General features: G+C 68.5%; 53 protein-coding genes and 3 pseudogenes (2 of these 56 cut by a window edge). 14 read left to right on the top strand and 42 right to left on the bottom strand.

Going from position 1 to position 56,907, the window contains the following annotated elements:
* Positions 1-116, top strand: a pseudogene (locus O3438_RS33565) (multicopper oxidase domain-containing protein) (its annotated part extends 343 nt beyond the left edge of the window); the annotation flags it as partial.
* Positions 117-282: 166 nt separating this feature from the next.
* On the opposite strand, the gene O3438_RS33560 reads toward O3438_RS33565, so the two are convergent.
* From O3438_RS33560 to O3438_RS33510, 11 genes are all read right to left on the bottom strand, one after another.
* Entirely contained in the window at positions 283-1,701 is a 1,419-nt protein-coding gene (locus O3438_RS33560; protein WP_269683470.1) for an NADH-quinone oxidoreductase subunit N, read from the bottom strand.
* Between the two features lie 3 nt (positions 1,702-1,704).
* Entirely contained in the window at positions 1,705-3,195 is a 1,491-nt protein-coding gene (locus tag O3438_RS33555) for a complex I subunit 4 family protein (RefSeq protein ID WP_269683469.1), read from the bottom strand.
* Positions 3,196-3,198: 3 nt separating this feature from the next.
* The gene (locus O3438_RS33550) at positions 3,199-5,142 is read right to left on the bottom strand and encodes a proton-conducting transporter transmembrane domain-containing protein (RefSeq protein WP_269683468.1); all 1,944 of its coding nucleotides are present in this window, start codon (positions 5,140-5,142) and stop codon (positions 3,199-3,201) included.
* The gene (locus O3438_RS33545; RefSeq protein ID WP_269683467.1) at positions 5,139-5,441 is read right to left on the bottom strand and encodes an NADH-quinone oxidoreductase subunit NuoK; all 303 of its coding nucleotides are present in this window, start codon (positions 5,439-5,441) and stop codon (positions 5,139-5,141) included. Before O3438_RS33545 ends, O3438_RS33550 begins: the two co-directional genes overlap by 4 nt.
* Positions 5,438-6,001, bottom strand: a complete 564-nt coding sequence (locus O3438_RS33540; RefSeq protein WP_269683466.1) for an NADH-quinone oxidoreductase subunit J — start codon at positions 5,999-6,001, stop codon at positions 5,438-5,440. The genes O3438_RS33545 and O3438_RS33540 overlap by 4 nt, the downstream gene beginning before the upstream one ends.
* Positions 6,002-6,005: 4 nt before the next feature.
* Positions 6,006-6,944 carry a complex I subunit 1 family protein gene (locus O3438_RS33535; protein ID WP_269683465.1) on the bottom strand — a complete coding sequence of 313 codons (939 nt, stop codon included), beginning with the start codon at positions 6,942-6,944 and terminating at the stop codon, positions 6,006-6,008.
* Positions 6,937-8,199, bottom strand: coding sequence for a hypothetical protein (locus tag O3438_RS33530; RefSeq protein WP_269683464.1), 1,263 nt, complete (start codon positions 8,197-8,199; stop codon positions 6,937-6,939). The genes O3438_RS33535 and O3438_RS33530 overlap by 8 nt, the downstream gene beginning before the upstream one ends.
* A complete protein-coding gene (locus O3438_RS33525; RefSeq protein ID WP_269683847.1) occupies positions 8,190-8,513 on the bottom strand; it encodes an NADH-quinone oxidoreductase subunit A in 324 nt (107 codons plus the stop codon). The genes O3438_RS33530 and O3438_RS33525 overlap by 10 nt, the downstream gene beginning before the upstream one ends.
* A gap of 950 nt (positions 8,514-9,463) precedes the next feature.
* Positions 9,464-9,631 (bottom strand): hypothetical protein, encoded by a 168-nt coding sequence (locus O3438_RS33520; protein ID WP_269683859.1) that lies wholly within the window; start codon positions 9,629-9,631, stop codon positions 9,464-9,466.
* Positions 9,632-9,805: 174 nt separating this feature from the next.
* Positions 9,806-10,696, bottom strand: coding sequence for a peptidase M23 (locus O3438_RS33515; RefSeq protein ID WP_269683463.1), 891 nt, complete (start codon positions 10,694-10,696; stop codon positions 9,806-9,808).
* A 577-nt stretch (positions 10,697-11,273) separates the two neighbouring features.
* On the bottom strand, positions 11,274-11,405 hold the full coding sequence (locus O3438_RS33510; RefSeq protein WP_269683462.1) for a hypothetical protein: 132 nt from the start codon (positions 11,403-11,405) through the stop codon (positions 11,274-11,276).
* 280 nt (positions 11,406-11,685) lie between these two features.
* On the opposite strand from O3438_RS33510, the gene O3438_RS33505 reads away from it, so the two are divergent.
* Complete coding sequence (locus O3438_RS33505) at positions 11,686-11,955, top strand: hypothetical protein (RefSeq protein WP_269683461.1); 270 nt, start codon at positions 11,686-11,688, stop codon at positions 11,953-11,955.
* A 295-nt stretch (positions 11,956-12,250) separates the two neighbouring features.
* Here the strand turns inward: O3438_RS33505 and O3438_RS33500 are convergent, their stop codons facing one another.
* Positions 12,251-13,522 carry a L,D-transpeptidase gene (locus O3438_RS33500; RefSeq protein ID WP_269683846.1) on the bottom strand — a complete coding sequence of 424 codons (1,272 nt, stop codon included), beginning with the start codon at positions 13,520-13,522 and terminating at the stop codon, positions 12,251-12,253.
* Positions 13,523-14,112: 590 nt separating this feature from the next.
* On the opposite strand from O3438_RS33500, the gene O3438_RS33495 reads away from it, so the two are divergent.
* Both O3438_RS33495 and O3438_RS33490 read left to right on the top strand, forming a co-directional pair.
* A complete protein-coding gene (locus tag O3438_RS33495) occupies positions 14,113-15,240 on the top strand; it encodes a D-alanyl-D-alanine carboxypeptidase family protein (RefSeq protein WP_269683845.1) in 1,128 nt (375 codons plus the stop codon).
* A 362-nt stretch (positions 15,241-15,602) separates the two neighbouring features.
* A complete protein-coding gene (locus O3438_RS33490; RefSeq protein ID WP_269683460.1) occupies positions 15,603-15,860 on the top strand; it encodes a CapA family protein in 258 nt (85 codons plus the stop codon).
* Here O3438_RS33490 and O3438_RS33485 read toward each other — a convergent pair.
* Together O3438_RS33485 and O3438_RS33480 are read right to left on the bottom strand one after the other, a co-directional pair.
* A complete protein-coding gene (locus O3438_RS33485) occupies positions 15,857-16,492 on the bottom strand; it encodes a vitamin K epoxide reductase family protein (protein WP_269683459.1) in 636 nt (211 codons plus the stop codon). The two genes, O3438_RS33490 and O3438_RS33485, sit on opposite strands and share 4 nt — an antisense overlap.
* Positions 16,489-17,151 carry a DsbA family protein gene (locus O3438_RS33480; RefSeq protein WP_269683458.1) on the bottom strand — a complete coding sequence of 221 codons (663 nt, stop codon included), beginning with the start codon at positions 17,149-17,151 and terminating at the stop codon, positions 16,489-16,491. The genes O3438_RS33485 and O3438_RS33480 overlap by 4 nt, the downstream gene beginning before the upstream one ends.
* Positions 17,152-17,384: 233 nt before the next feature.
* Between O3438_RS33480 and O3438_RS33475 the strand changes: the two genes are divergently transcribed.
* Both O3438_RS33475 and O3438_RS33470 read left to right on the top strand, forming a co-directional pair.
* Positions 17,385-19,022 (top strand): copper resistance CopC/CopD family protein, encoded by a 1,638-nt coding sequence (locus O3438_RS33475; RefSeq protein WP_269683457.1) that lies wholly within the window; start codon positions 17,385-17,387, stop codon positions 19,020-19,022.
* A gap of 271 nt (positions 19,023-19,293) precedes the next feature.
* On the top strand, positions 19,294-19,920 hold the full coding sequence (locus O3438_RS33470) for a class F sortase (RefSeq protein WP_269683844.1): 627 nt from the start codon (positions 19,294-19,296) through the stop codon (positions 19,918-19,920).
* Positions 19,921-19,982: 62 nt separating this feature from the next.
* On the opposite strand, the gene O3438_RS33465 is transcribed toward O3438_RS33470, so the two are convergent.
* Positions 19,983-20,660, bottom strand: coding sequence for a C39 family peptidase (locus O3438_RS33465; RefSeq protein ID WP_269683456.1), 678 nt, complete (start codon positions 20,658-20,660; stop codon positions 19,983-19,985).
* A gap of 656 nt (positions 20,661-21,316) precedes the next feature.
* Here O3438_RS33465 and O3438_RS33460 point away from each other — a divergent pair.
* Positions 21,317-22,120 (top strand): cytochrome c biogenesis CcdA family protein, encoded by an 804-nt coding sequence (locus O3438_RS33460; RefSeq protein WP_269683455.1) that lies wholly within the window; start codon positions 21,317-21,319, stop codon positions 22,118-22,120.
* Between the two features lie 199 nt (positions 22,121-22,319).
* Here O3438_RS33460 and lnt read toward each other — a convergent pair whose 3' ends face one another.
* The 10 genes from lnt to O3438_RS33410 form a co-directional block, all read right to left on the bottom strand.
* Positions 22,320-24,035 carry an apolipoprotein N-acyltransferase gene (gene lnt, locus O3438_RS33455; RefSeq protein WP_269683454.1) on the bottom strand — a complete coding sequence of 572 codons (1,716 nt, stop codon included), beginning with the start codon at positions 24,033-24,035 and terminating at the stop codon, positions 22,320-22,322.
* Entirely contained in the window at positions 24,019-24,693 is a 675-nt protein-coding gene (locus O3438_RS33450) for a DUF305 domain-containing protein (protein WP_269683453.1), read from the bottom strand. The genes lnt and O3438_RS33450 overlap by 17 nt, the downstream gene beginning before the upstream one ends.
* A complete protein-coding gene (locus O3438_RS33445) occupies positions 24,690-25,178 on the bottom strand; it encodes a DUF3105 domain-containing protein (protein WP_269683452.1) in 489 nt (162 codons plus the stop codon). The genes O3438_RS33450 and O3438_RS33445 overlap by 4 nt, the downstream gene beginning before the upstream one ends.
* 1,098 nt (positions 25,179-26,276) lie before the next feature.
* On the bottom strand, positions 26,277-26,993 hold the full coding sequence (locus O3438_RS33440) for a DUF1775 domain-containing protein (protein WP_269683451.1): 717 nt from the start codon (positions 26,991-26,993) through the stop codon (positions 26,277-26,279).
* 150 nt (positions 26,994-27,143) lie between these two features.
* Positions 27,144-29,156: a cytochrome c oxidase assembly protein gene (locus O3438_RS33435; protein ID WP_269683450.1), complete on the bottom strand. Its 2,013-nt coding sequence runs from the start codon at positions 29,154-29,156 to the stop codon at positions 27,144-27,146.
* A complete protein-coding gene (locus O3438_RS33430) occupies positions 29,153-29,761 on the bottom strand; it encodes a copper resistance CopC family protein (protein WP_269683449.1) in 609 nt (202 codons plus the stop codon). The genes O3438_RS33435 and O3438_RS33430 overlap by 4 nt, the downstream gene beginning before the upstream one ends.
* Positions 29,762-29,832: 71 nt before the next feature.
* Positions 29,833-30,747: a cation diffusion facilitator family transporter gene (locus tag O3438_RS33425; protein ID WP_269683448.1), complete on the bottom strand. Its 915-nt coding sequence runs from the start codon at positions 30,745-30,747 to the stop codon at positions 29,833-29,835.
* Positions 30,748-30,906: 159 nt separating this feature from the next.
* Positions 30,907-31,446 carry a PH domain-containing protein gene (locus O3438_RS33420; RefSeq protein ID WP_269683447.1) on the bottom strand — a complete coding sequence of 180 codons (540 nt, stop codon included), beginning with the start codon at positions 31,444-31,446 and terminating at the stop codon, positions 30,907-30,909.
* On the bottom strand, positions 31,434-32,378 hold the full coding sequence (locus O3438_RS33415) for a zf-HC2 domain-containing protein (protein WP_269683446.1): 945 nt from the start codon (positions 32,376-32,378) through the stop codon (positions 31,434-31,436). Before O3438_RS33415 ends, O3438_RS33420 begins: the two co-directional genes overlap by 13 nt.
* 113 nt (positions 32,379-32,491) lie before the next feature.
* The gene (locus O3438_RS33410) at positions 32,492-32,935 is read right to left on the bottom strand and encodes a hypothetical protein (protein ID WP_269683445.1); all 444 of its coding nucleotides are present in this window, start codon (positions 32,933-32,935) and stop codon (positions 32,492-32,494) included.
* Positions 32,936-33,006: 71 nt separating this feature from the next.
* On the opposite strand from O3438_RS33410, the gene O3438_RS33405 reads away from it, so the two are divergent.
* The gene (locus tag O3438_RS33405; protein WP_269683444.1) at positions 33,007-33,501 is read left to right on the top strand and encodes a hypothetical protein; all 495 of its coding nucleotides are present in this window, start codon (positions 33,007-33,009) and stop codon (positions 33,499-33,501) included.
* Positions 33,502-33,647: 146 nt separating this feature from the next.
* Here the strand turns inward: O3438_RS33405 and ccsB are convergent, their stop codons facing one another.
* From ccsB to O3438_RS33390, 3 genes are all read right to left on the bottom strand, one after another.
* Positions 33,648-34,598: a c-type cytochrome biogenesis protein CcsB gene (gene ccsB, locus O3438_RS33400; RefSeq protein WP_269683443.1), complete on the bottom strand. Its 951-nt coding sequence runs from the start codon at positions 34,596-34,598 to the stop codon at positions 33,648-33,650.
* 89 nt (positions 34,599-34,687) lie between these two features.
* Positions 34,688-34,915, bottom strand: coding sequence for a heavy-metal-associated domain-containing protein (locus O3438_RS33395; RefSeq protein WP_269683442.1), 228 nt, complete (start codon positions 34,913-34,915; stop codon positions 34,688-34,690).
* A gap of 192 nt (positions 34,916-35,107) precedes the next feature.
* The gene (locus tag O3438_RS33390; protein ID WP_269683441.1) at positions 35,108-35,497 is read right to left on the bottom strand and encodes a hypothetical protein; all 390 of its coding nucleotides are present in this window, start codon (positions 35,495-35,497) and stop codon (positions 35,108-35,110) included.
* Positions 35,498-36,397: 900 nt separating this feature from the next.
* Between O3438_RS33390 and O3438_RS33385 the strand changes: the two genes are divergently transcribed.
* Complete coding sequence (locus tag O3438_RS33385) at positions 36,398-37,411, top strand: coiled-coil domain-containing protein (RefSeq protein ID WP_442929689.1); 1,014 nt, start codon at positions 36,398-36,400, stop codon at positions 37,409-37,411.
* Positions 37,412-37,517: 106 nt separating this feature from the next.
* Here O3438_RS33385 and O3438_RS33380 read toward each other — a convergent pair.
* A pseudogene (locus O3438_RS33380) lies at positions 37,518-37,853 on the bottom strand (L,D-transpeptidase); the annotation flags it as partial.
* A 375-nt stretch (positions 37,854-38,228) separates the two neighbouring features.
* On the opposite strand from O3438_RS33380, the gene O3438_RS33375 reads away from it, so the two are divergent.
* Positions 38,229-38,642, top strand: a complete 414-nt coding sequence (locus O3438_RS33375; protein ID WP_269683439.1) for an Imm1 family immunity protein — start codon at positions 38,229-38,231, stop codon at positions 38,640-38,642.
* 479 nt (positions 38,643-39,121) lie between these two features.
* Positions 39,122-39,682 (top strand): hypothetical protein, encoded by a 561-nt coding sequence (locus O3438_RS33370; protein ID WP_269683438.1) that lies wholly within the window; start codon positions 39,122-39,124, stop codon positions 39,680-39,682.
* Positions 39,683-39,968: 286 nt separating this feature from the next.
* On the opposite strand, the gene O3438_RS33365 is transcribed toward O3438_RS33370, so the two are convergent.
* The 9 genes from O3438_RS33365 to O3438_RS33325 form a co-directional block, all read right to left on the bottom strand.
* Positions 39,969-41,084, bottom strand: coding sequence for a tyrosine-type recombinase/integrase (locus O3438_RS33365; RefSeq protein ID WP_269683437.1), 1,116 nt, complete (start codon positions 41,082-41,084; stop codon positions 39,969-39,971).
* A gap of 768 nt (positions 41,085-41,852) precedes the next feature.
* Positions 41,853-43,508 carry an oxidoreductase gene (locus O3438_RS33360; RefSeq protein WP_269683436.1) on the bottom strand — a complete coding sequence of 552 codons (1,656 nt, stop codon included), beginning with the start codon at positions 43,506-43,508 and terminating at the stop codon, positions 41,853-41,855.
* Entirely contained in the window at positions 43,505-43,996 is a 492-nt protein-coding gene (locus O3438_RS33355; RefSeq protein ID WP_269683435.1) for a hypothetical protein, read from the bottom strand. Before O3438_RS33355 ends, O3438_RS33360 begins: the two co-directional genes overlap by 4 nt.
* An 8-nt stretch (positions 43,997-44,004) precedes the next feature.
* Positions 44,005-44,325, bottom strand: coding sequence for a nitric oxide synthase oxygenase (locus O3438_RS33350; RefSeq protein ID WP_269683434.1), 321 nt, complete (start codon positions 44,323-44,325; stop codon positions 44,005-44,007).
* The gene (locus tag O3438_RS33345) at positions 44,322-45,239 is read right to left on the bottom strand and encodes a nitric oxide synthase oxygenase (RefSeq protein ID WP_269683433.1); all 918 of its coding nucleotides are present in this window, start codon (positions 45,237-45,239) and stop codon (positions 44,322-44,324) included. The genes O3438_RS33350 and O3438_RS33345 overlap by 4 nt, the downstream gene beginning before the upstream one ends.
* A complete protein-coding gene (locus O3438_RS33340; protein WP_269683432.1) occupies positions 45,236-46,474 on the bottom strand; it encodes a tryptophan 2,3-dioxygenase family protein in 1,239 nt (412 codons plus the stop codon). The genes O3438_RS33345 and O3438_RS33340 overlap by 4 nt, the downstream gene beginning before the upstream one ends.
* Positions 46,471-47,574: an aminotransferase class V-fold PLP-dependent enzyme gene (locus tag O3438_RS33335; protein ID WP_442929688.1), complete on the bottom strand. Its 1,104-nt coding sequence runs from the start codon at positions 47,572-47,574 to the stop codon at positions 46,471-46,473. The genes O3438_RS33340 and O3438_RS33335 overlap by 4 nt, the downstream gene beginning before the upstream one ends.
* Positions 47,575-47,636: 62 nt before the next feature.
* The gene (locus O3438_RS33330; protein WP_269683431.1) at positions 47,637-48,359 is read right to left on the bottom strand and encodes a tryptophan 2,3-dioxygenase family protein; all 723 of its coding nucleotides are present in this window, start codon (positions 48,357-48,359) and stop codon (positions 47,637-47,639) included.
* A 79-nt stretch (positions 48,360-48,438) separates the two neighbouring features.
* Positions 48,439-48,816, bottom strand: a complete 378-nt coding sequence (locus O3438_RS33325; RefSeq protein WP_269683430.1) for a hypothetical protein — start codon at positions 48,814-48,816, stop codon at positions 48,439-48,441.
* 1,641 nt (positions 48,817-50,457) lie between these two features.
* Between O3438_RS33325 and O3438_RS33320 the strand changes: the two genes are divergently transcribed.
* Entirely contained in the window at positions 50,458-50,994 is a 537-nt protein-coding gene (locus O3438_RS33320; protein WP_269683429.1) for a hypothetical protein, read from the top strand.
* 1,017 nt (positions 50,995-52,011) lie between these two features.
* Here the strand turns inward: O3438_RS33320 and O3438_RS33315 are convergent.
* From O3438_RS33315 to O3438_RS33305, 3 genes are read right to left on the bottom strand one after another with little or no spacing between them, the layout of a single operon-like run.
* Positions 52,012-52,842 carry an SAM-dependent methyltransferase gene (locus tag O3438_RS33315; RefSeq protein WP_269683428.1) on the bottom strand — a complete coding sequence of 277 codons (831 nt, stop codon included), beginning with the start codon at positions 52,840-52,842 and terminating at the stop codon, positions 52,012-52,014.
* 8 nt (positions 52,843-52,850) lie between these two features.
* Positions 52,851-54,080, bottom strand: a complete 1,230-nt coding sequence (locus O3438_RS33310; RefSeq protein ID WP_269683427.1) for an MAB_1171c family putative transporter — start codon at positions 54,078-54,080, stop codon at positions 52,851-52,853.
* Between the two features lie 11 nt (positions 54,081-54,091).
* Complete coding sequence (locus tag O3438_RS33305; protein ID WP_269683426.1) at positions 54,092-54,532, bottom strand: hypothetical protein; 441 nt, start codon at positions 54,530-54,532, stop codon at positions 54,092-54,094.
* A 373-nt stretch (positions 54,533-54,905) separates the two neighbouring features.
* On the opposite strand from O3438_RS33305, the gene O3438_RS33300 reads away from it, so the two are divergent.
* The gene (locus tag O3438_RS33300; protein ID WP_269683425.1) at positions 54,906-55,517 is read left to right on the top strand and encodes a phosphoesterase PA-phosphatase; all 612 of its coding nucleotides are present in this window, start codon (positions 54,906-54,908) and stop codon (positions 55,515-55,517) included.
* A gap of 51 nt (positions 55,518-55,568) precedes the next feature.
* Here the strand turns inward: O3438_RS33300 and O3438_RS33295 are convergent, their stop codons facing one another.
* Entirely contained in the window at positions 55,569-56,033 is a 465-nt protein-coding gene (locus O3438_RS33295; RefSeq protein WP_269683842.1) for a helix-turn-helix domain-containing protein, read from the bottom strand.
* Positions 56,034-56,613: 580 nt separating this feature from the next.
* On the opposite strand from O3438_RS33295, the pseudogene O3438_RS34400 reads away from it, so the two are divergent.
* Positions 56,614-56,907: pseudogene (locus O3438_RS34400) on the top strand (DUF6545 domain-containing protein); its annotated part runs 555 nt beyond the window's last position; the annotation flags it as partial.

The following is a 56,907-nucleotide window of genomic DNA, read 5'->3' as shown; positions in this document are numbered from 1 at the left end:
ACCGGACGGTCGCCGTGGACTTCGACGCCACGAACCCCGGTCAGTGGATGACTCACTGCCACAACGTCTACCACGGGCAGGCGGGCATGGTGGCGAACCTGGCGTACCGACGGTGACAGCCCGTCCCGCCCAAGCATTGACGCCCCGCACAGCCTTGTGCTCGTGGCGGGGCCAATGAGAAACCACCTAAACCCCAACCTCTGCGGCCCACGCCAACCATCGCCGCAGTCGTAGCCTTCTCGTCCGGGACGCGGGCGACTGCGGGTGGATCCCGGCGGCCCCCTATGGGCCGCTGACCACGGTCCACACCACTCCCCCGGCCAGACCGGCGGCAAGGCTGAGGGCAGCGGCCGTGACCGCGGTGATCGGAGACCACCGCCGTCGAGAGCAAGTCTCTCCTCGCGCGGACGCGTCTCGTTGCGGCTGACGGTAGGTGGGGACAATCCAGCGCAGGTAGTAGAACAGGCTGAGCAGGGTGTTGACGAGGACGACGACGGCGAGCCAGCCGTGGCCGCCGTCCCAGGCGGCGGTGGCGGTGGTGAGCTTGCCGACGAACACCCCGGTGGGTGGGGTGCCGACCAGTCCGAGGAGCGCCACGACCAGGGCGGCGGCGAGCCATGGGCGCCCGGTCGCCAGGCCTTGGTAATCATCGAGGTCCCGATGATTGGGCAGGGCGGCGGTGACGGCGAAGGCGGCGATGTTCGTCACCGTGTAACCGGTGAGGTAGACCAGCAGCGACGGCAGCGCCAGGTCGCTGTTGCCAGCCACCACCACGGGCACGAGCACGAACCCGACCTGACTGACCGTCGACCAGCCGAGTAGCCGCCGCGGGTCGGCCTGCCAGTACGCCGCCAGGTTGCCCAGGGTCATGCTCGCCACCGCGACGGTCGCGATCAACGCCGGCCAGGGCACCGCGTCGGGCAGGATGCCGACCAGGCGGTACACCGCGACCATCGCCCCGATCTTGGGCACCGTGGTCAGGAACGTCGCCGCTGTGGCATTGGCACCCTGCGCGGCGTCGGGCACCCAGAAGTGGCCGGGCACACCGCCGGCCTTGAACATCAGCCCGGCCACGAGCGCGACGACCGCCCCGGTCACTGCCGCCGGTGGCACGTCAGCCAGAGCGTTGGTGAGTTCGGCGTAGCCGGTGCTACCGGTGAGTCCGGACAGGATCGTCACGCCAAGGAGGAGCAGGATGCCGAACAGCGCCCCCATGAGATATGTCTTCATCGCTGCCTCGACGCCCCGGGCGGTGAACACGAGACCGATGAGCCCGTAGAGCGGGATGGTGGCGAGCAGGAAACCCGCGGCGAGGACGAGCAGGTCGTGGGCGCCGGCGAGCAGCACGGTTCCCGCGGCGCCGACGAGCAGCAGCGCGCAGGTCTCGCTCTCCCGTGCCGTTCCGGCGATCTCGTCGGCGGCCAGCATGAGCACCAGCAGCGTCGCGGCTGAGGCGAGGATCCGGGCCACACCGGTGGCGGTGTCGACGGTGTAACTGTCGTCGAAGGCGGTTCGGGCGGGCCCGGCCACCCCTATCGCGGCGGTGACGATGACCGCGAGGAGGACGCCGGCGGTGAGGACCCGAATCATCCACTGCTGGTGTCGGGGGACGAACGAGCCGCCGAGCAGGGCGGTGAGCGCTCCGACGACGAGCAGCATCTCGGGCAGCAGCAACAGCGGCCGCATCATCTCCGTCTGCACCGGCTACCTCCCGACGAGGTCGACGACGCTGGCGGCGGCGGGTTCGATGAGGTCGAGCAGCGGACGCGGCAGAACGCCGAACAGCAGGGAGAGCGCCAGCAGCGGGCCGACCGACCACACCTCGGCGGGGTGCAGGTCGGTGAAGCCGACCGAATGGCCCCTGGTGTCGCCGGTGAAGACGCGTTGCAGCGCGCGCAGGAACAGCGCGGCGGTGATCAGGATGCCCAGGATCGCCACGGCGGTGGCCGGGGCGGCGGCGACGCTGCCGGTGAAGATCTGGAACTCGGCGATGAAGCCGGTGAACGCCGGCAGGCCCAGGGAGGCGAACGCGCCGACAGCGAACAGTGCCGCGAAGCTCGGTGCCGTGGCGGCGAGCCCGCCGTACTCCCGCATGTCGTAGCTGGCGGCGCGGTCCCGCAGGACGCCGGTGAGCAGGAACAGCGCGGCGGTGATCAGGCCGTGGCTGACCATCTGGGTGACCGCACCGGTCACCGCGATCGTCCGGGCCTGCGCGGTGTCGCTGGCCACCAGGCCCGCGACGCCGACGGCGAGGACGACATAGCCCATGTGGTTCACCGACGTGTAGGCGATCATGCGTTTGAGGTTGGTCTGGGCCAGGGCAACGAGCGCCCCGTAGAGCACCGACACCACGCCCACGACGATGATCACCCAGGCCCAGGCTTGCCACGACTGGGGCAGCATCGGCATGGCGATGCGCACGAAGCCGTAGGTGCCCATCTTCAGCAGCACCCCGGCCAGCACCGCCGAGCCGACGGCGGGGGCATCGGTGTGTGCCGGCGGCAGCCAGGTGTGGAAGGGAACCGTGGGGGTCTTCACCGCCAGACCGACCAGGATCGCGGCGAGCACCAGCCCGCCAGCGAGGGACCGCCCGGCCAACGGCGTGGCCGCGGCGAGCGCCGGCATGTCGAAGGTGTGCGGCTCGGCGGCGACGTACAGGCCGATGAACCCGACGAGCAGCGCCAGCGAGCCGAGGAACGTGTAGAGGAAGAACTTCATCGCCGAGCGCCCCGGGTCGCCGTGGCCCCATCCGGCGATCACGAAGTACATGCCGACGATGGACAGGTCGAAGAAGACGAAGAAGAGGATCAGGTCGGCGGCGATGAACAGACCGAGACTGACGCTCTGTAGGAACAGGAACAGCGCGGCTTGCCCGCGCGGGCGGTGACGGTTGCGCAGCGCGTACACCGCGCAGGCCAGAAAGATCACCGCGGTCATCGCGACCAGCGGTAGGGACAGACCGTCGACGCCCAGGTGGTAGCTGCTGTTGACGCCGGGGATCCATGCCGCCTGCTCCTCGAACGCGAGACCCCCGGGTGCCGGGGTGTCGTAGCGCAGCCAGAGCCCAACAATCAGCGCGAGGTCGACGGCGGTGACCGCCACCCACGCCCACCGGGCGATCCGGTCACTCAGCCGCGGAAGGACGGCCAGGATCAAACCGGCCACGAGGGGCAGGAAAATGATCACGCTGAGCACGGCTCACCCCAACGCCACGAGGAGGACGACGCCGACGAGGAGGACCACGACGGCCTGCAGGTAGTACTGGTGCAGTTGGCCGGTCTGCGGCCGGCGGGCCAGCCCGCCCAGCCGACGCACCCTGGCGGCCAGGTGTTCCACCACCTCGTCGAGCCACCGGTCATCGGCCCGGGCCGCGCGCGCCGCCACCCGCATCGACAGTTCGGAGGTTGATGTCACGGCATGGTCAACAACCCGGTCGTCAAAGCGGGCGGCGCGACGACTCAGCGACACCACGGCGCGAGCGGCGCCGGTGATTGCGCGGTCCAGGACCCGGTCGTCGAACCGGGCCAGGGCGTTCGCGCAGCGCAGCGTGGGGCGCGTCAGGAGCGCTGACGCGGCCGCCTGCAGCCCCAACCAGCGCAGCGCCCAGCGCGGCTCCGGCAACCGTCGGCGGGCGAGGACCACCAGTAGGACCCCGAGGGTGACAGCCGCCGACACGACCAACTCCCGGGCAGAGGCGTGAGAGCCGCCGGCCTGGCCGACGGCTCGGGCGACGGTACTGGCGAGCGGCGGGAGCGCCAGCAGACCGGCGTACGCGGCGCCCACCGCCAGCAGCACCAGAGGTACTCGCTGCAGCAGCGTCACGCGCCGGTTGCCCCGCTCCTCCTCGTCGAAGTGGGCCTCCACTTCGGCCCGGCGGTCGGCGGGTACCCGCGGCCAGATGACGACGAGGATCTTCGCGGCGTAGGCCACGGACAGCGCCGACGCGGCGAGGCCGGCGGCATACAGCCAGGGCGACTGCTCGCCGACGGCAGTGAGGACGGCGTCCTTGGTCGCCCACAGCGACAGCGGCGCGATCCCCGCGAGAGCGAGCGCACCGACCGTGGCCGACCAGCCGACCAGCCGCCACCGCCCGACGACCCCGCGCAGGCCGGCGAGCCGCTTGGTGCCCAACGCGGTCAGCCACACCCCGGCGGCCAGGAACAGCAGCGCCTTGGTCGCGGCGTGCGCGATGAGGTGCGCGGCGCCGCCGGCGACCGTTCCCGCACCGGCGGCCATCACCACGAAACCGAGTTGGGCGGCGGTGGAGGCGGCCAGCAGCTGCTTGAGGTCGCGCTGCGCCACCGCCACCGCGGCGAGCAGCAGCGCGGTCGCGGCACCGAACCCGGTGGTCACCGGGCCCGCCCACCCGGTGGCGGCGAGCAGCGGCTCGACCCGCAGCAGCAGGTAACCACCCATCGCCACCATGGCCGCCGAGTGCAGCAGGGCGCTCACCACGCTCGGGCCGGCCATCGCCCGGGAGAGCCAGAACGAGAACGGTAGCTGCGCGGCCTTGCCTAACGCGGCGACCAGGATGCCGGCGGCGATCACGTGCCGCCATCCCGGGCTGCTCTGCGACAGGTCCGTCAGGGCCAGGCCCGCGCCGCCGGCGAGCGCCGCCCCAGCGGCGACGTAGAGGCCCAGGTCGGCGGCGCGGGTGGTGAGGAAGGCGGTCAGGCCGGCCGACACCCGGTCCTCGTCGCGCCACCGGAAACCGATCAACGCGTACGACGCGGCACCCATGATCTCCCACGCCAACAGCAGCGCCGGCAGAGTCGCCGCCGTCGCGGTGAACGCGACCGCGCCGGCGAAGATCAGCATCAGCCCGTGGAACCGGGCGGTCGACGCACGAATCTCGCCGGTCGAGGCGAGCAGCACCAGCAGAGTCACCACGGTGAGCGTGGGCAGGATCAGGGCGGCGAGCCCGTCGACGGCCAACGCGAGGTCGGTGCCGGCCAGAAAGGGCACTGCAACGGCCGGGCGGGCGGCTGCCACCACCGCCGACAGGCCTACCATCGCGGTGGCGGTCGCCAACGAGATGGGGACGGCGACTCGGTTCGCCCGCCGGACGGCGGCCAGCAGAGCACCGACGCCTGCCGGCAGGACCACCAGCAGCCACAGGCACACCTGCGCGAGATCGCTCATCCGGACAGGTCCGCGGCCATGTCGGTCATATCGACCCGGCGTACCCGGTGCAACAGCGTGGCCACCGCGAAGCCCATCGCCATCTCCACGGTCATCGCCGCGATGATCACCAACAGCAGCACCTGCCCCGACGGATCCGGGGCGAGAAACCACCAAAAACCGGCGGCGGCCAGGATGAGACCGTTGAGCATCAGCTCGAGGCCCATCATCACCATCACCACGACCTGCTGGGACAGCGCGCCGTACAGGCCCACGCTGAACAGGGCCGCCGCCACCAGCAGCACGCTCTGCAGGGTCATCGGCCGACCCCACCCGGTTGCGGGTCGTGCGCGGGTCGGCGGCGCAGGTCGTCACCGAAGCGGTCGTAGCGGGTGCGGTGCGCTGCCAGCACCACGCCAGCCACGATGGTGACCGCCATGACCACCCCGACGGAGATCATCACCAGCATCTTCGGGCCCATCAGCTCCTCACCGAGTGCCGCCGTCACATCCTCAGCGGGGGCGCCGCGGCGGGCCGGCCACGGAACGAGCAGCACTCCGGCGGTCAGGGCGACGAACACACCGACGGCCACGCCCAAGGCGTATCGCTTGTCGTGAACCATGCTCATCGGCATTAGCGCCGGATTCATGCCCATGAACATCACCATGTAGACGGCCATCACGGCCATCTCCATCACCATCATCAGGATCGTCACCACACCGATGTAGTTCTGCTGAAGCAGCAGCACCTGCACCCCAACCGCGATGAACGACAGCGCGAGGGAGTAGCTGGCCCGGGCCATCGAGTTGACCCAGAAGACGGCAGCCCCGCTGAGCACGGCGACGACGGCGAGCACCCAGAACGAGATAGCGGTGATCATTCGTTCAGGTTCTCCACACTGCGACGACCGCGACGAGTAGATCCTGGACAAGCACGGCGGGTAGAAGCACCACCCACCCGACCTCCATGAACAGGTCCGGCCGGACAGCCGGCAGCCGGCGGCGCAGCCACACAAAGACAGCGAGCAGGGCGCCCGTCTTTACCAGTACCCAGGCCCAGCCGGGCAGCAGTGGACCGTTGCCACCTCCCAGGAACATCGGCACGGCGAAGGCGGCTCCCGCGGCCAGTAAGGCATAGCGTCCGCCCTGAAACACCAGCCGGTCGACGCCGGACAACTCCGTGGTGACGCCGCCGGCGATGTCGGAGCCCAGCGCTGGCGTGAACGGTCCCCAGACCGCGATCGCGACGACCCCGGTGCAGTAGACCAGGAACGCGACGGGCATCCACACCACGAACCACAGATCCGCCTGTGCCGCCGCAACCGCCCCGACGTTGAGGCTCGATGCGGCGACCGCTGGCGCCACGAGCGCGAACATCAGTGGGAGTTCATAGGCCAGCCCGTGAGCCAGGAAGCGGTAGCCCCCGATCAGCGAGTGCGTGGAGTTGGCGCCCCACCCGGTCAGCCACACGAACGCCCACGCCAGGACGTCCATCGCGTTGAACCACACCACCCCCACGTCGAGGTCGAACAGCGTCCACTGCCCCAGTGGCACGACCGTCACGATCATCAACGCCATGAACAGCAGACCCGAACTGCCGATCCGCCACAGCAGGGTGTCGGCCGCGACAGTCGTTCTGCGCCGCTGCCGGACGAGCCGGGCCGTCTCCCCCAGCGGTCGGGTCACCCCCGACGGCCCGGCGCCCGCCGTCCGCGCCGAGAAAAGCCCGTCAAGGACCGCGGCGAAGGCCACGAGGAGACCCAAGATCGCTGCCGCAGCGAGTGCCCACCCGGCGGGGACCGTCGTCACGGTCGAGTCAGGCATGCGCCACCGCGCTCGCCGCCGGCAGCGGGTCGAGGTCGAGGCTGGCGACGACCAACCGCGCAGTGGCGATGTCCAGCCCCTGCACCACATCACCGATCTTGACGATCGGCACGTGCTCGCTGGCGTCGCTGCTCCCGCCGTCGGCGCCGGCGATGTCATCAGCTGCCCGCTGGATCATCGAAAGGAGGCGGTCATGGGTGTCTCCGCGCAGATGGCCAGGAAGATCCAGACGCGCGACGTCAGCCGCAGAAAGGTAACCGACTCCTCGCAGCGACCACCGCAGCAGCCACGAACGCTTGATGCGGCGATGCAGCCGGTCGAGGTCGCGGGCCGTCGTCCCCCGGTCCCCGTCGTTCAACAGCCGGTCACGCAGACGCCGGGCACCCCCGGCCGCGTCCTCCCAGCCGGCGAGGGCGAGCAGTCCTGCGGCGTTGTCGCAGCGACGCGCCGCACGATGGTGAGCGCACCTCACGCCAGCGTGATGGGCGTCGACCAGGGTGACCTCTGCATGGACGATGAGGTCGCCCTGCAACGAGCAGCGTAGGACAAGACCCGTCGGCCAGGACGGCAGCACCGGACCCAGGCGAAGGTGCAGGACGTCCAACTCCAGGCCGTCGCGGTCCTCGCCTCCGTGGGCCAGCGGGATCCCGGCCGGCGCCATATCCATGCCACCGTGACTCATGGCGCCGTGACCCATGCCGGCGTGGCCCATGTCCATGCCGTGGCCCATGCCACCGTGATCGCCACTGTCGCCATGACCGCTGGACTCACCATGGTCCATCGCGCTGTGTTCAGCGTGACCGCCGTCGTCCATCTCGCCCTTGCCGACATGACTGCCGTGGCCGCCGTGGTCGTGGCCGCCGTCGCGCCCCTCCAGTTTGTTGTCACGGTGCTGTTCGCCATCAGGCTTGGCCGATCGACCCTGGCTGTCGTCGCGCTGCAGGCTCCGATCGAGGAGCTTGGTGGCGGCACTCTCAAACGCCGCCGCCGCGAGGTGCGGTGCATCGATCTGGACCCGGGCGCGTGGCCCGGGCAACTGCTCCCACAACCTTGCGGCGATCGCTGCTATCTCCGGGCCCGGGGTGCCGCAGAGTGCCAGCACGTCCGCGTCCGCGGGCGACGAGGCGAAACGCCAGCCCCGGGCACGGAGGTGCTGCTCGGCCGCGGCGCGCGTCAGCCAGTGTCCCGGCACCTCCACGAGGAGGACGTGGGCATGGTTAACCGCGTACCTGGCCAGGGCGTTGCTCAGACCCACCGCAGAGCCCCCTCCCTCCAGGCCCACACCACCGCGACGAAGACCGCACCGAGGAAGAGGAACATCTCGACGATCGCCGTGGCGCCCATCTCGGCAACGACGACCGCCCAGGGGTACATGAAAAGCATTTCCACGTCGAATGCGAGAAACAGCAGGGTCGAGAGGTACCACCGGACGTGGTAGCGGGACAACGCGTGTTCCTCGGGCCTCCATCCGGACTGGAACGGCAGCACCGCGAGGGGGTCGGGCGCGAGGGCGAGCAGGCGGTGCAGGCCGTATATCCCGGCGACGAAGACCACCGCCACCAGTGCCATCGCGGCGGCTCCTGCATACATGTCGCCTCCTCCTGATCATTAGGAGCATGCCCCTCCGGGAGGGTCAATGTGCGCATATCCACCCGAAGGTCCGGTGCGGCACAGAGTTCCGCGGGCCGCCGAGCTGGCAGAAGCAGGCGTAGCGCGAGGACAGCCGGAAGCACGGTTAGAAACAAAGGACGACGCTCGCCCGGTGATGCCATCTCCGTCGGCAACGATGGAGTGCCACCCCCGCCGCGGATCGACCCTCCTACCGCCTACTATCTACAGATAGTAGGCGGTGCGGTAGACGGGGGATGAGTGCATCCGAGGACGGCGTGTCGCAGCGGTTTGGTGCCACGGGCCATCGTCGGCAAGGGGCCTGCACCGACACACCTTGGCGCTCCTGCTTGACGGCGCAGGAGTAGCGCACTTCTCGGTCGCCGTGCGTGATGGCGCCTGGAGTGCCGCCACAGATGATGCCCAAGGGCGTCGAGGTGGGCGCTCCACAACCAGGAATCAGGCCAGGCGTCGACAACCTGGAACCGGCAGATTTGGTTCCCGGCAACCGGCTGGAAGTCCTATAGCGGACCGTCAAACCACACCAACCAGTGCATGTGTCATTGCTCTAGCCACAGCCGCGGCGAGCACGGGACGGCCCGCCGGTTGGCGCGTCCTTGTCGCAGACGGCCCGGTCAGCCGCCAATGATCAACGGGACGGGCGCTGGCAATTGTCGGCCACGGCGCCCAAGTGCGGCGCCTGTGCCGGGCCGGCTGAAGCGCGGCGGGTACGCGCAGCAGGGCCACGAACCCATCGGCTCTAACTCACTGTCGTTGACCCTCGCCCATCTACTGACCCTCGACACCCGAACTGGCAGCGGTCCGGAGCTCAGCGGCGCATAAATGGATGGTCTAAAGAGCCTAACGGAGCCCAGGCTGGGCCGCCGTCACGTCCTTTCGAGGCTGCGGGGTTAGGCGGACCGCCGCAGCAGCTCAGCGTTGAGCGCCACCACGATCATGGCGACCGATATTAGGTTCGACCCATGCACCTGCGCGGACACACCCTCGCCGTTATTCGGCGGCGGTGTCCGCAAGGACAGCATGATCGTCGTGCCCGAGCAGACGGTGACCGTTGACATCGACGCTGACCCCGCGGTGCCTTGGTTCGGCCCAGTCACATCGCTTACGCGCCGAGGCTGGGATCGCCACGCTCGCCTACTTGACGGCCCGCAACCGCCGAATCGATAGCGACGCAAACGTTCCCCGACAACACGTTCCCCGTGCGCTGAGCAGCCCGGGTTCAGCAGCCACGGTCAGGCGAGGATGGCGTTCACTACCTGGTTGGCACGCCACTCGTGCTGGGCGTACAACCACCCGAACGCCGACACCTGCACAGACTGGGCCGCGACGGTCAGCGGGAGGTCCTGCCAACCCGGAATCGCCAGCAGTGCGCTCAGGAACTGCCGGGTCGCATACTCCGGCTTCATGAGATCCCGCACCGCACCCCAGCCGGTGCTGGGCCGCTGCTGGAAGAGCCCGACGGAGTCGTGGTCCCAGCCAATGGCCTGGTGTGGGTAGTTCTGCGACTCGGGCAGCACTCCGCTGGCGTAGTTGTAAAGGTTGCTCTCCTGCATCGCCGTGGCCACCGCGATCACCAACGCTCGGCGCGGCACATCCATCTCCTCGCCGGCACGCACGATCATCTTCGCGTTGTTCATCTGGGCCTGGTCCAGCCCCGCGACCGGAACGACTCGCTTCGGCTTCGGCTTCGACGTCGCCTTCGCCTTGGGGGTGGACTTGGCCGTCGGCAAAGCGGAGCTCTCGCGACTTTCCGCGGTGGGGCTTTCGGTGACGGGGGCGGCAGACTCTCGGCCCCGCCCACGGGAGGCGGCGTCCGCTTCCGCCCGCTGGGCGATCTCCGCTCGCTGGTCGGGGGTGAAGGACTCGCCGGCCGGGCTTGCACCAATGACAGCGACACCGGCCAGGCCGAGGCAACACACAGCACCGGTGGCCACCGCCATCCGGGCCCGACCGCGTCGGGCGGCAAAGAGGTTACTGAAGTGGCTGAGGCGGGTACGCAGGAACCCGGCGGGGAGCCAGCGCCGGAAGGCACTGACTGGCTGATCGGTTGAGGGATTATCGTCCAAGCGGACAGCCGGGCCGTCGAGGCCGCACGGGTCGTCGAGGTTGCCGTCGTTACGCATTCGACGAGGCTAGACAGACGCACGTGCCGTTACCCACGGTGATCAGGTGGCAGTGCTCACACTTTGCCGTGCCACAACGGGAGTCCCAAGGCCGCTCCGGGAGTGCCGGGAAGAAGCCACGCCAGACCGGCAAATCACCCCTCTGTCGCTAGAGGGGCAGGAGACGGCACGAAATCGGGCAGAATGCCGAGGCCTCTAGGTTGATCCACTAACTCAGCCTTTCGGGCGATATGGGGCTGGTCTTTAGGGGCCAGGCACTGCCGGTTCTCCTTGCCGTTGAGCCAACGGCACCCCAACGCCCAGGCCGGCGCCATTTGCGTCAAGCCGCTGGCGACAGCTACTACGAGGTTGAGGGCGCAGCGGTCACGCCGGCGTCCCGGTCCGGCGCGGTTCCCCAGCTCCCAGATGCTCCGATGCGCACTGCCGGTGACTCCAACCCGAAGGGCGCTCCGGCTCGCGTCGGACGCACTGACGACCGGCGCCGGTGCGCGTAGCGACGGCGCGGTGCCCGGCAGCGTCTCCGACCTGGCACCGACGGCTGTCCGCGAAGACCGGCACGGACACCGCGCGGCCGGGGTCAGTGGCCGTCGAAGCCGGGATAGTCCGACAGGCGCCGGCGCGGGTCGACGTTGAGCCACCGCAGTCTGTGCATGTACGCGGCGACGTCCCGGTCGTCCTCGTCCTGCTGCGCGACGTCGGCGCTCGGCAATAGCGCGCCACCGGGCCCGCGTCTGTTTCCCCGCGATGAGACGACCAGGAAGGCCCACGACCACTGTGATCTGCGAGGAGTCCACCGCAGGCGGACCGGCAACGCGGTTCACGCGCTCTGGCACCACGCGGCTCCAGAAGAACACCCCGAAGGCAGCGAACAGCGGCCACTGCGCCGCGTAACCGCAACTGGGGCCGTTGCCCAGCTGCGCGTGCTGCCCCTTGCGACGGTCGCCAACGGCGTTACGCGGGCCGTCGATGTACGAGTTGGCCTGTGGCTGATGGGCGCCACCGTGACTGTCGTCGTTGCCGGCGCTATTGGCACCGCGGTAGCAGGAGCTCTCATCTGGCGCGCGGAGCGTCGATCGGCAGGAAGCCTGATTGCCGCTCAGGTCACCTTCGCCCGCCGTGACGCCATCGACGACGGTCGAGTCAGCACCACCCGCCAGTTCAACGCGAGCGGCATGGCCGGCCCCCGTACGGCCCGATTGTTCGCAGGAATGCTCGCTACGTCGGCTTCGACCGACAAGATCCCCACCCCGATCCCCTAGAGCGGCCCTTCCTGCGCATCCGGCACCGTCGCCGGCCTTCCGGGACTCTCTGCCCGTGAGTGCGACAGGATGCCTCGCGGCCCTCACGCGGCACGCCACCTGATACCGGCAGACCTGGTTTCCGGCCAAGGGCTGAAGCCCTACAGCGGCCCGTCCGACACACGAACCAGTCCGCATGCCCATGCTGTAACCGACCCCCGTCACGGCTCACATGGAGTGGGCGTCTGGCATGACGAGAGACAAGGGGGGCCGGCTCGCCGCGGACGATCCGGCCTCCCTGTCGAACAGGACCGGATCAGTTGGCGGTGACGGACGGGGCCGGGGTCGGCGATCCACCGGCCACGGCGCCCGGGTGCGGCGCCTGCGCCGGGGCCGGCTGGAGCCCGGCGGGTACGGGAAGTGCGCTGCCCATGACGAACTCGTCCCAGCTGACGTTCCAGGCCGTCCAGCCGTTGCCCGGCTGCAACCGCACCTCGGTGCCCTTAAAGGTGACCAGGTCTCCGACCTGGGTGACGCCCATCAGCCAGTCGGCCGCGGCGGCGGAGACGTTGGTGCAGCCGTGCGAGACGTTGGTTTTCCCCTGGTCCCCCTCGGACCACGGCGCCCCGTGGATGAACTCGCCGCCCCAGGTGAGCCGCTGGGCATCCTCCACGTCGACCACGTAGCCTCCGTTCGGTTCGCCCCGGGTGTCGAACGTCGCGTACTGGTGCTTCTCCATGATCACCATCTTGCCGCTGGACGTCGGCGTGCTCGGCTTGCCAAGACTGACGGGGATCTTGCGAATCAGCTTGCCGTCCCGCATGACCGACATCTGCTTGGTGGCGTTGTCGACTTCCAGGGACACCTGCCGGCCGATCCTGGAGGTGGCGCTTCGGTCCGCGTCACCGACCCGGTCTTCACCGATCGGCAAGCCCTGAAGGCCGGTCCGGACGCTGATCGTGGTGCCCGGTCGCCAGAAATCGGGGGCCCGGTAATAGACCTGGCTACCATCGTCCACCCAGGACCAGGCACCGGGCTGAGGGGGATTCGTCTTTACGAACAGGCGGCGCTGCACATCCGCTCTGGCTTCTTTCGCGATGGGCGGGTCGAACGCGACGGTTACCGGCATCGCCGTGCCGTAGGTCCGATTGCCGGTGAAATAGAGCGTGCTGGTGATCACCGGTTTGGTGGATTCAGGCATCGTCGTGAAGGTCGTCTTCCGGGTGGTGATCTGCCCGGAGTCGCCGGTGGCGGTGACCTCGGCGGTGTAGGTACGCCGGGGCTGCAACGGCCTGCTCGGAACCCAAGCCGACCCGTCCTCCCGAGGCTCCGCCTTGACCTGCGTCCCCTTATCGTCGCTGATCCGCACAGCGCTGATCCGCCCACCCTTCACGGCCGTCCCCACCTCGGCGCTGATCGGCACTTCCCGCGTACCGTCGGAGGGTGTGACGGTCAGCTCCGGCGGCGCCGCCGCCCGCCCTTGGACCGACCCGGCGCCCGACTTACGGTCGGTGGTGCACCCGCCGAGGACCAGCGGTGTGGCTGCGATGGTTACCGCAAACAGCGTCAGTCGCTGCCTCAACTCCATGATGCGTCCCCCCAGTTTATGACTTCCCTTCGCCACATTCTCTCTACGAACCGGCGATAGTAGACCGATTTTCGGAAGATTCAGGTGCCCGGCAATGGGCAACATTTCCCCGAAGTCGTCTCCTGGGTGAATAATGACCCGACTGTCCTCCTAAGCCCGCCTTGCTCTTGTAGGGCGAGGGTGTCGGCCTTTTTCGCCCGGCCGGCCACCCCTTCGTGGCTCGAACCCCGGGCCGGGTTCGTCCCACCTATAGCCGCGCCTGCCTCCTAGCGATGGCGCCCAAGTGCGCGGTGAGCGCCAGGACGGCATCAATTGCACTGACCGCCACGATCGCCCGGAATAGGATGACCAGATTGGCGGATAGGCAAGGGGACGTAACCACTGCGGACGCCTCTAACGGGATTTTCCCATCCGGGAGGACCCTGCCAGCAGGATTGGCCTGTGATCGGACGTGAGTTAGACCAAGACCGTTTCTCCGGCTGCGACTGCAGAAATTCTCACCGCCGTCGGGATCGCTTTCGCCAACTTGACCGCACCCACCCTGATGACGATTACCGTGCATTGACGTGACTACCTCGCGCGCCGCAACGATGACATTGAGTGCCGCTTTGGTGGTGCCCGCCGTGGCGGTTATGCCACCAATGCGGGCGGCAGCCGCGGCGACCGTCCCATGCCCGGCCGTTGAGCCGCCGATGCCGCCGCCAGACACACCGTCTCCACCACCTGTTGACGCCGCCGAGCGGAAAGTCGGAGGGGACGGGCTGGCCACATCCGGCTTGGCCATCCCCCCAGCTGTACCGACGCCGCCGGGCGTGACCGCCACCTCGTGGATCGTGGCGGACCTCAACAGTGGTGAGGTCCTCGGCGGCTGTGGCCCGCACGAGCGCCGCACGCCAGCCAGCGTTCAGAAGCTGCTCCTGGTGGCCGCCTTGATGCCCCGCCTCGATCCGGCGGAGCTCGTCGAGGTGAAGCGGGAGGATCTGCAGGATCTCGATCCGGGAAGTTCGTTGATGGGTGTGGTTGAGGGCGGCAGGTATTCGATCGAGAGCCTGTGGCTGGGGCTCTTGCTCAGATCGGGGAACGACGCGGCCAACGTGCTGGCCCGCGTCGGCGGAGGTGGCGCCGGTAGGCAGGGCGGGGTCGACGCCATGAACGCCGAAGCGCGTCGGCTGCGCGCGAATCAGACCCACGCGGCGACGCCGTCGGGCCTGGACGGCCCTGATCAGTACACAAGCGCGTATGACCTTGCGCTCATCGCGCGCGCCACCTTCGCCCGCGAGGACTTCCGGCGGTACATGCAAACGAGGGTGGCAACGGTACCGGCCCAACCGGGAGAGCCCGCCTTTGAGATCACCAACGACAACACTCTGCTCGACCGCTACCCGGGGATGCTGGGCGGAAAGACCGGCTTCACCCGCTTGGCCCGCCAGACGTACGTGGGTGTGGCCGAACGCGACGGTCGGCGGCTCGCGGTGACGTTGCTCGGCGCGGAGACCGCCCCGCTGGGGAGTCTGGGGGAGGCGATCGCCTTGCTCGACTGGGGCTTCGGTCTCCCTCCTGATGCTTCCGCCGGCCGCCTGGTCACCCCCGAGGAGAAGACGTCGTCGATGTCGTTGCTGACCGGCCTTGGCCTCGGAGCGGCCGTCGGACTGGTGGTCATGATGGTCGCGGTTCCCTGGTGGCGGCGTGTCGGTGCGCGCCGAGTCAGCCAGCGGTAGGGAGAACATCCGACCGAGGTTTGCTCGATCTTCGATGGCGTAGCGCTATCCGACCGGACGACGGACGTGGTGCTCAGTTCGGTGTCCTTGTCGCCGATACGTCGCCGAGCGCTGCGGCGGTCAGGCCACGTTGGGCAGGCGGCGGGCGACCGCGTCAGCCTGATGGGGTTGGGTGGTTTCCCAGCGGCGTTGCAGGGTGTTGACGAGTTGCTGTTGCATTTTCAGTGACATCTCTGTAGATGCCGCGAATTCCGCAGAGACGGTGGCCGAGGCGGCGGACCTGGGCGATCTCGGGGCTCCCGTCTTTGACAAGCCAGGTTTTGTGGGTGTGCCGAAGTTCGTGGACGTGCATGCCGGCGAGGATGGGCGATCTGGAGGAGCATTTGACGGTAAACACCGACACCGACAACTGCGGGGCCAACTCCACCCGCTGCTTCCAGCTCCAGGCGCCGCCCGAGTACACCACGCACCTGCGGGAGGCCGGATTCGACGTGCTGAACCAGGCCAACAACCTCGGGTATGACTACAGCAGAGGGGTAACAGAACACCCCCGACGGGCGCTGCGGGGCGCGTCCGCGCTCCTCGCCGTGCACCTAGCCGCGAAGCAGCGCACGGGCTAGATGAGGGTAATCCAGTACCCCCAGAAGCGGCTGAGGATCGCGAGCAGGATGATTGCATACCAGGCGGTGAGGATGAGGCTGTGGTAGGTGGCTGCCGCGGCGGCGGGCCGCCGTACAGGCCCGGGAAGCGCACCATCGTGCTGACGCAGGGTGCGCAGCGTGACGTAGAGGAAGATCGGGATGGTGACGGCCCAGACGAGCATGCAGTAGGGGCACAGGGCGCCGATGACGTAGAGGCTCTGGTAGATGAGCCAGTGCACGAAGACCACGCCGAACGTCGCGCCGCCCTGGAGCCCCAGCCACAACCAGCCGGGTAGTCGCGCGCCGGTCAGCAGGACGACGCCGACCGTGGTGACCACGGCGAAACCGGCCACGCCGATCAGGGGGTTGGGGATGCCGAACGCCTCGGCCTGGGGTGTGGTCATCACCGATCCGCAGGACAGGATCGGATTGATGCTGCAGGTGGGCACGTAGCCTGGATCGGCGAGCAGGTTGATTTTCTCGACGATGAGGATCGCGGCGGCGAGCAACCCAACACCGCCACCGACCACGCAGATCCAAGCGGTGGCCCGGGACAGGAAACCCTGCTCGGGTGAGGCCCGCTCGGCTTGCTGGTCGACGGCGGCGGTCATTCGGCCAGCGCGGCGTCGATAGCGGCGACGAGGTCGTCCTGGCCGCGCAGGTCGCTCAGTCGCCGACCATTGAGGAAGAACGTCGGAGTGCCCTGCACACCGGCGGATTCGCCGTCGGCCTTGTCCTTGGCGACCCGGGCGGCAGTGGCGGGGGCGTCGAGGTCGCGCTGGAAGCGCGGCATGTCCAGGCCGAGGGTGCGGGCGTAGCCGAGGAACACCTCCGTTTGTGCCTGCTCCTTGTGACTCCAGCTGGTCTGGTTCTCGAACAGCTTGACGTACATGTCGGAGAAGCGACCCTGGTTCGCGGCGGCCTGAGCGGTGCGGGCGGCCAGGTCGGCATTCGGGTGACTCGGGATCGGGAAGTACCTGACCACGACGGTGATGCGGTCCTGATAGGTGGCCAGGATCTGCTTGACCGCCGGGTACGCGGCGGCGCAGGACTCGCACTCGAAGTCGAGGAACTCCACCAGAGTCACCTTGCCGTCCGCCGCGGTGGACAGCCGGTGGCTGTCCTCGCGCACCAGCACCGCCGGATCGGTCGCGCCAGTGTCGGTGGTCGCAGCAGGCGGCTGGTCGGGACGGTTGACGGTCAGCAGACCGCCGACCACGAGCACCACCACCGCGATCAGCGCCAAGGTCAAGCGAGTGTTCCTGGTCATTTCCGTCCTCGTCCGCCGCGTCAACGACACCGTCAGCCCGCCGCGAAGCGGTGCGGCTCCGAGCCGGACCATACAGACACCGCTGTACCGACTTGCTGTCAGTTTCCTGAGCATGGTGTCGGTGCCAGTGAATGGGCCCCACATGTTAGTACAGTCACCAGTGTACCGTCCGGGGTTGTCGGGGCGATGGGGCGTCGTTGAACCTTTGGGCCGCCGCATCCGAACCATCTCTTGTGCGTACCCGTTCCGCGGTCCTACTCGGGGTGGTCGTGGCCTGCCTCGGCGTCGGGCTAGCCCCGCCACGTCCCGCAGCCGCCCATGCCGCCCTCGTCGCCACCACGCCGGTGCGGGACGAGGTGATCGGCTACACGCCGCGGGAGGTGGTGGTGACCTTCACCGAGGCGGTGTCTCCTGTCGCCGGACGGGTCCAGGTCCTGGCACCCGATGGCAGGAAGATCAACACTGGTGAGCCGGTGGTCAGCGGTGCGACCATGCGGATCCCGGTGCGAACACCGGACAAGCCGCTGGGCACCTACCTGGTAAGCTACCGAGTGGTGTCCGCCGACAGCCATCCGATCGCCGGCAGCTTCGCCTATTCAGCAGGGGCGCCGTCGGCGACGCCGCCGCAACCGGCCGCGGACGGGTCGGAACGCTCCGCGACGGCGCTGGTGGCGGCGGCGAAGTACACCGGCTATCTGGGGCTAGTCCTCGCGGTCGGCCCGGTGCTGCTCCTGACGACGATGTGGCCGCGTCGACGCTCACGCCGCGCGGCGACGATCCTGGCCTTCGTCGGGCTCGGCCTCATCGCCGCAGGCGCTGCCGGCACCTGGGTGGGGCAGGCCGCCGAGATGGTGGGGGCGTCGCCGGGCGTGCTGTCTTCCGCTGATCTGCGGGCGGTGGCGGCAAGCGACGTCGGCGTTGTTCTCGGGGCGCGCCTCGCGCTGGTCGCCGTCGCCGTCGCCGTGTTACCCGCTGTCGTGCGGGGCGGCGCGAGCCGCTGGCGGCGGCTGGGGATGGCAGCGGTGGGGGTGGCGGCACTGGCCACCTGGCCGCTGGCCGGGCATCCGGTGGCCTCGCCGGTGCCGCCGGTGAGCGTCGCGGTGGACGTCGCTCACGTGGCCGCCATGACCGTATGGCTGGGTGGCCTGCTCACCCTGACGGTGTTCCTGCTGCGCCACACCCACGAACGGGTCCTGGCGCGGATCCTGCCGGCCTGGTCGCGGTGGGCGACTCTCGCGGTCTGCTGGCTGGTCGTCACCGGCCTCATTCAGGCCGCCATCGAACTTGGCCGGCCTGCGGCGCTGCTCGGCACGACCTACGGCCGTCTGCTCTGCGCCAAGGCGGGATTGTTGGTGGCGGTCCTCGCCGTTGCCGCCTGGCAGCGACAGATGGTGCGGCGACGAGTCGCGGCCAGCCGGCCGAGGCGGGTCACCCGCGCCGCCGGCGTTGAGCTGGCGGCGACGGCCGTGGTTCTGGGGCTCAGCGCGGTGCTGGTCCAGACCCCACCAGGGCGTACCGCCGACACCGACGCCGCGCGGGTCGCGCGCAACAGCGTGGCGCAGACCCTGACCAGCGACCTGTACACCCTGCAGTTCGACGTCTATCCCGCCCGAGTCGGCACGCCCAGCACTTTGCACGCCTATCTCTACACGGCGCAGGCCCGCGCGCTGCCCGCAGCCGAGTGGACGATCACCCTTGCCCTGCCGGCCGCTGGGATCGAACCGATTACGGTGAAGGTGGACGCGCCGGAACCGAATCACGCCAGTGCCACCCTCACGTTTCCGACTGCCGGGGACTGGGCCCTGAAGTTCACCGCGCGGACGACCGACGTCGACCAGGCAACGGTCACCGCCACTGTTCCCGTCACCTGATCTCACCTATACATCGGCGTGCCGATTGCCAACGCTGCCCGCGGCGCCACAGGGTCCAGGCCCACCCGACGCTCCTGCCGCCGGGGGTTTGTCCCCGTTCGGGGCTCTGGGGGACTTTTAGGACTTCCGCTCACTTTTTGGTTCTTAGGGTGCCGGTATGCGCGACGAGACGACGGACGAGACGGCACAGCGCGAAACGGTGGGCGGACGCCCCCTGCGCAGCGCTCACCGAGGGGTCGCGGCGACCGTCTCGGTGGCGGTGATCGGCCTGATGGCGTTGACCGGGGCGGGGATGATCGTCGCCGCCGTCGATGACCCCGCGCCACAGCCACCCCCGCAGCCCCCGGCTGCGGCCGCGCCCCCGGCAACAGCCACATTGTCACAGGACTCGGCGTCGGAATCCGGCGGCGGGCCGTCGCGGATCGGGCTACCCGCGTCCGCGCCGACGACGATCACCATCAGCCGCATCGGCGTGCGGGCGAACATCCTTGCCCTCGGCGTCAACGACGACGGCACCGTCCAAGTACCGCCGCTGGAGCAGGCGATGGACGCGGGCTGGTACAAGCTCGGGGTCAGCCCGGGCGAGGTCGGCAACGCGGCGATCATGGGACACGTCGACTCGGAAAAGATCGGGCCGGCGGTGTTCTTCCGCCTCGGTGAACTCCTGCCCGGCGACACCATCATGGTGAGCCGCGCCGACCGCAGCGAGGTGAGCTTCCGGGTCGACGGGGTGAAGTCCTATCCGAAGGAGGCCTTCCCCACCGCGCTGGTCTACGGGCCGTCGGACACGGCGAGCCTCCGGGTCATCACCTGCGGCGGCACGTTCGACAAGGCGAAGGGCAGCTACCCCGACAACCTCATCGTCTTCGCCACCCTGATCGGGTCCCGGCAAGCCTGACAGCGGACACGACGATGGGGCCAGCCCGTGTCGGGCCAGCCCCATCGAGCATCGCTGTTACATCAGGCGGAGTAGCCGCGCGAGGCGATCCAGTCGGCCAGCTTGTCGGTGCTGATCCAGTACTGGCCCTCCTGCGACCACGAGTCTCCGATCTTCACGGTGTTCCCGCCGTCGCGGTAGCCGGTCACGGCGACGTAGTGCCCACCCTCGTAGGAGTGTGCGTGGCCGTCAGTGTCGACGCCGGTCCCGATGATGTTGGCCACCACGGGTCGCTTGTCGTCCACGGCGCGGACGATGTCGGCACGTAGCCGCTCGGTCTCGGCGTTACCGGCCTTCTCGCCGGGGATCTCGACGGTGCGGTAGTCCTTACCGCTGACGTCCTTGAGTACCCGGGTGGTCTCCACCGCGGAGTTGGTGCCCGCCTCGGTGGTGCCCAACTTCTTGGCAAGCTCGTCCTGGCTCAAGTCCTTGTCCAGCGCGGACAGGGCCATCTTCGTGGCGGCCGGCGCGCAGTAAAAGTAGGTCTCCTGGAAGCCGTAGGTGAAGTTCAACTCCTTGCCGCCGTCGCGCGCCTGCGCCGCGGAGACCGGCTTGTCTGCCGAGGCCGGCGCGGCGTTTGCCACGGTCGCTGGGCCGGCGACCGCGCCACCGGCCATGGCCAGACCAGCGACAGCCAGCGCAGTCTTGCGGATGACCGGAGCCTGGGTGAGGTCCGGCAGCCAACGGGTCATGGTGGTCATCGTTATCACCTCTTGTCCGGGGGTCGGGGGCAGCCTGCCGGTGGAACCGGCAGCGGCACCTGTGGTCCCCGAGCGGGGGTGCTCGGGGTATTGGGTGGCATAACCGTGGCCGGTCGGCCGGCATTCCGCCCCCCGGGCCGCCCGCCCGGTCCGCCGAAAAATGGATGAACGGGACACCGATCGGCGGGCCGGCAAGCGCGATTACGGACGGCAGGTTCCTGATCTTGGGATGAATCGGCCAAGTCCGCTCATTTGTCGGTTTCATCCCATGTCCGGATCGCCGCTGCCAGTGACTGGCGCGGCGCGTCGAGTGGTCCTGGCGAGTAGGCGCAAAGTCGGCGTAGGCGGAACGAGGCCGGAACCCGCCGGCCGACCCAGCCAACACATCCGTCGCGCCGCTGCCGACGTCGGAAGGTGATGCGGGCCTGCCGCCGCAGCGACGACGCACCGCCCGCCCAGGCCGGGTGGTGGAGCGGGCCGCGCGGCGGGTTGGTTGCGCCCCGGCGGCACCGCCAGAGGACCCGATACTACGATAGGTAGTAGCGGCATGAGACAATCCGATCGGTTCCGCACTGAGCAGAACCTGATGGAGGGCGGCATGCCGAAGTTGGCCGAACCGGCCGCCACGCCGGATACGGCTCCCGGAGCGAGGTGACATGGGCGAACAGTTCGCGTCCATCGCCGCGTCCGGGCCTCTCCTGGCCGCGATGGCCGTCGCGGCGGCGGCGGGCTTGGTGAGTTTCCTGTCCCCGTGTGTCCTGCCCCTGGTGCCGGGCTACCTGTCCTACGTCACCGGCCTGGCCGGCGCCGATCTGGACGCCGCCGCCCAACCCGCCCCGCACCCGGCGGCCGGCGCTGTTGCCGTAGCGACGCGGAGGCGCGCCCGCGGTCGGGTCGTGGTCGGCACGCTCGGGTTCATCGCCGGGTTCGCCGTCGTGTTCGTCACCGTCGCCGTGGCGTTCAACGCCGCCGGCCGAGCCCTGGTGACCAACGCCCGCACCATCGAGATCGCCGCCGGGGCACTCACCGTGCTACTCGGCGCCGGGTACCTCGGGGCGTTCCCGCTGCTGCAACGGCAGGTCCGCGCCACCCGACTGCCCTCAACAGGGCTGGCAAGCGCACCTGTGCTCGGCGCGACGTTCGGCCTGTCCTGGACGCCGTGTGTGTCACCCACCCTTGGAGCGGTGCTCGGCCTTGCGGCGGTGGAGTCCAGCACGACCCGGGCCACCGTTCTCGCGTTGGCCTACTGCACCGGTCTGGGTCTGCCGTTTCTGCTCGTCGGGCTCGGTCTACGCCGCGCGCTGACCCTTACCCGCTTCGTGCGCCGCCACCACCGGTGGGTCACCCGCGTCGGCGGAGCGCTGCTCGTCGCGATCGGGCTCGCGCTGCTCACCGGAGCGTGGGGCGACCTGATGATCTGGCTGCGGAGCACGGTCGGGCCAGGGCAGATCGGCATCTGACCTGGCGCTGGCGCGGCGGGCTGCCGTGCAATGCTCGCTGTCACCCTTCAGGCGGGCCGGCCAGCGGCGAGGGCGATGTTCGGTCCGGGTGGCGGTCCTACCTCATGTTGGCCGGTGTCGTCGGCCCAGCCTGACCGGTGATGTCGCATTCGCGCCGTCGGTGCACGCCGACCGGCCCACCTACAGGCGACTATCGTGATCACGTTGATCCTGATCCGCGTCGGCCGGCTCGGCGTCGATAGGCGGCGACGGCCAGGACGATCAGCGCCCCGCCGGCCGTGACTGCTTCCGGCGCGGGGCCGAGTCTGGTTGCCAGGGTGCGGGCCGAGGCAAGGCGCACCTCGCGGACCAGCACCGCCGAGGTGTTCATCGCCGTGGCATCGACCGCGGTGCCGTCGGGCTCGACGAACGCGGAGATGCCGACGGTGGAGGCCATCAGCGCCGGACGGGCGTGTTCGACCGCCCGCAGGCGGACCATCGCCAGTTGCTGACTGGCCTGCGCATAGTTGAAGGTGGCGTTGTTCGTCTGCACGGCCAGCAGCTGCGCGCCTCGACTCACGCCGTCGCGCACGAGAGCGTCGTAGGCGACCTCGAAACAGATGACGTCACCGACCGGGACACCACCGATGATCAGCGGCCCCGGGTCGCTACCCGCGACGAAGTCGGCCCGCACCCGATCCACCAGCGGGGTGACCCGACGTACCAGGCTGCGCATCGGCACGTATTCGGCGAACGGAACCGGGTGGCGCTTGACGTAGGTGTCGGTCGGACCGTCGGCGGCAATCCACACCAACCCGGCGTTGCGGACCGTGCCGGGGCGCGGGCCTTGCAGGACCGCCCCGACCAGGATCGGGGCGTCGATCGCCCGCGCCGCTTCGGTGATGCGGGTCGCCGCGTCAGCGTTGGTCAACGGGTCGATGTCGGAGGCGTTCTCCGGCCACACCACCAGGCTCGGCCGAGGGCTGCGGCCAGCCCCCACATCCTCGGCAAGATCCAGAGTGGCGTTGACGTGGTTGTCCAGCACGGCACGACGTTGAGCGTTGAAGTCCAAGCCCATCCGCGGCACATTGCCCTGCACCACCGCGACAACCACCGACCGCCCGTCGGCGGCCGGCGTGGGCACCACATCACCGAGCAGCAGCACGACGCTCGCGGCGCCCACGAGCACCGCGGCGCGTCCGACAGACCGACGCGGAGATGCGGCCAGCCGCCAAAGGGCCATCGCCACCAGCGCGCCCGCGGTGGCCACGACGAACGTGACAAGCGGCGCCCCGCCGAGCACGGCCCAGCGCAGCGTCGGCGCGTCTGCCTGACTGAACGCCAGGCGTCCCCACGGGAACCCCCCGAAAGGGATCCGCGAGCGAAGGGCCTCCTGCGCCGTCCACAGGAGGCCCGTCACCAGCGGCCACGCCCACGGTTGCCGGTCGACGAGCACGCTGTTGTACGCGGCGGCGCACCCCAGCGCGGCCAGGAACAGCGCCTGCAGGCCGGCCAGCAGCAGCCAGGGCCACCAGCCGATCTGCAATCCGGTGAAACTCAACAACGGCACGAAGAACGTCAATCCGGTCGCGGCACCCAGCCCCGCAGCCGCCGCCAACCGTTGCTGGCGCACCGACACGGCCAGTAGCGCCACGCCGAGGGGTGCGGCCCACCAGTGGCCGTACGGCGGGAAAGCGACCCACAGGGCGAGTCCCGCGACGACCGCTGCCGTCAGCGCGACCGGCCAGGACAAACGCGGGCCGTTCGCGCGGGCCCCATCGAGGCGGTACCAGCGCACGCGCCCGAGGCGTGCGCTGGTGCGGTCAGGAGACGAGGTGGTGGTGGCCGCCCGCTCTTCCGCGGCGGATTCGCGGGGTCGGGCGGTTCCCGCTGACGCGACGACCTGGTTCGAGGGCACGTCAGTCGCTGGGGGCATTGGCGTGCAGCCGGTTGCGCAGGGTTTCCAAGGCGGTGATTTCGGCCTGCTGGCCGGCGCGCATCCGGGTGGCGAGGTCGCGCACCTCCGGACGCGGGTCGGCGGCCAGGATCGCGTCGACCATGGTGATCCCGCCGCGGTGGTGGCGGACCATCAGATCGGCAAACCTGATGTTCAGGTTCGCGCCGGTGCTCTCGCGGAGCTGGCTGATCTCGGTCTTGCTGGCCAGGCCCGGCATCGTGCTCGCTGCGGCGGCCGGCTGCCCGTCCCCGTGGTCCATGCTGGCCATGTCGCGCATCCAGGTCATGGCCGGTTGGCTGCCGGTCGGTGGCAGACCCCATTGGGTCAGCCAGGTTCGCATGATGCCGATCTGCGCCTGCTGGGTCAGGGCGATGTCCATGGCGAGGGTGGCGACTTCGGGATCGTCGGTACGGGCGTGCACGATCATCGCCATCTCGACCGCCTGGGCATGGTGGGTCGCCATGTCTCGGGCGAAACCGGCGTCGGCGGACGCATCGCCTGGTGTTCGTACGGTCGGGGCGAGCAGCCCCACCGCCAGTCCCAGGGCGAACACGACAAGGGCCGCGCCGGCGAGCGGCCACCACCGGCGTCGCGGTGGATCGGGCTGCGGTGGCGGGGGCGTCCGAGGGCTGTTCACCGCTGCTCCTGCTGGCCCTGCTGCGGCAGTTCGCGGGGGGTCGTGCCGGTGGCGGTGATCCCACCGGAGCAGGTCGCGCCCTGCTCGGGTCCGGCGTTGAGTCGAGCGGACTGGATGAACTCGTCAATCTGCTTGTCCTCGGCGGAGGTGACGGTGAGGCGGTAACCCCACGCCTGCAGCGAGATCGGCGCGTCGAGCCCGTCGTGAGGGCTGAGCATCATGTAGTCGACACCGCGGACCCGCTCGGCCAGGCGCTGCACCTGCTCCGCTGGGAGGTCGGGTCGGTAGGTGATCCACACCGCACCGTGTTCCATGCTGTGGGTGGCGTGCTCGGCCGCGATCGGCGCGTCGTAGACGTCGCCGGTGCAGTTCTGCCAGGCGGTGTTGTGGCTGCCGCCGACCGAGGGCGTCACCTCGTAGGTCAGCGGGCCGCTCTTGTGTTCGCTGGTCAGCCATGCCGGCTTCTTGGATGCGTAGTCCGTCACGCCGGACAGGGCAGTCAGGCGGTCCGACCACGGCCGAGTGCCCAGCCAGGTGCTGACCGCGGCATAACCGATGATGGACACGACCAGGACACTCACCGCCGCGACGACGGCGATCGCCCCCCAGGGTCGGCCGGGGCGAACCGGGAGAACCTTGGCGCGGCGGGTGCGGGCTGAAGACTTCGAGCGTTTCATCGCGGTGTCTCTCCAATGGCGTAGTCAGTTGGAAGGGGCAGTAGCCGAGGTGTGAGAGGTCGTCCTCGGGTTGGCGGCATCACGGCCGGACCCTGAAGGGCAGGAAGCCAAACTCGGCGGACCGCGCTACAGCGGCTGTCGGGAAGTGGCTGGGTGCTTCGAGGTGGTCCGGCACGAGGGACCCGTCCCGCATCGACGCTGCTTCGGTTGTGGGACTCAGGGCACGTGCCTGCACCATTCCCGCAGGCTTGGATCCGGTTGCGGGTGTGCGACGACCATGACGCAGCGGCGCGGGGTCCAGACGTGCGGATCGGTGCACGGCGCGCGGCTTGCCGTCGCCGGGCATCGGGTGGGACGGGTTCAGCCGTCTGACCGCGGGCGTGTCGCCAGTGTCGGGTGGTCTACGTTCGCCAGAGGGCGAGCTGCGCCAGGCGGGGACGTAGGTGAGTGCCCGTCGGGGTGGTACCGAGCCGGGGGCCGGGGGCCGGGGTGAGGTGGAAGGTTACCGGCGCGATCGATGGCATGACGGTGACCGTCACCGGCACGGTGCTAGATGACAGGGCCGGGCACGCCTGGTCGGCGTGACCGCGACGCTCCCCGGGACAGTCGCGGCCGTCGTGCGCGACGGTCGCCCCGCCGACCGTGACAGACGGCGCGTGTGCCGAGGTATCGGCGGAGTCGGCGCTGGGATGGGCGAGGACAAGCCCGACAAGGACGACCACCAGCAGGCAGAGCCGCCGACTGAGCCGGACAGCTCGCCGCGTCGTTGGTGACTCCCACCGTGTCATCGTGGGAGATCCTAGCCGCCGTATCCGAGGCCGCAGCGGGCGTTCCGGTCCATGCCGATCCGAACGGACCCGTCGACGACCTCGACGCTGCCTGGGGACTGGTGCGAGGGTGCGCCTGTCACAGCTGGCGGCGGCGCTGTCGGAGGTAGAGCGCGGCGCCCACGGCGGCGATAACTGCCAGCAAAACCCCCACACCTATCCAGAGCCCACCATTGCCTGCGGCCGGCTCGTCGTTGGCCGAGGGGAACGCGGTGACGGCGGCGTCGGTGGCAGGGGCGTCGGTGGCGGCGCTACTGGGCGCTGCGCTCGGGGTGGCAGGGGCCGTGGTGGGCGCCGCGCTGGCCGGTGGCGCCGCGGCGGCGAGCTTGACGGTGGGTGCGGGGTTGGCGGGTTCGGGATTCGCGGCGCTGGGGACCTCGATCCACCTGTCGACGCGGCCGTCGCTGTAGGTCTGCAGAATCTTGAACGACACCTGCGGGGCGTTAGGCAGTTGCCGTACCCGCACCTGGTGCTCGGCGTCCGTACCGACGGGCACGGCTGGTCCGCCGACGGTGTAGCTGTCGGCTGCCGTGCTGCTCAGTTTCCATCCCTTGGGGGCTTTGAGCAGGGTGACGTCCGGGGCGGTGATGCCGTCGGGCAGGAATACCTGCACGGACTTGACGCCGGCGTTGTCGTTCTCGGCCTCGGCGTTGACCGTCACGACGGCGTTGCTGGCGAGGGCTCGGGCCGGGCTGACCTTGACGCCGGTGTGCGCCGATGCCGGCGTGCCGATAGCCACGGTGGACGCGGCGCCGGCGAGCATCGTGACTGCGAGAGCGTAGTACCGGCGCCTCATGAGTGTCCTCGTCCTTCGGTTGCTCGGGTTGATCTTCGATGGTGCCTGGGTGCTGTTTGCTGGTAGTCGTTTGCGCGTGTCCGCCAGTTCCCGCTGCAGCGGAGCCTGCTGCACGGCGACGAGGCCACCTCCTGACTGAGTTGCATGGGGTTATCCGCGGACCTGGCGATCGCGTTCGGCGAGGTTGGCCAGCATGCGGTTGTATGCGGCCAGTTCACTGTCCTCGCGCCCCTCAGCCTCCGCGCGGTCGGCGGCTCGGTCACGGCGGCGGGCCTCGCGTTCGTCGGCACGGATCCACTGCCGCACCAGCGCGCCCATGACGATGATCGTGGGTAGCTCACCGAAGGACCAGGCTATTCCCCCGGCGGTGCGCTGGTCCGCCAAGGGGGTGGGACCCCAGGGCCGGGCCAATGCTGTCCACCAGTCGGCGGCCAGCAGGGTGGTGGACTGCATGAGCGCGACGCCGAGGAACGCGTGCAGCACCATGCTGATCAGCACCAGCACCAGTTTCAGTGGGTGCGGGACGCGGCGTGGGGCCGGGTCGATGCCGATGACCACCCAGAAGAACAGGTACCCGACGAGAAGGAAGTGTCCGACCATGGCCAGGTGCGCGGCGTGCGAGCGGACCGCCAGCTCGTACAGGCCGGTGAAGTACAGCACGTACAGGCTGACGACGTAGAGGGTCAGCGCCACCACCGGGTGGGTTACCGCCCGGGAGATCCGAGAGTGCAGTGCGCCGTTCAGCCACTCTCGGGGGCCCGGCCAGCGCGGGTCCGTCGACGGGGGCAGGGCGCGTAGGGCGAGGGTGAGCGGTCCGGCGAGCACGAGCAGGATCGGCGCGACCATCATCAGCAGCAGGTGCTGGGCCATGTGGATCGAGAACAGCACCGGGCCGTAGCGGGCCAGACCGCTGGAGGTGGCGACGACGATCACCGCGCAGCCGGCCAGCCAGGTCACGGTCCGGGCTACCGGCCAGGTGTCGCCGCGGCGGCGCAGCCGCCACACCCCGGCCACATACAGGCCGGCCGCGACCGCGACGGCGGCGATGATCAGCGGCTCGGGTAGCCACGCTGTGGCCAGCGTGCCGATGCTCAGCGGCGGTGGCATCGGGAAGCCCAGGAGGCTGGTGGTCGGGTCCTCCTCGCCGCCGCCGGTGGGGGCGGGGGTGCGTGACAGGGCGACGGCCGTGCCGACGGCGGCGGCGAACAGCAGCGTCTCCACGCCAGCGACCCGCAGGAACGGTAGCCGCCTCCCGGCATTCAGCGCGGGGATCGCGTGGCGGCGGTGCATGAGACCCGCGACCGCGATGGCGGCCAGCGCGGCGGTCTTGACCAACAGGAGCTGCCCGTAGCGGGTGTCGACAAGGTCGGTCAGGGAGGTGAGGCGCACCGAGGCTGACAGCAGCCCGGAGGCACCGACGGCGACCAGGCAGGCCAGCGCTAGCGGGGAGAACCGGCGGACCGCGACAGCGAGGTCGGCGGTGGCGCCGCGGGCGGTGATGGCGAGGGCGAACAGTCCACCAGCCCACACGGTCACCGACAGGACGTGCAGCAGCAGCCCGGACACCGCCAGCTGGTGGTTGCTCGCCGACGCGGCGTGGCCAGTGAACACCGGCGGAATGACCGCCGCGAGGGCCAGCGGTAGCGCCACCACCGCGCCACCCGGCCGTAGGCTCCTCGCCGCGATGATCATCACGACGAGGGACAGCGAACCGCTGAGCGCCAACGCCTGACCCAGCGGCACGGTGGTCGCGAAGTTGAGCACGGCGCGGACCGACAGGACCTGGGGGGCGGGCAGGCCAAACAGGTCAGCCAGGGTGTAGCAGAGCGCCACCGCGGCGGCGATCGACCACAGGCCGGCGCTGATCGCCGCGGCGCGCAGCCGTCGATAGCCCAGCGCGGACAGGCCCCCGCCGTTCTCCTGCGGGGACAGCAGCGCGACCGCGAGTAGCAGCCCGACCGTGGTGACCGCGCCCACCTGCATGCCGAGACGGGCGGTGGGCAGCAGCCACGCCGTGGCGGGTCCGGGGTCGGGTAGTCCGGGCGCGGTCTGCGGGACCGCGCCGCCACCCCAGCGCAGCAGCGCCGCGCCGACACCGGCGGCGACCAGCACTCCCCCAACCGGTAGGAGGATCGGCCGGCGCAGGACAGCTGCGCGGTTCATCGCCGCCCTGCCCTCAGCCGCTTGACCAGCAGGCCCAGCCCGAGCGCGAGCGCGGCCAGCAGTACCACAACGACCCCAATACCCAGGCCGTCGCCGTCATCGTCGCTGACAGCACCAGCGGCGGGCGACGGTACGGCCGCTGACGGGGCGGAGTCCGGAGTCGGGGTGGGGGCCTGCGAGCCGGAGGAGGCGGCGACCGGCGGGGTGGTGACAGACGATGCAGTGACGGTAAACGTGTACGAGCCTTGTACCGGATGCCCGTCGACGGAGACCACCCGGTACGCCACCGTGTACGTCCCCGCGGCCAGGCCCGGAGTCAGTGCCTGGGTGGCGCGAACCCCGGACACCGTTGGCTTACCGCTGGACACCGGCTGCTTGTCGACGTTGGTGACCACGATCGTGGTGAACTGCGGGTCGAGGCGTTCGGCGAAGGTCAGGTCTACGCGTTCGGGCGCCGACGCGACCTGGGCGTCTCGCGTCGGGTTGGATTCCCGCAACGCGTTGTGCGCCCACGCCGGCGCGGCGGGCGCCAGCAGGACTGCGAGCGTGGCACACAGCGCCGCCGCGAAGCGGCCGAGAGCTCCGAAAGGTTCTGGGCGGTTCAACGGGACTCCCTGGATTGCCGACAGTACGTCAGGTAGTCGTTGCCACCTGCCGGATAGTTCCTCATGAAATGTCACCATTCGCTGCCGTCGCAGACGCCGTCGGCATCGGCCGGCTCGGCCTGCAGCGTGGCGTGCGCGATGGAGAATCGGTCGCGCAGCAGCTGGCGGGAGGCGGTCAGCACCTCGGCAAGGCCAGCGCCGCGCTCGAGGATCAGATGCGCTGAGGCGACATCCATCCCGGAGGTCAACGTCCATACGTGCAGGTCGTGCACGTCGGCGACCCCGTCGACCGCGCGCAGCGCGTCCCGCACGGCGGCGACGTCCAGGTGCGGCGGCGCGGCCTGAACGAGCACGCGCACGGCGGCGCGGCCCAGCTGGTAGGTCCGCGGAAGGATGAACAGGCCCACCGCCACGGCGATGATCGGGTCGGCATACCACCAATCGGTGAGCGCGATCACCCCAGCGGCGACGATCACCCCGACTGAGGTGAACAGGTCTCCGAGGACTTCCAGGTAGGCGCCTCGAACGTTGAGGCTCTCCTGTGACCCGGAACGCAGCAGGAGGAACGCCACGATGTTGGCAATCAGGCCGGCGACGGCCACCGCCAGCATCGGCCCGGCGAGGACATGCGGCGGCTCGGCGAAGCGCCGGACCGCCTCGATGAGCACGTAGATGGCGACCCCGAACAGCAGCACCGCGTTAGCCAGGGCGGCCAACACCTCGGTCCGGTACAACCCGAAGGTGCGTTGCCCCTCGCGGGAGGCCCGGCTCGCCGCGGTGATCGCTGCCAGGGCCATGCCGATGCCCAGCACGTCGGTGAACATGTGCCCGGCGTCGGACAGCAGCGCCAGGGAACCGGTCAGCCACGCCGCGACCGCCTCGACCAGCATGAAAGCCAGCAGCAGGGCGAACGCGGCCCAGAGCCGCCCCTTGTGCTTCTCGCCCGCGCGCATCGCCTGCTGGCCGTGGTCGTGTCCAGCGCCCATTGCCTTCCCTCTCCCCTGGTCCCCGTCCGCGCGCCAACATATGCGGACATTGCAATAGATGCAAGCGGCCTCCGCTTTGGCCGCTCTGCTTCCCCGAACTGCTCGGTGGTCCGCGCGAACCGGCACTGCTCCGGCCAGGCCCCGCGGCGCCTGGCTAGATCAGCTGAGCGCTGGTGGCAGTTCGGCAGACGGGGCGGGGTTGGCACCGGCAGCCTGGACGCGGCTGGCTGCGTGGAGTTGGCGCAGGCGGCGCACCGCTTTCACCGCCTCGTCGCCGTCGATGAACTGCACCGCGAACAGCGGAAGTGGTTCGCCGTTGGTCAGCTCCAGCGACGCCCACAGTGCCGTACGGTCGAAGCGCACCCGGTCCACCAGGGCCCACGCGACGGTGTGGTCACCGATCAGATTGCGCACCCGCACGTGGTCGGCGTCCGCCTCTACCTGCAACCGCCAGGGCACCAGGGCCAGCGCGGCGAAGAACACCCCGATGCCGGCCACCGCCCACCTGTCGGCCGGGAACAGGGCCCCGCCGTTGGAGGTCGTGCCGCTAAGCGTCACTCCCGCGAACCCGTTGATCGCAAGGATCACGGCGGCAGCGGCGAGGCTGATCCACCTGAGCCGGCGTGGACGCAGCACCACCACCTCTCCCGGTTGTGCCTCTACCCGGCGCTGGTGTGCGCGCGGCGTCACGTCTCGCATGTGTCCTCCGAAGTCCTTGCGTTCACAGCGGTGGTGCGGGTGTCGCCACGCCTTCGCGCCGCCCGTGGCCTGCGGGTCCACCCAGCGCCTGGCCGCACCGCCCGCACCGAGGGTTGCGGCGGCGGTGTCACGAGCCGCGGCGGCGCGGGGTCGTCTCTGTCGTACAGGCGAAGCTGCCGCCGTAGTCCCGCTTGCCGCCGGGACGCCAACGGCCCGTCGCCGTGCCACCCGCCCCAAGCCAGGAGCAGGGTGATGGCGTAGCCGGCGAGCAGGAACGCGTGGCTTGCCAGGCGCGGCGCCGCCGCCGCCGAGGTGAGCAGGTCGTTGACCGACAGCAGGCCGAGCATGGCGACGAAGACCGTCAGCAGGGGCACCAGGTCCACCGCCGCGGACCGCCGCACCGCTCCGACGACGAACCCGGCACCGACAGCGATATTCCAGGCCGCAAACTCGTGCCACAGATGCTGCCCGCCGGGCAGGTGCCCGTCGGCGGCGCCGCGCCCGATCTGCGCGAGCCCGAGCACCACCTGCACCGCCCCGAGCGTCCCCAGCGCGACGCGCAGCACCGCCACCACTCGTCCTCGCGCCGGGCCGTCCTCGCCACGCCGTGATGGCGCGGACACCAGGACTCCATTGGTTAACTCCGGAGGTGCCGGCACCAGTCGGGTCCGGGCCAGCCGGGTGATCTCGCCCGCGCGGCCGTGAAAACGCCGGCAGTTTGGGCACACGTCGAGGTGCCTGCGCACGGCGGCCTCCTGCGCGCGTGTTGCCTCGCCGTCGAGCTGGGCCGACAGGATCTCGCGCCACTGATCACACCGCATGAACGGGTGGTCGCCTCCCGGCCCGAGCTGGTTCCGCGGCTCCTGCACATCGATTTGGTGTGCGCTGCCGGTTGCGTCAACCTGAACGACGCTCCGATTCGTGTCGGGCACACCGGCGGCGTCTTGGCGTCGGCGCGGGTCGGCGATCCTGGTGTGCTCGGCAGGGTCGCCGCCGTCGCGTCGGCGACCTGTCCGCCACGACCGGCCCGTCGCCGGTGTCGGGGTTAGTGGCCGTCGAAGCCGGGATAGTCCGACAGGCGCCGGCGCGGGTCGGCGTTGAGCCACCGCAGCCTGTGCATGTACGCGGCGGCGTCCGGGTCGTCCCCGTCCTGGACGGCGACCTCGACGGTGGGTATCAGCAGCGGTACCGGGCCCGCGTCGGTGTCGCTTCGGCGAAACGACCAGGACTGCCCGACGTGCACCGTGGGCGCCGTGGTGGGCGGCCCCGCTGAGCGGGCGACGCGGCTCAGGCGCTCTCGCACCACCCGGGTCCAGAAGAACACCCCGAATGCGGCGAACAATGGCCACTGCAACGCGTACCCGAGACTGCGCCCGTCGCCTCGTAGCGCGTGCTCCCACTGCCACCAGCCCAGACGCAGGCACACCGCAGCGATCACACCGATGACCAGGTGCCCGAGCAGCCACCGCGGTCTGAGCCAAGCCGACATGTCGCCACAATAGCCGCCCAAACCGGCCGGCCGGCGACTCGCCCCGACCGGTGATGACATACCGTGGCCAGGTGAAGGTATTCCCCGTTGCCCTGGACTCAGGCGAGACCGTCAGCCTGCGCCTGGACGCCACGACAGTGTTCATCACCCCCAGCGCGTCACGGTGGCGGCGTCTGCTGCGCTTTTCTGCCGGGTCGGTGTTGGTCGGGCTGGGCCTTGCGGCGGTCGGGAACGGCGTCACCCACGGCGTCAATGAACGCGTGGGCCTCGGGCTGCTGGGCGTCGCCGTCGCTCTCGTCGTCGCCGGGGCTGTGGGCGCCGCGGCCGCAGGAGTTGTCATCTGGCGCGCCGAGCGACTCCCGACGGACAGCCTGCGCGCCGACGAGGTGAGCTTCGCCCGCAGTGACGCCATTGACGGTCGGGTCACCGTGACCGTCGATCGCGCCGACGGCACGACCCGCCGCTTCAGCGCGACCGGCACGGCCGGCCCCCGTACGGCGCAGCTGTTCGCACGGATGCTCGCCGTGGCGGCCTCGAGCGACAAGACTCCCACCCCGACCCCGTAGCGCCTCACATCCCCCGGCGCCGCCACCGTGGCCGGCCTTCCCCAGCACCGAAGGGGCGCTGCGCCTCGCACGTTCGGCAGGGTGGGTCGCGGCTCTTGCCCGGCTGACCAGCCGCCCGGCGCAGCGCGTTCCATGGTCGGCATCCGTCACGCTCCCGCGTAGGAGTGCAGTCCGGAGATGACCAGGTTCACGGCGAAGAGGTTGAAGACCATCGTCGCCCAGCCGGCCACCGCGATCCACGCTCCGGTTGTGGGCCGCACGCTAGCCGTGGCCTGGGCGTGCAGATAGCCCGCGTACACCACCCAAGAGATAAACGCCCACGTCTCTTTCGGGTCCCACCCCCAGTAGCGGCCCCACGAGGCTTCCGCCCACACCGCGCCGGCCATCACCGCGAAGGTCCACACCAGGAACCCGATCGCGTGCAACCGGAACGACATCCGCCGCAGCGGCGCCAGGGCCGGCAGCCGCATGGCCAGGGTGTCGCGCAGATCCGTCGGTCGCCTAGCGCCCCGGGCGTCGTAGCGTGCCCGCAGCAACAGCGCCACCGCGGCGAGAAACCCGAGCAGAAACAGCCCGGAGGCGATCGCGGCGGCGCTGACATGCACGGCCAGCCACACCGATTGCAGCGCCGGCACCAGCGGGCCCGCCGGGGTGTAGACGCGCATGCCCGCTACGCCCAGCAGGACCACCGCGCCCACCGCCACGTACAGGCCCAGCGGCCGAACCTCCCGACGGCGGAAGGCCAGGACCAGCCAGGCGGTCGTACCGACCAGGGTGAGCGCAACGATGAACTCGTACATGTTGCCCCACGGCACCCGCCCCGCAGCTACCGCGCGGGTGATCAGGCAGCCAGTCTGCGCGAGCGCGGCCACCACCATGGCCACCACCGCACCCAACCCGGCCCGGCGATGGCTCGCCGAGCGCGTCAGGGCTGGCGCCTTGGGAGCTGACAGCGTGGAGGAGGCGCCGACAAGGACGGGGGTTGGCCGGCGCGACTGGCCCGCCCCACGCAGGGCATGCGCGGCGGCGAACGCGATCACCGCGGCCAGGTACGCCACAACGGAGACAACGAACAATTGGTTCGACAGAGCAGCCATGAGCCTTCCAGACGAATCCGGGGGAGATGTCCGCCGCACTGCCTGCGGCGCGGCTTTCGCGCGCCGCAGGCAGTGCTCGGCGGTAGGGGTCAGAGAACGTCGAGGCGGGCGGGATAACCGGCAGCCGCCAGAGCCGCCGCCAGCACCGATGCCGTGACGGCAGCCGGGTCGGCGTCGACAACAGCCCGGCCGGCAACAACGGACACATGAGCCCGATGCACACCCGGCAGCGCTTCCAGAATTCGCCGCACCGCGCTTTCCGCACGGTCACAACACAGCCCGCGGACACTGAGCATGTAGGTAACGGTCTCGTTCATGAGGTCCTCTGGCACGACGTGAGAAGCCGTACCGCCGCCGCCGGCCGAGAGCGCGCATGCCGCGCCGGCCGCGGGCACCGGCAGAACGGCACCGACGGGACATCGACGACGCCAACCGCCGCTGTCAGTCGCACCACCCGCACGAGGGTGTGTCAGCTCGCGGCGCCGCCGGTTGGAAACCTCAAGGGCGAATCACGTTCGCAGGACGCACAGCAGCGTCAAGGCAAAGCCACCCACGAACCGTCCCCGAAGCCGCCCGGTCTGCTTCCGGCCTGTGGCACCTCGATCGATCCGGCGCCACAGGGCGCCCAACACGATTACGCCGACAGCGACCAACATGATCAGGCATGCGCTGACGGCGATGTCCGTGCCGTCCATCGGCCCGTGGTGCCCGTGCACCAAAACAGAAGCAGGCACAGCTGCAGCGTCGACGAGGGCCACGGCCGTGTCGTCAGCATGGGCGATCGCCTGCGTCGCGGCGGCCGCCGGATAAGCCGCCACGGAGCGAGGTCCGTCCGACCCGCTGGCGCACTGCAGGGCGTGCAGCACGACTAACAACGCGACCATGACCACCACCGCCACGATGCGGGACCGCGCCCGCGTCGCCTCAGTTGGCCCGGCCCACCTCATGACCGCAGACTACGTCACCCCATTGCCGGCCAGAACAGCGGAGCAGGGCGCCATATGGTCAAGATCCCTAAGCCCTGATCCCAGGGCGCCGAAACACGAACGAATCACGTCGCAGCCGGCTTGAGGATCTCCACCCCATGAGGACCGACCCGGCGATCCTCGCCATGGGGCGAGGTATGCCGTGGTTGTCAAGGGATACCAGGCGATGGATAGGATCCCCGGTGATGGCAGGGGTGCGGACAGCGGACTCGGGACGGGCGGCGCCCCAGCAGCCGCGCTGTCTACTTCTACTGGCCATTGCTGTTCTCGCCCTGATGGTGGTCCACCCCAGCACGGGGCCAAACGGCAAACCGGACCACGCGGAGGTTCCTGCTACCGCCGTGGCCTTCACACCCCCGCATCCTGCTGGCGGCTGCCCGCAGCGCGGCGATGGCCATGACCTGCAGGCCTGCCAACCGGCCACGACCGCGCCGGCCACGATGAGCGTCGGCCCACAGGAGACGCTCGTCGCGGTGCCGGCCGCACCCTCAGGAGTCGCCCGCGCCGTACCCACGGTCGTGGTGGCAACGCATCTGCGGCCTCGTCTCGCCGCTTTGTCCATCTGCCGGACGTAAACACCGGTTTCCCAGAACTCTGTCCGCGCGCGCCGATCGGCCGTGCCGACCCGGGCAGGCCGTTCGACGGCTGCCCGGTCCCTTCTGCCTGGAGACTGCCGTGCTCGTTGATCGTCCTGCCCTACCCACCCACACCCGCGCACCATCGCCCCGGCCAGTTGAGACCCAAAGTGATGGCTACCGGCGTCCGTCGCCTCTTCACGACCGGGACATTGCCGCGCTCGTTACCCGTCGCAGGATGAGACGGTGGGGCGCTGCCAAACGGTCTGCCCGCTTGAGCGTCATCATCGCTGTCATCGCTGCGCTGGCCGTGGCGTCTGCCGCAGGCGCGGCGCCATCAACCCCCAGCCCGTCTGGGCACCAGCAGAGTTCCCCTCTGCTGCGTGACGTCCTCGAATCCACCGCCCGGGGATTCGCCAGCGCGAAGAACGCACTGGACAAATCGCGCAAACGCCAGTTGGTGCTCGCCCTCGAAATCGCCCAGATTCAGGGCCGACTCGACACGCTGACACCCCAGGTCAGCCACATCGCCGTCCAGTCATACCGGCAGGGGCGGCTCGGGCCAGTCGCGGCGCTACTCACCACCGCCTCCCCGGACTCCTTCGTCGCTCGCGCGACGATGTTGGAGGACATCAACCGCGTGAACGCCAGAAAGATCACGGCCCTGACCGACGCACGCAAGAAGGTCGCGGCGGCGAAGGCTTCCATCGATGCGGAGGTGCGACAGCAGCAACGACAAGCCGCGACGATGGCCAAGCAGAAGCAGGCTACCGAGAAGCAGCTCGCTCTCCTGCGCGGCCCTGGGCTGGCCGACGGGCTCGTCGCCGCGACCTCCCCGGTCGCCAAACCCGCCCCCGGCTTCGACGGCGGCAGCTGGCCCGCCGAGGCGTGCAACAAGCCCGACCCCACGACCTCCGGCTGCGTCACCAGTCGCACTTTGCACGCATACACAGAGGTCAAGCGAGCCGGGTTCACCCGATTCGTCGGCTGTCACCGCTCTGGCGGACCCTACGAGCACCCCAAGGGCCGAGCCTGCGACTGGTCGCTGCAGAGCCGTGGGTTCAGCCCGGCCCAGACACGGGACCAGAAGATGTACGGCAACAATCTCACCGCCTTCCTGGTGCGCAACGCGGAACGCCTCGGCATTTACTACGTCATTTGGTACCGGCAGATCTGGTTCCCGGCCACGGGCTGGAAGTCCTACAGCGGCCCGTCCGACCACACCGACCACGTCCACATGTCCATGCTGTGACGCGGCCCTATCACGGCCTTGAAGTGGCGTCCTTCAATGACTTGGGACACGGGGGCCGGCTCGCCTCAGGCGGTCCGGCTCCCGTGTCCTGTCGGGCAGGACCGGGTCAGTCGCCAGTGACGGACGGGGCCGGAGCCGGCGATCCCCCGGCCACGGCACCCGGGTGCGGTACGGGGGCCGAGGCTGGGCGGAGCCCGGCCGGTACGGGCAGTGCGCTGCCCTTGACGAACTCGTCCCAGCTGACGTTCCAGGCGGTCCAGCCGTTGCCCGGCTGCAACCGCACCTCGATGCCCTTGAACGTGACCAGGTCTCCGACCTGAGTGACATTCATCAGCCAGTCGGCGGCGGCGGCGGCGACATTGGTGCAGCCGTGCGAGACGTTCGTCTGACCCGGATCCCCCTCGGACCAGGGTGCCCCGTGAATGAACTCGCCACCGTTGGTCCGAGGCGTTTCTCCTCGCCGACGGGGCGATCATGCGCGATCCTTAATCCTCGGCTGAGCCAGACGGTCGGCTGCGCCAGCCGGCAGATCCGGGTAGGCAGGCTTCCCGTCGCCGGGGTGGGACTTAAACCGCCGCTGGCTCAGGCCATCGTGATGGACCACGCCGAGGCGCATGCCTGCGCCGTGCCGGCAGCCCATCAGACGTCTCGCTCGTGCTCAATAGCACCCCCTGCGACGATCCGATGAGACCTCTGGTCTGCGAAAAGATCCTCGCCACGACCTGCCGTAAGGAACACGCCTGACGGTGTTCCTCACTGACGGCGACCGCACATGGCTCCATAAGCTGTAGGTCGGAACAGGAGAAGGGATCCGGCGGTGAGCATCGACATCACCTGGGGACGCGGCGACGGCGCCACGTCGGTCAGCACCGTCGCCGACCTCGACGCCACACTGGACACGATCAGCCACGCCCACGCCGAGCAGATGCCCTACTGCGTCACCCTCATCGCCCCAGGTGCAGGCGAGTTTCCCGTGATGCTCGACATCTGCGTCGGGCACCCTGAACGGTCGATCGTCTATCACATCGCTGCCGACGGCAGCAGCGGTTGGGGATACCAGCCAGACCTCGAACCCGGGGCCCGGTTCAGCTTCGACTACGCCGGCACGCCCACCGACGCGTGGCCCGAACGCACCCGAGTTACCGACGCGACCGCGCGGCAAGCGGCACGACAGTTCCTCACCAGCGGCGGGCAACGACCCGATGCGCTGGCCTGGGAAACTGACGAATAGCTTCGAGCGTGGACGGCTCCCGAGGCAAGTGCCGCAGCCGAGGTAGGGCGTCGGCCCGCAGGGGCCTCGCCGCGTGCGGTGGCCCTGAAGCCGCCCCCGAGCACAGCGCGCGCCTACCGTTTCTTGCTCGGTTGTAGGGGACTGGAGCTGGCGGCGCTCAAGGGTGTCGCCGGCCCACGCCCAGGTGTATACGACGACGGACGCCCATGTGCACGGCACCGCGACCCACCACGAGCCGGTCCGGCAAATCGCTGGAGGGTTTTCTGGAGGCCGGCATCCGGGCCGGCGAGGAGCAGCGCGCCGCCGATGCCGGCCGGTCCGCCGAGTACCGCGGCCGGGCCCACCGGGCGCCCGCCAGATGCGACCCGTGGCCGCGCGCCCGCAGGTGAGGGGGAACAGTCGGGGGCATTCGGGTCGAAGCCGATGGCGAGCGAGCGCTCACCGCCGGCTCCGGTACTCGCCGGCCTTACCCTGATTGGATGACCGGCTCCCCGAAGCACCCCATGGCCGACTTCATTGCCTCGTTCGGTGCGGCACGTCACCTGCTACAGCAAGCCCACGAGAACGGAAGTCTCATTGAGGGCATCGTCCTGTATGTCTCGCTGATCGACGGGTTCCTGCGTACGGCGATCATCCTCGACAAGCAACTTGCGGGTCAGAGCGACGACCTCGACAAGTACGTGCAGCAGGTGCCGGGGGGAGCCCGTTTCACCGAGAAGGCAATCTACGACGAGGCTTTGCGGCGAGGGCTGATCGACGCCAAGTTGAAGGCGGAGGTTGTGGAGCTGTACGAGCACCGAAACGCGATCGTGCACCGATTCTTCCTCACCGGCCTGCGGTACACGGACCTGGAGCCCTATCTGGGCCGGTACGAGCTCGTGTATGCCCAGGTTTACGGAGTAGTCCGAGAGCTGGAAGACCGGCAGATCCGCGAGGGTAAGGGCATGACGGTTCGAGGCGACGACGATGACACCGAGGAGGTTGCCTCGTCGCTCGCCGACGTCGCGCGGAAGCTCGGGTTTCCGATTGGCCTTTCGTAGGAATCAGGAATCGAGAGCAATGGATTAAGACAGCGTAGCGACCGATCCCGCTGTCGAGCAACCGGGACGAGGCGTCGGGCTGGCATCGTCCAGCATCGGGTTCCCGCGCTGTGTCGAGTAGACGGATGACGACACGGAGGAGTCCGGCTAGCCGTTCACGCTGGGCTCCGGGCCGACGGCCGCTTAAAACTGGATCCGGCAGTGACGTTCCTTGTTGACGACAACCGCCGGTGGGAAGAGCGCCGTATGCCCTCGAAGACGATCTGGATCGCCAGTCGCGGATCACTTAGAACTGGGGCCCATCCAGCCACGATGGCGCGGCCGGGGCATCGCCGGCATCTCGTGAGAGGCGTGGGCGTACGGTGCCGGACGCAAGCTCAGCGACTAGTGGGTGCTTTTCACCACAAAGAGCGCTAAGTGCTCTCGCTACCTCATAGATGTCCGCCTTAACGTAGGTCGTTGTCGTCCCGGCGGCAGATCTGCCGTCGTGCCCGGCGTAGGCGCGAGCGATGCCATAGCCGAAGTTGCGCTCTACCCAGGTCAGAGTTGTGTGGCGAAGCCAGTGAGTGCTGACTTGTTGCGCAGCAATCCAGGGCAGCGATTTGCCTAGCCGCTGCCAGATGTAGTCGTAACGACGGCGCGTGATCGGTGCCCCATTCCGATACCTCAGCAGCTGGCCGCCAGACCCTCGATCCTTGTTGAGTTGCACAAGCGAACGGGCCAGCGTTGGCGAGATTGGCTGCCACCGCACCGTCTCACCCTTCTCTCGCAGTTGCACGAGACAGCCGTCGAGGTCTAAGTCTGCTCGTTGAAGCGCGAGAGCACCACCTCGCCTACAGGCCGTCTCCTCGTGAAGCCTGAGCAGAATCGAATCAAGCCGGGGATCATTTCCGCTATTTGCCACCATCATGTTTATCGCAGCCAACTGATTGTCAGAAAGTGCTCGGCGAGTGCTTGCAAGGCGACGAGGCTTCGCGACCCGCGCAGCGGGATTCGCCGCTTCCGAAATCAGGCCATCAGCCACCGCGAAGCCGTATAGGCAACGCATCGCTGATATGAAATGTTCCACGGCGGTTCGTCCGCCACGTGAATTCCGCCGCACGACGACGTTTTTTTTGATGAACTCGGCAAGGTGCCTTATCTCCATGGGCGAAGGCTCGTCTATGCGCCGATCACCCCAAACTTCCTCAATTTTACGCCAATAAGTCCCATACACCCGCCGTGTGCCTTCGGCGACAGCGCCGGAAGCCCTTGAAATATGCTCGCCAAAAGTTGGGATTTCTTTCGACGACGAAACGCCTTTGAAGGCTTCTTCGGCACTCACCCCCAGCCGGTCGATCAAAAACCGCACCGCCTCCAACTCCGCGCCGCCTCCCAGGCGTCCACCTGCGTCCTCAGCCATGCTCTGTCACCTTTCTCAGAGATTGCTGGAGCCCGAGCGCACGGTCGATCCTATTCATCGTGAATAGCCGGAGCTCCACGCCTCGCAAGTCCGCTACCACCAGGAGGCGATCTATCGGCCTGACTCCGACGGCGAGTCGGACGCTTGACGGAATATGCAGGTGGCCTTGCCGGGTGACTGTCCACCTGCCTGAACCTGACCTTGTCACGCGAAGCGACCCGGGTTCCACCTCGTATTCGATTGGTTGAAGTGCGCTCCACTGCATAAGGCGAAGCGCCGATCGGTCGGCCAAACGGCCCCGATCGTTGATAGGGGTGATGCAATAGTAGAAGGGCGATTCCTCTATTTCTTCGATCAGGTCGGCTAGGGGGAAGCCTTGATGACGAGATCGAATGGACGGCTCAGCGTCACCCGAGCCGCGTTGGTCGCCAAATTCGCCATCCTTCGAATTGGGCCAATCTTCACTTGACGGAGGCATTCCTCCCACTTTCTCCGCCTCCCTTCGCTCTTCACGGGCCGTGGCACCGTAGGGGGCTCCCACGAAGAGAAGTGCCACATCGCCCCGCCAGCCCATTCGTCGGCTCTGGCTAAGTTCGCTTTGAGAACCAGTTTTGGGGAAGCATCCTCTCCTGGTGAACCGCCGAACACGCGCTAGAGCGTCCTAGGACTGTAGTGATTGTCTGCTGATTTGCTCTCTTCTCCTTCCGCTGGCCGGGTCGGCCTCGGCGAACGCCGGCGCGACCAGCTGGCAAGCGGCAGCATCGCTCCCTACTCTGATGCCGCTCTTCCTTCCGGTTTATTGCCTTCGCGGGAGTTGAAGGCCACAGTCAACGGGATCCTTAGAGAAGCAATTGAACCTTCTCGTTTGACTTCAGATCGACGGCCAAGCCGCGCCACGGTTCGTAGCATGGGCGTGTTCTGTGATTGGATATGCATGACAGCGGCCCTCTTGCCGGACTTCTCTGCGTAGTCCAGCAGGCGCCGCAGCAAGCCCGTCCCAATGCCGCGCCGCTGCCAGTCATCTTGCACAAGGAGACCGACCTCTGCATCAGCCCCTTGAGCGATCAGGTTTGCCACAGCGATGATCGGCTGGCCGTGCTCTGACCGGTCCTCACTCACGAGGAGGGTGAGGCCCTGTGGTGGATCGAGCAGGCGGCGCAGTTTCTCCGGCGTGGGCGATGAGCCTCCCATGTAGCGCTGGTGGCGGCTTCGGTTTGAGCAATTTCGGTGCAGCTGCTCCACTGCCCCCACGTCTGCCGCGGTGGAGGGCCGTACAGTCAGGACCTCACCATCCGGGAGAACAAAAGGTTCTGGTCTCGCGTCCGGCTGATTAGGCGCCTTCTGTTGATCGGAGGCCCCGCGATCTCCGGGAAGATCGAGAGTGAGGCTGGCTGCCGTGGACCCCGCAAGAGGCGAGTAGTCCACACCACACAGTTCAACCGATAGGTCCCACAGCAGGCGGCCCGCCTGCGCATCGTGCGAGTTTGCGCTGGATTCCTCGATTGCGGCGGGACCTCGCGTCCGCCACCAACGGCTTGGCCCGAGGTATACGCCGGACGGAACGTCGGCAGTGGCAGCGCGCAGTAAGGGCTGCGCGCCGTCTTCTGCCGGCTGAGCGATGATGGCGCCGACTGCCTGTAGGGCCGCCACGCTTGCTCGGTGTTTCGGGCTTCGCGGCCTGGACGACAGGAGCCGTGTTGCTGCCCAGCCCGGCTGGCACGCGATGCTGCGCATCGGGACTCCGGCTGCGGCAATCAGGCTGTGCAGGTGGTAGGCGAACAAAAGGTTCGCGAGCTTGCTCGCCGCGTAGGCGTGGTACATGTTGGGGTTTTCTGGGCAGGCCCATTCTTGCGGGTTCAGACGTGCGACGCGGTGGGCGGTGCTGCTGACGGTGACGATCCTTGCGTCGGCCGCGGCGATCAGCTTGTCCAGCAGGAGCCCGGTCAACGCGAAGTGGCCCAGGTGGTTGACGCCGAAGCAGGATTCGAAGCCGTCGAGGGTTCGCCATCCGGGCTCGCCGATCACCCCCGCGTTGTTGATCAGGATGTCGACGTGTGGGTGGCTGTCGATGATCGCACGGGCTGCGGCTCTGATGGAGCGAAGACTTCCCAGGTCGATGCTGACCTCATCGATGATGGCGTTGGGGAACTCGTTGCGGATGGCTCGGGCCGCGTCTGCCATCCGGCCGGGGTGCCGGCAGGCCAGGACGACGGTTGCTCCTGCTGCGGCGAGTTGACGGGCGGCTTGGTAGCCGATGCCGGCGTTGGCGCCGGTGATCACGGCGATTTTGCCACGCGCGTCGATTGGCGCCTGCCGGATTTCGTTGGGTGCCCGGAGGGCAGCGCGGAACCGGAGTCCCGACGCTGCCTCCCGTTCGCCGCCCAGTCGAGGTTGATCGGTCGGCATTGTCAGCGGCTGGTTCACCAGTCACCGACCGCGGACGCACCGTTGTAGGTGCCGAGGTTGACGCTGATCCAGATGGTGAAACGGGTGCCGTCCTTGACGTTGGTGGCCAAGTTTCTCCACTGCCGCGGCGGTACGTAGGTCCAGCCGTTGGCGCACGTCGCCCGGCCTGAGTAGACGACGCACGCATGGAAGGGTGCACCCCAGCTGCCGCCGTCTCCGGTGTTCTTGACCTGGATGTCGCGGCACTGGCTCGTGCTGCGGTAGGTACCCGTGCGCGGTGCTGATGCGACCTCGACGCCGTCGAAGACCATGAAATTGTCGGCCAAGCCGAAGCTGGCACTGTAGGGCGCACTGCGGCAGCCGGAGGCTGCCTGTGCCGGTGCCGCCGCCACGGCCAGTCCGGTGGCGATGACCACCAGGCCGACGACGGCGGACAGGGCCCTCCGGGTCTTGCTGGTCGCCGGCTGCTGATCAATCTCGGGCGGCGGCTGGATGGATGCTGACATTGCTCCTCCTAGGTTGTTGCGGGACAAACGGCAGCGGCCGTGGAGGGAGCGGCGCGCTCGTGGTTGGGTTCGGCGACGGTTGCCGTCGAGCCCGTGTCGGGGACCTTCAGACCGGTCCCGGCGGCGGGGATGGCCGCGGCGGGATCGGGGCAGAGGGCCAGCCGGAGGGTGGCCGGGCTGTAGTAGCGCTTCCAGGACGGGTCTTGGGGGGTCATGGGGTAGCTGTTCAACCAGGTCCAGTCGCCGACGACGGTGCGGCCGGCGGCCTCTTCGCGGCGGACGAACCGCGCGAAGTGCTCGCTTTCGCGGTGATGGTCGGTGATCGTCACGCCGGCGCGCTCGTAGCTGTAAAGGACCGCTTCGTGGAGCACGAGCAGGGCTTGTCGTGTCGTAGACGGTCGTTCTCGTCGAGCTTGAGGCCGTCGATGACGGCGGGTATCTGGTGGTATCGGTCGGCGTCGGCAAGGTTGCGGGCGGCGATCTCGGAGCCCATGAAGAAGCCGTTGAACGGGGCGGGGTACTGCACGCCGCCGATTGAGAGCAGCATGTTGCTGATGACGGGCACCGCCGGCCACCGCAGTCCGAGGTCGGCGATCCAGCGGTGCTGCGGGTGCTGGATCGGAACTTCGAGGATGTCGGTCTGGTCGACGGGTAGCGCGTGTAGGTGGCCGTCGTCGGTGGCGACGATCCACGGCAGGATGTCGAACGGCTCGCGATCTGGCGGGCCCGGCCAGCCGAGGGTGGTAGCCAGGCGCGTGAGTGTGAGATTGGCAGGATCGCCGAGGATGTGTCCTCGATCGGTCCAGGCGGCATACCGGACGAGCTGCGGGTTGATGATGCGTATGGGCGCGGAGCCGCCTGCCGGGACGGGCGGGAAGATGGTGATGGTTGACCGGATGCGGCCGGCGTTGGTTGCGTGGTGCAGGTGGCTCACGAGTGCACGCTGCACGGCGGTGACGTCGGTGGTGTGGCGGTTGTCGTGTACCTGCAGGCTCTGCCAGCGCAGCCGGCCAATACAGCGGGCGGAATTGCGCCACGCTACCCGGGCGCCGTAGGTCAATTCCCGGGTGGTATGCCGCCATGTGCCGGTGGTGGTGATCTCCGCGCGGACATCACGCCAGCGCCGGGTGAACCCCGCTTGGCCGGTCTCATGGTGCAGCAAGCGGAGGAAGGCATGCGCTTCGTCGAGGACAGAGTTCTGCGTCGTCGACGTAGACGGGTTGGCGACGTCTGCAGTGTTCATCCGTCGACTCCGGCGTCCGGGTCGGCGGGTGGGCGGTGGCGGAACACCGGCTCGCTGCGGGCGTGGTGCAAGTAGGGGGTTCCTTGGGTGTAGCCGGTGCCGCTGCGCTCGGGTCCGAGGACGCGCACGGCGAGGCGGTAGTGGGTCTGCCGCCACTGGGTGATCGCTGCGGTGAACTCGCGCATCGCGGCGGTGAGGAATATGTCGGTGGAGGCCGACTGCTGAGCCGCCGCCAGGGCGTCATCGAGACTGACTTGGCCTTGCATGATCGCCGTGCGGACCTCGGGAACCGACAGGTACGCGGGAGAGTTCAGACGCTTGCCGTCTGGTGTGCGGCACAGCGATTCGAGCATTTTGTAGTGGCGGGACTGAATGGCGCTCGCGCCGTCGGTATACGGGCGAAACGCGTGAAACGCTTCGGGCTGGATCGTGGCCAATAGCGGCCAGAGCGAGGCGCTCTCGCGCAGCAGTGACGCAGCTGCGGACAGTCTGGTCGCGGCGAGCGGCATCCGGCTGGCCTGTACGGCGTTGATGATCTCGGTGAGGTCCGTCGCCAGCAACGCGAAGGTCGTCTCGAAAGCCTGCAAGACGCGAATGAACATCCACTCGTCGTGCATCGTGTGTACCGGCAGCATGCTGACCTGCAGGGCGCGTCGGTCCTCTGCGGTGAGATCCACGTCGACGGCGGCGGTCACGCGTCGCAGCTGAGCGATTTCTGAGGGGCCCGTCGTGTCCTCGACGAAGCTGAGGCGCCGCAGTGCTGGCATCACCGCGCGGAGCGCGTGTCGCAGTCTTTTTGCTGCCACAGCCGGTGTCGGGCGCAGTTGTGGAAGCGGCGCCTGGTCGTCGTGGGCAGCTCGGAGCTCGAAGGCGATGAGGTCTGTCAGCAGGATCGCGTGGAGGCGGTCGCGGTTGGCGAGCTGTTGCGCTGCCGCGCCCGAACCCTGGCTCGCGTCCGGTATCGGCAGGAGAGCCAACCCTAGGTAGGAGCGGTAGTCGAAGGTGCCGTCGATCTTGTCGAGCGCTCCGGAAAGGAACGCGGACAGGTAGGTGGTGCGGGCGCCATTGAGCTGCGGGAGCCGGTCCCGTGCGGCGATCAGCGCTTGTGTCCACTCGTCGGGGATGAAGTGCTTGCCGTAGTGCTGGTAGGCCGTTGCGACCGCGTCGAAGGGGAAACGGTCGGCCGAGGGGCGGCGCTGCGCCAGCCACCGGTGCAGGGGCTGCGCGCTGGTCACCGTGATGCTCCGATCGGCGTCCCGCTGCGGGATTTGACTCGGTACTCGCCGATGGCGTCGCAGAGTGCGTCGATGTCGCCCGCGTTGGTGTAGGCGTGAAGGGCGAGGCGTACGACGCCGCGGCGGGGGGCGACGGCGATACCGTGGTCCCCAAGCCAGACGGCCATCGCCCATGCGCGTGGCTCCCTCAGCGTGAGGTGCGCGCCTCGCTCGTCCTCCCTGGGCGCCAGGTCCACGATCTCGCCTTGCCGTGTGAGCCGGTCGGCGGCGGAGGCCAGGAGCCGTTGAGTGTGTTCACGGACCGCGGTCAGGTCCAGGTCTTCGATCAGCGACAGTCCGGCCACGGCGGCGTACGCCGCGGGTACCGATGGTGTGCCGGTCTCGAGGCGGCGGGCGTGCGCCGGGAAGTCGAGTCGCGTCGCGTCGAAGGCGTGCGGATCGATACGGCCGAGCCAGCCGGTCAGGGCCGGGGCGGATCCGTTGGGGTGGCGTGCGTAGAGGAACGCGATTCCGGGCAGGCCCAGCAGATACTTTCCGGTGCCGGCCATCAGGTAGTCGCAGCGCAGTGCGTCGACGTGCAAGGGCATGACGCCGGCGGCCTGGTAGGCGTCGACGATCACGGCAGCGCCTGCGGCGTGGGCGGCGTCTGCGACGCGTCGGATGTCCAGGCGGGTCGCGTCTTGGTGAGTGACGGCGGGCACGGAGACCAGCGCGGTGTCGGTGGTGATGGCGCGCAGGTAGTCAGTGGAGCTGACCCGGCCGGCGCGGGGGCCGCACCAGCGCACTCGCGCTCCGCGGCTTTCTTGGGCCAGCCATACGTGCGCGACGCCGGGGAATTCGGCTGTGGTGCTCAGCAGGTCGCGTCGGCGCCGCCAGCGCAGGCTGGAGACGGCTTGGTGGGCGGCGACGCTGACGTTGGGCAGGATCGCGACCTGGTCAACCTCTGCGCCGATGAGGTGGGCGAATCGGCGCCGGGCGTCGGTCACCTGTTCCTCGGCGGCGCTCCAGAAGCCGGGGCGGGACAGGTCGTCTAACATCGCGGCCAGCGCCTGGTCCATCGCGGTGCTGCGCGGGCCGATGCTGCAGGCGGCCAGGTGCACCGTCTGCTCCAGGCTCGGAAATCGGCGGCGGATGCCCGCCGGGATCGGGACGGCTGTGGCGCTCATTGCTGGGCCTGCCTGCTCTGGCGACCGCGAGGGCTGGATTCGGTCAGCTCGGTGCGCGCCTCCCAGAGCGTGGGGAAACAGCGATGCGAAATGAGCCGGGTCAGGCTGTCGACTGGGGTGTTGCGGGTGCCGAGCACGCCGTGGCCGATGATGCGGGTGGCGATGGTGTAGTGATGGGTGCGCCAGAGCGCGATTTGCTCGTCGAGAGACACGAGCGCTTCGGCGAGCCGGTAGAGCGGGTCGGATGGCTGTCCGCGGTAGAGGTCGATCGGCGTGAGGTCGAGTGAGGCCAGTAGCCGGCTCACCGCGATGTCGAGCTCGGTGGTGGCCTGGCGCAGCAGTCTCCAGCCGGGCGACTCGAAGCCCGAGCCGTTGCCAAGTTCGCCGCGGAAGGACGCGAACTGCATCGGGTGCAGGTGCCGCAGGATGTCGAGTTGGTGGGTGACCAGCCGCAGGCTCTGCGCCGCCCGCTGGATGAGAAGTTCGGCCGCGCCGGGGTGGTCGTCGGCGATGTGGTCGAGCGCGCGCGCCAACTCGTCGTAGATCAGCTTGAACCACAGTTCCGAGGACTGGTGGACGACCTGGAACAGCAGCTCGTCGGGGTGCGCCCCATCGGTGGTGCTGCGTTGCAGGGAGAGCAGTACGTCGGTACGCATGTAGCGGGCGTAGTCGGTCGCTGCGGTGCCGGGCAGCACTGCGGGCAGGGGTGTCGTGGACAAGGGTGGTCCTCCGCATGGATCGGATCGGTTACGCCGCGGCCCGGCGGGAATGCCGTATGGGTTAGGCGTGAGGTAGGGGTCAGGCGCGCAGCGCGGACAGCGCGGACGCGGCCACGCGGGACGTCGGCTCTACCAGGGCGGCGTCCGGGGTTGCGGTAAGGCGCAGCGGAGCGGCCGTCAGCGTGAGGTAGAGGTTGGCGTCGTAGGTGACGATGTGGCTTCCGGCCGCGTCGGTGTACGCGTAGGCGCCAGCGCCCAGGGACGCAAGGTCCCGAACGGACTCGGCCTCGTCATGAACGCGGCGCAGTCCCTCGTACATGACCCGCCCGGCCTCCGGCGCCCCGATGGTGGCCGCCACGGTCACGACGACGCCTCGGGGCAGTTGACCGAGCGTCGCGGTGCACGTCAGGTTGGTGGTGGCACCGACCGGACGGCTCTGGTGCTGTTGCTGTCCCACCGGGCCGAACAGTTCGCTTAGCGGCCGGAAATCCAGCGCCGGGCAAAGCGCGCCAACGCTTCGGTAGGTCGCTGGTGGGCCCGTGGATGTCCCAGCAGTGCCGAATCCCGCGGTGGAGGACGGCGCCACCGGCGCGGTCACGGACGTGTCGTCGGCCCCCGAGCAGCCGGTCAGCGCCAATGCTGCAAGACCGAGGAGCACGACAAGAGCCGAAGCAGCTCTGCGAGCAGGCAGGCTCACGCGGTGCCCTGCGTCATCAGCCGAGGGCATCAGCGCGAGAGCTGCCTGCCGTTCTCGGCTGCCCCTCACGCCAGAGATGGATTGATTTGCTCGACCGTTCATTCGCGGCAGCACCTATCTGGGGGCGCAGCGCATCAGCCCACCCCAATATGGCGGCGAGCTTGAACCCATGTCCCTTCCCCCGTTGTTGAGGACTGGGTTGTTTCGGCTTCGAATCCACCACAGCACCTTTGTGTGTGTCTACCAATGCGACTACACCTGGCCGGATGCCAAACAACCACATAGGCCAGCCGCAGCCATGTTGAGCTGCGCAAACAGTGGCTATAAAGGCAGGTCGCGGAGATGGTGAAGCTGGTGCGTCGGTGGTGGAAACGCTAGCGTCCAATCCGCCATTGGAGGCGGCGGAAGTTTGCACCACCGCCGGCCAGGACCGTGCAACACGGGGAGGTATTAGATCGTGAATCAACCTGAATCGCAGGTGCGGCAACGCCTAGCGGCATTGGCGGCTTCGGCATTCGTCCTTGCGACAATCGGCGCGTTGTCCGCGTCACCAGCGAGGGCGGAGGTGAGCCCTTCGAGTTCGGCGACCGCTACGGCCAGTCCTGACAGGCCAAAGCCACAACGGTCCACCGTCGAGACGGAGCCCCCAACGTCGAGGCCGACCGCCCCCAGTGCTCCCGACCCGACCGATCCTCCGCCGGAGCCCGACCCCACCACTGCCCCGCCCGATCCCACCACCACGCCGCCGGAGCCCGATCCGAGCACTCCCCCGCCCGACTCCCCACCCGCGCCGGAACCAACCCGGGCAAGTCCTCGGCCGTCGAGCAGTGCGCCAAGCGGGGGGCGGAATCCGCAGCAGCCAGGCGGGGGCGCTACGGACGGGGGCGACCAGCCGAGCAGCGACGGCGGCGGTACCGCCGAATCATCGGCACCGTCGCTCCCGGTGACCGGCGGGAATATCGCTCCTATCGCCGCCACTGGGGGCGCGGCCCTCATCGCCGGCGTCGCGCTGCTACTGGCCGGCCGTCGGAAGCCACGATGAGCACAAGCTGGCCCAGCTGACGCAGGCGGAAGGAGCAGCCAGTGACGACGCAGCACCCGGACCGGGCGGTCTGGCCATCCTCGATCGAGGATGTCCCCACCACCGCGCCCGGCCGGGCGCCTGCGGTCGAACCCGTTCGCCGCACCGCTACCTCACCTAACAACGGCATCAGCACCGGCACGCAACCCGCTGGCTCGGACCCGGCAGGGTCCTTGGCGGCCGGTGACCGAAGCGGCCGACGGAGGCGATGGGCGCGCGGACCTGCGGCGCTCGCTCTGGCGTCCCTGCTCACGGGTGCGTCCATCGGATTCGGCCTGCACTACGCGGTCGTGCCACCGCCGCGTCAGACGCCGACAGCCTTGGCGCCCACCGCATCTGCTGGCGCAGCATTCGCGCAGCGCCAGGCAGCGGTCAACCGGGCTAGCCTGCCGGCGCCCCACGTCGCGGACTTCGCCGATCCTTGGCTCGGCACGGTCGGAGGGTGTTCCATCGATGCGATCAGCGAAGCGCAGCGCAGCAACGGTGAGACGACTCGAACCCGCTGTACCGCAGGCATCGTCACCAGTTACTGGATCACGTACCGCACCCTCGCCGACCGGGAGGCCGCAGAGGCCCGATACCGCAGGCAGGCGGCCAATGCGGCCACCCTGGCGCCGGGTGCGGCGGCTCCGACGCAGCAGCTCACCGCGGCCGGTCGCACCGTGCAGTACATCGAGTACGCCTACCGAATCCCCACCGGCGACCGGGCGGGACAGGTCGTGGTCGCCATCTGGTGGAGCGACCCCACGAAGCCCATCGCAGGAGTCTTCACCTGCTACTGGGCTGAGCTGGCCTCCTCGTGGCTGCCACTACGCGACCTGTGGGAACAGGCCGCCCCGACGCCCGTTCAGCGGTAGCCGGCCAGTGCTGGCAGCCGCCCGGCGGCGATCTCCTCGACGGCGTGATGCACAGCCGCCGCCGGTACGACGACCTCGCGGGCCGCCCACGGCACGGGAAGTGTCGCCTGCCCGCACTGCCCACACCACGATCCCGCCTGCCAGACCTGCCATGCACGGCCAGCCAGTGTGCTCCTGCGGCGGCTACTCGACCGAGCCAGTGCGAGAACCGCCGCAGGAGCACCCACCAAACCGACGAGACCCATCATCAGGGCGCATGCCGCGCGGTCATCTGCCGACGCCACGACAACGCCGTAGGCCAGCAGACACAGCAACCCGCCGCAGATCCACGCCAACACCATGGGCCGGCGGGGTGACCGCGGCTGGACCGGCGGCCGCAGAAGCTCCGCCAGCCCTGTGGTCGACGTCGTCACGCTACGGCCCCGCACCACCAAAACTCGCGGTGCCAGAATGGTGGTGCGGGTGTGGGCCGTCCTGATCCCTGCGGCGTAGACCGAGGCCAAATGGCGCCGGCCCCCGGTGGCGTCACAACACGGGCTAGCGGCACGAGCTGACATATCCCGAGTATGAACGCCTGCACCGACAAAGTGATGACCAGCGCCACAGCGTCCCATCACCCCGCCCTGGTCCCGCAGCGAATGCGGCGGTCCCCTTCCTGGCAATCAGGCAGACGGCTGCCAGAGTCCGACCCCACGCCCCCATCATCGGCGGCTTTGCGCACGCACGTAGTACAGGTCAGCTCCATGCCCGAAAGGCCGGCGTTCGGGGAGCCGAGTCAACCCCGACTCCAGCAAACGAGAAGCCACTGAAGGGCGAGGTGCTGACTATGGCCGAAGCCACCGACATCTGGCCTAGCTCATTGCAGCGACGAGCGATGGAAGTGCGCCAAGCCTGAAACGCCCGCTGGTAGCGGCTCCCGTCACTACGTCATCGACCGGACAGCTTCGGTCCAATGAAGGCAACTCGACCAGTACCGATACCTGGCTGGTCAGCACCGGCACTTCCAGCGATCAGACGTCAGCGCGTAGCGACGGCTCCGTGCATCGGCGACCGAGTCGGTGCAGTGGCGTAGGGGTCGGGCCCGCTCAACTCTGGACGCCAATCGCTGAGTGGCACCAGTCCGGGTGCCATGATGGTGAGGTCACCAAACAGAGCGCCGAGCTGCGCGTCCGTTCGTAGTGTGATTTCGGTGGCCGCCTGCGCTTTGAAAACACCCTTTGCCGTGGAGACGGTCGCCTGGTCATAGGCGTCGGTTACGTCTGCGGCGCTCAGGTGCGAAATGACCATCGCGCTTCCGTTGACAAGCTGGTCTCGGATGGGTGCGATAACGGCATCTATCCGATTGTCGGGCACTTGCTGAAGCACCGCACAGTAGAGCACAGCGACTGGCCTGTTCAGGTCAATCACCGTCGCAAGGTCACTGTCGCTGAGGGTTTCCAGTAGAAGCTCAGGCTGGGTGAAGTCGCCTTCCAGCGCGCGGTGCGGGCCGCCCATCAGGATTTCGTTGGATGCGACAACCGCGACGGGGTCAATGTCGATATAGAGCACTCGGCTGTCCGGAGCGATTGCTTGCGCGACCTCGTGAACGTTACCTTGAGTAGGAATGCCCGAGCCTAAGTCCAGGAATTGCCGGATGCCGGCCTCGGCCAGCACATGTACGGCTCGGCGCAGGAACAGGCGATTCGACCAGGCAATATCCCGAGCCTCCGGGACGGCCTGCAGGAGTTGATGCGCCGCCGCCCGATCAGCGGGAAAGTTCCTCTTACCACCCAGGAGGTAGTCGTAGATACGGGCGACCGTGGCGCGACCGAAGTCCACGCCGCTGGCAGGAGTCCGCTGGTCAGTCAAGATTTCTCCTACTTCCGATGCGCGGGCACTACCGCTGCGCTATTGGAATCCCTTGCCATCAGCTCGACGAGCGCGTCCGATACCAAGGCCAGCCGCTGCGCATCGGCCTCGACATCCGGATGTAAGACACGCGATTCCTGCGGCTCCAGACCGGGCTCCTCCTGCAGTTCCGGCCCGGCTTTTGCCGGTGAATTGAGTCTTTGCATGGCGGCTAGAATTGCCGCTGCCTCGCCAGCCGCCGCAGCCCGGTCGAAGCTGTAACCTGCGCCTGCCGCGCTTCGCTGCGCCTCAGCAATGACTCCTGGGTCCAGCGGGCCGAGCGCTTGTAGGCCGTCGGCGATCTCTACGCATCGCCGATACAACTGTTGTCCAGCGCTCAGCAGTACACCTCTAGCCCGCTCAGGTTTACGAGGAGGGTCAAGCGCGATAGTAGGCGTCGCCTGGAAGAGGGCGTACCACAGTGGATGTAGTCGCCGGTACAGGCGACGTCGTCGCGGCAGCGCTCGCACCGCATCAGCGAATTTCCATGCGGACGAGAGCACGAGACTGATACACACTAGCGGCAGCGCCAACGTGATTAGCGCCTGCGACACGATCGGTTCAGACCACGGAGGATCGACGCCTCGTAGCTTCAAGGCAATGAAGAGACCTTTGTGCACTACGTATCCGGCACCGAAGGCGGCGCCAATCGCGAGGAGCCTCATGCCGACACGCAGCCGTCGCTCGGCGAACTTCGCATAGCGGATCGACATTCGCAGAATATCGCCAATTGCTACAGCTAGGCAAATCAAATAACCCAGCATATAGATGCCGATTTCCGGCAATTCCGCATACCTCTCCGCGAAGTGCAGAGGCTCGGACACAGTGACGTCGGCCGCCGCGAACATGGCCACCATCAGGCAAAGTACGGCGGTAAGCAGCACCAACCGGACCCGCAGCCGCCTCGGGGCCTTTTCCGGGTCACCGAGATACAGAAACAACACCTGCACCGCAGCAGCCACTACCAGAACGGAGCCGTTCTCCAGGATCTTCGTGACGTTCGGTATACCGGTAGCTTGATCGACTGCGGTATACACCGGCGCCCAGCCAACGAGTACGGCCACTGCGCAGCCAAGGCAGATTGCGACGCTCGCCTGAATTTTGGGATCCTCAGGGTCTCGCCTCAGCGCTCCGAGCTTGATCAGAAACGCCGCCATGGCGAGCACCGCAGTGACTATATGACCGATCGCCACCAGCATGTTGGCCCCGTCTAGTCCGTCAAAGCTGCAGCAATGCGGTACACCACTGCGGCGGCGTCGTCGTGAAGGCCAGCGACGTTGACGACATCTCCTAGGCCATCCAACCGCGCCCCGAGGTATGTCGCGACCACCTCAGCGTCTCGCTCCTGCTGCTGGTCATAGCTCCTCGGCGATCGAGCCATCACAGAGTCGACGCCCTCGTGGCTGAACACTTCAGCCATGACCTCGCCGGCTCCGTCTATTACAGGGCTGCCTATGTGATCCAGTGCCATGTGCATGAGCTCGTGCAGGAGGGTCTGCACCTCCAAGACCATCGACGTCGCCCTGCTGTAGAGGACGTAGTCCGTTTCGGGCGTCGCCACCCATAGGCCGCACGGCAGGGTCGAGGTCTGAGATGTCATCGCGACCAGTTGAATCGGCCGGTCTCGTGCAGCCTCCAGTGCCGCGATCAAGGACTGGACCGTCAACGGCACGGGTAGCTCAACCGCCACCCGACGGAGCAGCCACTCAGCCCGGCGCTCTTGCCGCCGCCACATACCTTCACCTCCTGAGGCGGGCGCGCCGAGGCACACCGTGCGCCGAGCAGCGCCCCGGCGCCACTAAGTGGCCGCTCAGTGACTACGCTCAAGAGCCGACCACAATAGTGGTGAGACGCTAAGGGGGCAGCATAGCCACCAACACGCTCCGGAGGCACCCCCTCTACCGCTTGCAGCCATGGAACTTCCACAAACGAGTGTCCTGAAGCATCGCCAAACGGGGCGAATCGCACTTCGCACGCGCCCAGTGAGGTGATGGCGTGTCCACGGAGAGGCCTACCCCTTGAACGTGATTATCGACCTGCCCCAGCGCCCCAGCCTCGCCGGCAGAGTGGCGCGCGTAGCGACAGAGGTTTTCGCTCCGACCCATCTCACGGGTGCTATGCCGATCGTCATCGGGATCCAAAGTGCAGCCACTGCTCGCATCGGACTCGCCTGGGGCCTGACGGCCGCGCTGTTCTGCTCGGTTTTCCCGAGGAGCGTCGTTTGGCTCGGTGTCCGCCGGGGTCAGCTCACCGACCGGCACGTCGGGCTTAGAGAGCAGCGCCGAGCACCAATGGTGTGGGGTTTGCTGTCGGTCTTGGGCGGACTAGCGATACTGATTGGCTTCGGCGCGCCCCGTTCGTTGACGGCGTTGGTCGTCGCGACGTTCGCCATCGGACTGATCTTGACCGCGGTCAACCTCTTCTGGAAGATCAGCGTGCACGCAGCAGTCGCGTCTGGTTCGGCCGCCGTGCTGGTGAGCGTGTTTGGTCCACCGCTGCTGCTTCTCGCTGTTCCGGTTGTTGCCCTTATCGGCTGGTCCCGCATCCGGCTGCGCGACCACACGCCTGCTCAGGTGGTGGCTGGCACCGGCGCGGGCCTGGTCATCTCGATGCCGATATTCCTTGTGCTGGCTTGACCGACGGCGTGTCCACGCCCACCCAGGAGCTTTGCCGTTCGTTCAGGCGTGTCAGGCCGATCCGGGTCGACCGCCGCGACGCGGCGGGGGGTTCCGCCGCGCCTCCAAAGCGGCAACCCCCTCAACAATCGCCCGCAAGGTAGCCCTCGGCATGCCGGGAGGTAGGTTTCGCGCCAGGACTGTGATCTGAGCGAGGTCAGGGTCCGCCTCGGGAGCCGAAGCATGGCCGGCAGGCTCGGCCGAGTCGAAGAAGTAGCTCGGACTAACACCCCAGAAGTCAGCCAGACGCTGGACGGTCTTCATGGTGGGGTTGTCCCGCTCGCCGCTCAAAAGATAGTTCAAATAGGACACCGACAGGCCTGTGGCGGCGGAGACCTCCTCGGGCGTGAACTTTTTCTCCGTGTCCTTGTTCAGGCGTTCGTCGAACAGAGCTTGGAGTCGACCCGCGAACGTGGAGAGTCCAGAGCCTGGCCCAGCCGAAGGGTGCGACCCTGGCCCACCCCCAGAGTCCGTCATGGTCACTCCCCAGCTCCTCGACGCGCCACTATCGTGGGCAAAGTGAATTTCCGACCACAACAGTTGCGAAGCCGTGCCGCACGGTGCAAAGCTTGCTCGGGCACGGCCACTGCTGTGGCAGTGACACGGTATCGGACAACCATAGTGTTGCAACAGGTGTCCGTTGTTTCGACACCTGGCGGAACCGGCGATGCCGGATCGGAGACGGGCAGCGCATCGAAGAAGCGGGATCGGGGGGATGCGCGATGCGCGCCGGAGAGCCTTCGCCAGGCAGATATCCGCGGGGCACATGCTGCCGCGGTTGCCGTCACGCGGCACCCCTGCGTCGAAGCGAGCTGGCGTCAGTGGCCTCGGAGCAGCAGACTTCGGGGCCACTGCCGATCCTGGCCGACACTCGCGGCAGCGACCTGCAACAGCACCACACGTGGCACAGGGGGAGCCGCGCTCCTTCCCAGTACCTTGTCCCCGCAGACCGTCGCGCTCAGCGGCTTCACCTGAGCATTGGACGGCCGTCTTCACATCGCCGGCGACCGTCGCTGGGGCTCTGGTCACCGACCGACTGTAATGCCAGGAGGCCCACATGATTTGGGCACGCGGCCGTATCGCACGTCGCCTGCGGGACGCCGGGCTGCCGCCTCCGCCCGCTCCATACACCGTCGATGCCTGGTGCGAGGCTATCGCCCACGGCCGAGGCCGCCCGATCCACCTTCGCGGCGAACACCTCGGTATGGACCTCCCCTCTGCGTTTCTCATCAAGCTCGAGCACGCAGACGTCATCATTGTTGACTCAGCCCTACCGATGCTGCCTCGAACGCAAGGCATCCTGCACGAGCTGGCTCACCTTGTCCTCAACCACAGTGGCGACGCCCTGCAT

Origin of the sequence: Micromonospora sp. WMMC250 (genome assembly GCF_027460215.1) — a bacterium.
In the GTDB taxonomy this organism is placed as follows: Bacteria; Actinomycetota; Actinomycetes; order Mycobacteriales; family Micromonosporaceae; genus Micromonospora; species Micromonospora taraxaci.
This window is presented reverse-complemented; position numbering and strand designations above follow the sequence as displayed.

What these genes read in the sequence shown, in the direction of transcription:
- O3438_RS33550 (WP_269683468.1), bottom strand. Translation starts at nt 5,142, where the DNA reads ATGAGCGATCTCGCGCAGGTGTGCCTGTGGCTGCTGGTGGTCCTGCCG.
- O3438_RS33545 (WP_269683467.1), bottom strand. Translation starts at nt 5,441, where the DNA reads ATGACCCTGCAGAGCGTGCTGCTGGTGGCGGCGGCCCTGTTCAGCGTG.
- O3438_RS33540 (WP_269683466.1), bottom strand. Translation starts at nt 6,001, where the DNA reads ATGATCACCGCTATCTCGTTCTGGGTGCTCGCCGTCGTCGCCGTGCTC.
- O3438_RS33535 (WP_269683465.1), bottom strand. Translation starts at nt 6,944, where the DNA reads ATGCCTGACTCGACCGTGACGACGGTCCCCGCCGGGTGGGCACTCGCT.
- O3438_RS33525 (WP_269683847.1), bottom strand. Translation starts at nt 8,513, where the DNA reads ATGGCACTGGTGGCGGTGGTCTTCGTCGCCGGGATATACGGCCTGCAC.
- O3438_RS33520 (WP_269683859.1), bottom strand. Translation starts at nt 9,631, where the DNA reads ATGTCAACGGTCACCGTCTGCTCGGGCACGACGATCATGCTGTCCTTG.
- O3438_RS33515 (WP_269683463.1), bottom strand. Translation starts at nt 10,696, where the DNA reads ATGCGTAACGACGGCAACCTCGACGACCCGTGCGGCCTCGACGGCCCG.
- O3438_RS33505 (WP_269683461.1), top strand. Translation starts at nt 11,686, where the DNA reads ATGGGCGCCACCGTGACTGTCGTCGTTGCCGGCGCTATTGGCACCGCG.
- O3438_RS33500 (WP_269683846.1), bottom strand. Translation starts at nt 13,522, where the DNA reads ATGGAGTTGAGGCAGCGACTGACGCTGTTTGCGGTAACCATCGCAGCC.
- O3438_RS33495 (WP_269683845.1), top strand. Translation starts at nt 14,113, where the DNA reads ATGACATTGAGTGCCGCTTTGGTGGTGCCCGCCGTGGCGGTTATGCCA.
- O3438_RS33490 (WP_269683460.1), top strand. Translation starts at nt 15,603, where the DNA reads ATGGGCGATCTGGAGGAGCATTTGACGGTAAACACCGACACCGACAAC.
- O3438_RS33485 (WP_269683459.1), bottom strand. Translation starts at nt 16,492, where the DNA reads ATGACCGCCGCCGTCGACCAGCAAGCCGAGCGGGCCTCACCCGAGCAG.
- O3438_RS33480 (WP_269683458.1), bottom strand. Translation starts at nt 17,151, where the DNA reads ATGACCAGGAACACTCGCTTGACCTTGGCGCTGATCGCGGTGGTGGTG.
- O3438_RS33470 (WP_269683844.1), top strand. Translation starts at nt 19,294, where the DNA reads ATGGCGTTGACCGGGGCGGGGATGATCGTCGCCGCCGTCGATGACCCC.
- O3438_RS33465 (WP_269683456.1), bottom strand. Translation starts at nt 20,660, where the DNA reads ATGACCACCATGACCCGTTGGCTGCCGGACCTCACCCAGGCTCCGGTC.
- O3438_RS33460 (WP_269683455.1), top strand. Translation starts at nt 21,317, where the DNA reads ATGGGCGAACAGTTCGCGTCCATCGCCGCGTCCGGGCCTCTCCTGGCC.
- lnt (WP_269683454.1), bottom strand. Translation starts at nt 24,035, where the DNA reads ATGCCCCCAGCGACTGACGTGCCCTCGAACCAGGTCGTCGCGTCAGCG.
- O3438_RS33440 (WP_269683451.1), bottom strand. Translation starts at nt 26,993, where the DNA reads ATGAGGCGCCGGTACTACGCTCTCGCAGTCACGATGCTCGCCGGCGCC.
- O3438_RS33435 (WP_269683450.1), bottom strand. Translation starts at nt 29,156, where the DNA reads ATGAACCGCGCAGCTGTCCTGCGCCGGCCGATCCTCCTACCGGTTGGG.
- O3438_RS33425 (WP_269683448.1), bottom strand. Translation starts at nt 30,747, where the DNA reads ATGGGCGCTGGACACGACCACGGCCAGCAGGCGATGCGCGCGGGCGAG.
- O3438_RS33420 (WP_269683447.1), bottom strand. Translation starts at nt 31,446, where the DNA reads ATGCGAGACGTGACGCCGCGCGCACACCAGCGCCGGGTAGAGGCACAA.
- O3438_RS33410 (WP_269683445.1), bottom strand. Translation starts at nt 32,935, where the DNA reads ATGTCGGCTTGGCTCAGACCGCGGTGGCTGCTCGGGCACCTGGTCATC.
- ccsB (WP_269683443.1), bottom strand. Translation starts at nt 34,598, where the DNA reads ATGGCTGCTCTGTCGAACCAATTGTTCGTTGTCTCCGTTGTGGCGTAC.
- O3438_RS33395 (WP_269683442.1), bottom strand. Translation starts at nt 34,915, where the DNA reads ATGAACGAGACCGTTACCTACATGCTCAGTGTCCGCGGGCTGTGTTGT.
- O3438_RS33385 (WP_442929689.1), top strand. Translation starts at nt 36,398, where the DNA reads ATGAGACGGTGGGGCGCTGCCAAACGGTCTGCCCGCTTGAGCGTCATC.
- O3438_RS33370 (WP_269683438.1), top strand. Translation starts at nt 39,122, where the DNA reads ATGACCGGCTCCCCGAAGCACCCCATGGCCGACTTCATTGCCTCGTTC.
- O3438_RS33365 (WP_269683437.1), bottom strand. Translation starts at nt 41,084, where the DNA reads ATGGCTGAGGACGCAGGTGGACGCCTGGGAGGCGGCGCGGAGTTGGAG.
- O3438_RS33355 (WP_269683435.1), bottom strand. Translation starts at nt 43,996, where the DNA reads ATGTCAGCATCCATCCAGCCGCCGCCCGAGATTGATCAGCAGCCGGCG.
- O3438_RS33345 (WP_269683433.1), bottom strand. Translation starts at nt 45,239, where the DNA reads ATGAACACTGCAGACGTCGCCAACCCGTCTACGTCGACGACGCAGAAC.
- O3438_RS33310 (WP_269683427.1), bottom strand. Translation starts at nt 54,080, where the DNA reads ATGCTGGTGGCGATCGGTCATATAGTCACTGCGGTGCTCGCCATGGCG.
- O3438_RS33295 (WP_269683842.1), bottom strand. Translation starts at nt 56,033, where the DNA reads ATGACGGACTCTGGGGGTGGGCCAGGGTCGCACCCTTCGGCTGGGCCA.